General features: G+C 74.2%; 54 protein-coding genes and 1 riboswitch (2 of these 55 running past the window's edge). Of the genes, 23 read left to right on the forward strand and 31 right to left on the reverse strand.

The genetic code is table 11. The features are described from left to right. Positions 1–823 carry the 5' portion of an MFS transporter gene (locus IF43_RS0115515; RefSeq protein ID WP_030200097.1) on the reverse strand. The gene continues 482 nt to the left of window position 1, outside the view, so 823 of the gene's 1,305 nt are visible here — the first part of the coding sequence; its start codon is at positions 821–823; the stop codon falls past the left edge of the window. After that, positions 820–2,118 carry a hypothetical protein gene (locus IF43_RS0115520; protein WP_030200099.1) on the reverse strand — a complete coding sequence of 433 codons (1,299 nt, stop codon included), beginning with the start codon at positions 2,116–2,118 and terminating at the stop codon, positions 820–822. The genes IF43_RS0115515 and IF43_RS0115520 overlap by 4 nt, the downstream gene beginning before the upstream one ends. A gap of 111 nt (positions 2,119–2,229) precedes the next feature. On the opposite strand from IF43_RS0115520, the gene IF43_RS0115525 reads away from it, so the two are divergent. The 5 genes from IF43_RS0115525 (at position 2,230) to IF43_RS0115545 (ending at position 7,754) form a co-directional block, all read left to right on the forward strand. Further along, entirely contained in the window at positions 2,230–2,667 is a 438-nt protein-coding gene (locus IF43_RS0115525) for a DUF4442 domain-containing protein (RefSeq protein WP_030200108.1), read from the forward strand. 225 nt (positions 2,668–2,892) lie between these two features. Continuing rightward, entirely contained in the window at positions 2,893–5,436 is a 2,544-nt protein-coding gene (locus tag IF43_RS43485; protein WP_030200110.1) for a glycoside hydrolase family 3 N-terminal domain-containing protein, read from the forward strand. A 99-nt stretch (positions 5,437–5,535) separates the two neighbouring features. Next, the gene (locus IF43_RS0115535; protein ID WP_030200112.1) at positions 5,536–6,195 is read left to right on the forward strand and encodes a DedA family protein; all 660 of its coding nucleotides are present in this window, start codon (positions 5,536–5,538) and stop codon (positions 6,193–6,195) included. Between the two features lie 157 nt (positions 6,196–6,352). Further along, complete coding sequence (locus IF43_RS0115540) at positions 6,353–6,883, forward strand: gamma carbonic anhydrase family protein (RefSeq protein ID WP_030200114.1); 531 nt, start codon at positions 6,353–6,355, stop codon at positions 6,881–6,883. A 118-nt stretch (positions 6,884–7,001) separates the two neighbouring features. Continuing rightward, a complete protein-coding gene (locus IF43_RS0115545) occupies positions 7,002–7,754 on the forward strand; it encodes a DapH/DapD/GlmU-related protein (RefSeq protein ID WP_030200116.1) in 753 nt (250 codons plus the stop codon). Positions 7,755–7,909: 155 nt separating this feature from the next. Here IF43_RS0115545 and IF43_RS0115550 read toward each other — a convergent pair whose 3' ends face one another. Continuing rightward, the gene (locus IF43_RS0115550; RefSeq protein WP_030200118.1) at positions 7,910–8,776 is read right to left on the reverse strand and encodes a DMT family transporter; all 867 of its coding nucleotides are present in this window, start codon (positions 8,774–8,776) and stop codon (positions 7,910–7,912) included. Between the two features lie 136 nt (positions 8,777–8,912). On the opposite strand from IF43_RS0115550, the gene IF43_RS0115555 reads away from it, so the two are divergent. Next, the gene (locus IF43_RS0115555) at positions 8,913–9,515 is read left to right on the forward strand and encodes an XRE family transcriptional regulator (protein WP_030200120.1); all 603 of its coding nucleotides are present in this window, start codon (positions 8,913–8,915) and stop codon (positions 9,513–9,515) included. A 20-nt stretch (positions 9,516–9,535) separates the two neighbouring features. Here IF43_RS0115555 and IF43_RS0115560 read toward each other — a convergent pair whose 3' ends face one another. Beyond that, positions 9,536–9,943, reverse strand: a complete 408-nt coding sequence (locus tag IF43_RS0115560; RefSeq protein WP_030200122.1) for a CoA-binding protein — start codon at positions 9,941–9,943, stop codon at positions 9,536–9,538. 137 nt (positions 9,944–10,080) lie between these two features. Between IF43_RS0115560 and IF43_RS0115565 the strand changes: the two genes are divergently transcribed. Continuing rightward, complete coding sequence (locus IF43_RS0115565) at positions 10,081–10,710, forward strand: YigZ family protein (protein ID WP_030200123.1); 630 nt, start codon at positions 10,081–10,083, stop codon at positions 10,708–10,710. Between the two features lie 177 nt (positions 10,711–10,887). Here IF43_RS0115565 and IF43_RS0115570 read toward each other — a convergent pair whose 3' ends face one another. Further along, positions 10,888–12,141 (reverse strand): vanadium-dependent haloperoxidase, encoded by a 1,254-nt coding sequence (locus IF43_RS0115570; RefSeq protein ID WP_030200126.1) that lies wholly within the window; start codon positions 12,139–12,141, stop codon positions 10,888–10,890. A 76-nt stretch (positions 12,142–12,217) separates the two neighbouring features. Further along, entirely contained in the window at positions 12,218–13,264 is a 1,047-nt protein-coding gene (locus IF43_RS0115575) for an enoyl-CoA hydratase/isomerase family protein (protein WP_030200130.1), read from the reverse strand. A gap of 125 nt (positions 13,265–13,389) precedes the next feature. On the opposite strand from IF43_RS0115575, the gene IF43_RS0115580 reads away from it, so the two are divergent. Both IF43_RS0115580 and IF43_RS0115585 read left to right on the forward strand, forming a co-directional pair. Beyond that, entirely contained in the window at positions 13,390–14,556 is a 1,167-nt protein-coding gene (locus IF43_RS0115580; protein WP_030200132.1) for an exonuclease SbcCD subunit D, read from the forward strand. A gap of 61 nt (positions 14,557–14,617) precedes the next feature. Next, positions 14,618–17,641 (forward strand): AAA family ATPase, encoded by a 3,024-nt coding sequence (locus tag IF43_RS0115585; protein WP_030200134.1) that lies wholly within the window; start codon positions 14,618–14,620, stop codon positions 17,639–17,641. A 52-nt stretch (positions 17,642–17,693) separates the two neighbouring features. Here IF43_RS0115585 and IF43_RS0115590 read toward each other — a convergent pair whose 3' ends face one another. Then, complete coding sequence (locus tag IF43_RS0115590; RefSeq protein ID WP_030200138.1) at positions 17,694–18,140, reverse strand: Lrp/AsnC family transcriptional regulator; 447 nt, start codon at positions 18,138–18,140, stop codon at positions 17,694–17,696. A 94-nt stretch (positions 18,141–18,234) separates the two neighbouring features. Between IF43_RS0115590 and IF43_RS0115595 the strand changes: the two genes are divergently transcribed. Continuing rightward, on the forward strand, positions 18,235–18,741 hold the full coding sequence (locus IF43_RS0115595; RefSeq protein WP_030200140.1) for a rhodanese-like domain-containing protein: 507 nt from the start codon (positions 18,235–18,237) through the stop codon (positions 18,739–18,741). A 67-nt stretch (positions 18,742–18,808) separates the two neighbouring features. Here the strand turns inward: IF43_RS0115595 and IF43_RS0115600 are convergent, their stop codons facing one another. The 3 genes from IF43_RS0115600 to IF43_RS0115610 form a co-directional block, all read right to left on the reverse strand. Next, positions 18,809–20,500: a DUF885 domain-containing protein gene (locus IF43_RS0115600; protein WP_030200142.1), complete on the reverse strand. Its 1,692-nt coding sequence runs from the start codon at positions 20,498–20,500 to the stop codon at positions 18,809–18,811. Positions 20,501–20,532: 32 nt separating this feature from the next. Next, on the reverse strand, positions 20,533–21,927 hold the full coding sequence (locus tag IF43_RS0115605) for a GNAT family N-acetyltransferase (protein WP_030200144.1): 1,395 nt from the start codon (positions 21,925–21,927) through the stop codon (positions 20,533–20,535). 153 nt (positions 21,928–22,080) lie between these two features. Beyond that, complete coding sequence (locus IF43_RS0115610) at positions 22,081–22,920, reverse strand: alpha/beta fold hydrolase (protein ID WP_030200145.1); 840 nt, start codon at positions 22,918–22,920, stop codon at positions 22,081–22,083. A 384-nt stretch (positions 22,921–23,304) separates the two neighbouring features. Between IF43_RS0115610 and IF43_RS0115615 the strand changes: the two genes are divergently transcribed. Then, a complete protein-coding gene (locus IF43_RS0115615; protein ID WP_030200147.1) occupies positions 23,305–24,069 on the forward strand; it encodes a GntR family transcriptional regulator in 765 nt (254 codons plus the stop codon). Positions 24,070–24,168: 99 nt separating this feature from the next. On the opposite strand, the gene IF43_RS0115620 is transcribed toward IF43_RS0115615, so the two are convergent. Then, complete coding sequence (locus IF43_RS0115620; protein WP_030200149.1) at positions 24,169–25,323, reverse strand: ROK family transcriptional regulator; 1,155 nt, start codon at positions 25,321–25,323, stop codon at positions 24,169–24,171. Positions 25,324–25,648: 325 nt separating this feature from the next. Here IF43_RS0115620 and IF43_RS0115625 point away from each other — a divergent pair, with 325 nt between their 5' ends. Next, positions 25,649–26,086, forward strand: a complete 438-nt coding sequence (locus IF43_RS0115625; protein WP_030200151.1) for a hypothetical protein — start codon at positions 25,649–25,651, stop codon at positions 26,084–26,086. 6 nt (positions 26,087–26,092) lie between these two features. Here IF43_RS0115625 and mug read toward each other — a convergent pair whose 3' ends face one another. The 9 genes from mug to bioB all read right to left on the reverse strand — a co-directional run bounded on the left by mug (position 26,093) and on the right by bioB (position 35,986). Beyond that, positions 26,093–26,653 carry a G/U mismatch-specific DNA glycosylase gene (gene mug / locus IF43_RS0115630; RefSeq protein WP_037888755.1) on the reverse strand — a complete coding sequence of 187 codons (561 nt, stop codon included), beginning with the start codon at positions 26,651–26,653 and terminating at the stop codon, positions 26,093–26,095. Next, positions 26,650–28,083 (reverse strand): adenylosuccinate lyase, encoded by a 1,434-nt coding sequence (gene purB, locus IF43_RS0115635; protein ID WP_030200155.1) that lies wholly within the window; start codon positions 28,081–28,083, stop codon positions 26,650–26,652. The genes mug and purB overlap by 4 nt, the downstream gene beginning before the upstream one ends. A gap of 102 nt (positions 28,084–28,185) precedes the next feature. Beyond that, positions 28,186–28,977, reverse strand: coding sequence for an SGNH/GDSL hydrolase family protein (locus IF43_RS0115640; RefSeq protein WP_030200157.1), 792 nt, complete (start codon positions 28,975–28,977; stop codon positions 28,186–28,188). 36 nt (positions 28,978–29,013) lie between these two features. After that, on the reverse strand, positions 29,014–30,033 hold the full coding sequence (locus IF43_RS0115645; protein WP_030200159.1) for a hemolysin family protein: 1,020 nt from the start codon (positions 30,031–30,033) through the stop codon (positions 29,014–29,016). After that, complete coding sequence (locus IF43_RS0115650; protein WP_030200161.1) at positions 30,030–31,496, reverse strand: hemolysin family protein; 1,467 nt, start codon at positions 31,494–31,496, stop codon at positions 30,030–30,032. Before IF43_RS0115650 ends, IF43_RS0115645 begins: the two co-directional genes overlap by 4 nt. Before the next feature lie 295 nt (positions 31,497–31,791). Continuing rightward, positions 31,792–32,460, reverse strand: coding sequence for a class I SAM-dependent methyltransferase (locus IF43_RS0115660; protein WP_030200163.1), 669 nt, complete (start codon positions 32,458–32,460; stop codon positions 31,792–31,794). A 175-nt stretch (positions 32,461–32,635) separates the two neighbouring features. Continuing rightward, complete coding sequence (gene bioD, locus IF43_RS0115665) at positions 32,636–33,352, reverse strand: dethiobiotin synthase (protein WP_030200165.1); 717 nt, start codon at positions 33,350–33,352, stop codon at positions 32,636–32,638. Positions 33,353–33,360: 8 nt separating this feature from the next. After that, positions 33,361–34,728 carry an adenosylmethionine--8-amino-7-oxononanoate transaminase gene (locus IF43_RS0115670; protein WP_030200167.1) on the reverse strand — a complete coding sequence of 456 codons (1,368 nt, stop codon included), beginning with the start codon at positions 34,726–34,728 and terminating at the stop codon, positions 33,361–33,363. Next, a complete protein-coding gene (gene bioB / locus IF43_RS0115675) occupies positions 34,721–35,986 on the reverse strand; it encodes a biotin synthase BioB (RefSeq protein WP_030200169.1) in 1,266 nt (421 codons plus the stop codon). Before bioB ends, IF43_RS0115670 begins: the two co-directional genes overlap by 8 nt. A 148-nt stretch (positions 35,987–36,134) precedes the next feature. Here bioB and IF43_RS0115680 point away from each other — a divergent pair, with 148 nt between their 5' ends. Continuing rightward, positions 36,135–37,283, forward strand: coding sequence for an 8-amino-7-oxononanoate synthase (locus IF43_RS0115680; RefSeq protein WP_030200171.1), 1,149 nt, complete (start codon positions 36,135–36,137; stop codon positions 37,281–37,283). A gap of 34 nt (positions 37,284–37,317) precedes the next feature. Here IF43_RS0115680 and IF43_RS0115685 read toward each other — a convergent pair whose 3' ends face one another. Beyond that, entirely contained in the window at positions 37,318–37,548 is a 231-nt protein-coding gene (locus IF43_RS0115685; protein ID WP_030200173.1) for a DUF397 domain-containing protein, read from the reverse strand. Between the two features lie 14 nt (positions 37,549–37,562). Then, the gene (locus IF43_RS0115690) at positions 37,563–38,426 is read right to left on the reverse strand and encodes a helix-turn-helix transcriptional regulator (protein ID WP_030200174.1); all 864 of its coding nucleotides are present in this window, start codon (positions 38,424–38,426) and stop codon (positions 37,563–37,565) included. A gap of 227 nt (positions 38,427–38,653) precedes the next feature. Between IF43_RS0115690 and IF43_RS0115695 the strand changes: the two genes are divergently transcribed. Continuing rightward, the gene (locus tag IF43_RS0115695; RefSeq protein WP_030200175.1) at positions 38,654–39,106 is read left to right on the forward strand and encodes an ATP-binding protein; all 453 of its coding nucleotides are present in this window, start codon (positions 38,654–38,656) and stop codon (positions 39,104–39,106) included. A gap of 49 nt (positions 39,107–39,155) precedes the next feature. Here IF43_RS0115695 and IF43_RS0115700 read toward each other — a convergent pair whose 3' ends face one another. Together IF43_RS0115700 and IF43_RS0115705 are read right to left on the reverse strand one after the other, a co-directional pair. Further along, positions 39,156–39,545, reverse strand: coding sequence for a VOC family protein (locus tag IF43_RS0115700; RefSeq protein ID WP_030200176.1), 390 nt, complete (start codon positions 39,543–39,545; stop codon positions 39,156–39,158). Positions 39,546–39,627: 82 nt separating this feature from the next. Continuing rightward, positions 39,628–40,101: a C40 family peptidase gene (locus IF43_RS0115705; protein WP_030200178.1), complete on the reverse strand. Its 474-nt coding sequence runs from the start codon at positions 40,099–40,101 to the stop codon at positions 39,628–39,630. Positions 40,102–40,104: 3 nt separating this feature from the next. Continuing rightward, positions 40,105–40,327: riboswitch (cyclic di-AMP (ydaO/yuaA leader) on the reverse strand. 620 nt (positions 40,328–40,947) lie between these two features. On the opposite strand from IF43_RS0115705, the gene IF43_RS0115710 reads away from it, so the two are divergent. The 7 genes from IF43_RS0115710 (at position 40,948) to IF43_RS0115740 (ending at position 47,477) form a co-directional block, all read left to right on the forward strand. Next, positions 40,948–41,250 (forward strand): urease subunit gamma, encoded by a 303-nt coding sequence (locus tag IF43_RS0115710; RefSeq protein WP_030200180.1) that lies wholly within the window; start codon positions 40,948–40,950, stop codon positions 41,248–41,250. A gap of 10 nt (positions 41,251–41,260) precedes the next feature. Beyond that, a complete protein-coding gene (locus IF43_RS0115715) occupies positions 41,261–41,572 on the forward strand; it encodes an urease subunit beta (RefSeq protein ID WP_030200182.1) in 312 nt (103 codons plus the stop codon). Then, positions 41,565–43,286 carry an urease subunit alpha gene (locus tag IF43_RS0115720; RefSeq protein ID WP_030200184.1) on the forward strand — a complete coding sequence of 574 codons (1,722 nt, stop codon included), beginning with the start codon at positions 41,565–41,567 and terminating at the stop codon, positions 43,284–43,286. The genes IF43_RS0115715 and IF43_RS0115720 overlap by 8 nt, the downstream gene beginning before the upstream one ends. 8 nt (positions 43,287–43,294) lie before the next feature. Further along, positions 43,295–43,999 (forward strand): urease accessory protein UreF, encoded by a 705-nt coding sequence (locus IF43_RS0115725; protein WP_030200186.1) that lies wholly within the window; start codon positions 43,295–43,297, stop codon positions 43,997–43,999. Between the two features lie 94 nt (positions 44,000–44,093). Beyond that, positions 44,094–44,786 carry an urease accessory protein UreG gene (gene ureG / locus IF43_RS0115730; protein WP_030200188.1) on the forward strand — a complete coding sequence of 231 codons (693 nt, stop codon included), beginning with the start codon at positions 44,094–44,096 and terminating at the stop codon, positions 44,784–44,786. Next, on the forward strand, positions 44,783–45,652 hold the full coding sequence (locus IF43_RS0115735; RefSeq protein WP_078910192.1) for an urease accessory protein UreD: 870 nt from the start codon (positions 44,783–44,785) through the stop codon (positions 45,650–45,652). The genes ureG and IF43_RS0115735 overlap by 4 nt, the downstream gene beginning before the upstream one ends. A gap of 208 nt (positions 45,653–45,860) precedes the next feature. Next, positions 45,861–47,477, forward strand: a complete 1,617-nt coding sequence (locus IF43_RS0115740; protein ID WP_199922734.1) for an alpha/beta hydrolase — start codon at positions 45,861–45,863, stop codon at positions 47,475–47,477. 30 nt (positions 47,478–47,507) lie between these two features. On the opposite strand, the gene IF43_RS0115745 is transcribed toward IF43_RS0115740, so the two are convergent. The 6 genes from IF43_RS0115745 to IF43_RS0115770 all read right to left on the reverse strand — a co-directional run bounded on the left by IF43_RS0115745 (position 47,508) and on the right by IF43_RS0115770 (position 53,026). After that, positions 47,508–48,215, reverse strand: a complete 708-nt coding sequence (locus IF43_RS0115745; protein WP_030200191.1) for a 1-acyl-sn-glycerol-3-phosphate acyltransferase — start codon at positions 48,213–48,215, stop codon at positions 47,508–47,510. 96 nt (positions 48,216–48,311) lie between these two features. Next, on the reverse strand, positions 48,312–48,470 hold the full coding sequence (locus IF43_RS42150) for a hypothetical protein (protein WP_030200194.1): 159 nt from the start codon (positions 48,468–48,470) through the stop codon (positions 48,312–48,314). A 58-nt stretch (positions 48,471–48,528) separates the two neighbouring features. Then, on the reverse strand, positions 48,529–49,491 hold the full coding sequence (locus tag IF43_RS0115755) for a cytochrome c oxidase assembly protein (RefSeq protein ID WP_030200195.1): 963 nt from the start codon (positions 49,489–49,491) through the stop codon (positions 48,529–48,531). 173 nt (positions 49,492–49,664) lie between these two features. Beyond that, positions 49,665–50,690, reverse strand: a complete 1,026-nt coding sequence (locus tag IF43_RS0115760) for a 6-phosphofructokinase (RefSeq protein WP_030200197.1) — start codon at positions 50,688–50,690, stop codon at positions 49,665–49,667. Positions 50,691–51,030: 340 nt separating this feature from the next. Next, a complete protein-coding gene (locus tag IF43_RS0115765) occupies positions 51,031–51,759 on the reverse strand; it encodes a type 1 glutamine amidotransferase (RefSeq protein WP_030200199.1) in 729 nt (242 codons plus the stop codon). A 28-nt stretch (positions 51,760–51,787) separates the two neighbouring features. Continuing rightward, positions 51,788–53,026 (reverse strand): MurT ligase domain-containing protein, encoded by a 1,239-nt coding sequence (locus IF43_RS0115770; protein ID WP_030200201.1) that lies wholly within the window; start codon positions 53,024–53,026, stop codon positions 51,788–51,790. A 114-nt stretch (positions 53,027–53,140) separates the two neighbouring features. Here IF43_RS0115770 and def point away from each other — a divergent pair, with 114 nt between their 5' ends. Then, positions 53,141–53,707 carry a peptide deformylase gene (def, locus tag IF43_RS0115775; RefSeq protein ID WP_030200202.1) on the forward strand — a complete coding sequence of 189 codons (567 nt, stop codon included), beginning with the start codon at positions 53,141–53,143 and terminating at the stop codon, positions 53,705–53,707. Positions 53,708–53,720: 13 nt separating this feature from the next. On the opposite strand, the gene IF43_RS0115780 is transcribed toward def, so the two are convergent. Further along, positions 53,721–54,389 carry a TetR family transcriptional regulator gene (locus IF43_RS0115780; RefSeq protein ID WP_030200204.1) on the reverse strand — a complete coding sequence of 223 codons (669 nt, stop codon included), beginning with the start codon at positions 54,387–54,389 and terminating at the stop codon, positions 53,721–53,723. 195 nt (positions 54,390–54,584) lie between these two features. Here IF43_RS0115780 and IF43_RS0115785 point away from each other — a divergent pair, with 195 nt between their 5' ends. Next, positions 54,585–55,358 carry the 5' portion of an acyl-CoA dehydrogenase family protein gene (locus IF43_RS0115785; RefSeq protein WP_030200206.1) on the forward strand. The gene runs 453 nt beyond the window's last position, so only the first 774 of its 1,227 coding nucleotides appear in the window; the start codon lies at positions 54,585–54,587; its stop codon lies off the right edge, out of view.

The raw sequence follows: 55,358 nt of genomic DNA on the forward strand, positions 1-55,358 counted from the left end.
TGGTCCCGGCGCCGAAGGTGCCCAGCGCCAGCCCCCAGGGTCCCGCCCCGCCGAGGCGGTCCCGGGCGACCAGCGGCCCGTACACCGACTCGGCCGCGCCGACCACGGCGACCACGACGGAGAACTGGAGCACGATGCTCCACAGCCACGGCCGGGACACGAACTCCTGCCAGCCCTCGCGTAGATCGGCCAGCATGCCGCCGCCGGCCGTCCGCTCGGGCACGTGGCTGACGTCGAGGAACGCGCGCAGCGCGCCCGCCACCGCGAAGGCCGCCGCGTCGACGGCCAGCACCCAGCCGGGGCCGACCGCGGCGATCATCGCGCCGCCGAGGGCGGCCCCGCCGATGCCCGCGCCGTTCATCGCCATCCGGAAGAGCGCGAAGGCCCGACCGGCCTGCTCCCCGGAGACGCTGGAGAGCAGCATGCCCTCGGCGGCGGGGTTGAAGAAGGCCTGGCCGGTGCCGCCGAGCGCGGAGAGCAGCATCATCTGCCACAGCCGCGGCTCGCCCGCGAGCACGAGCAGCGCGAAGGCGCCCTGCGAGAGGAAGTTGAGGGCGTTGGCCGCGACCATCACGTGGTGCCGGGGCATCCGGTCGGCCAGTGCCCCGCCGATCAGCAGGAAGAGGACCAGTGGGAGGGTGCGGGCGGCGGCCACCAGGCCCACGTCACCGCCCGAGCCCCCGGACTGCAGCACGGCGAAGGCCGCCGCGATCAGGGCGCCGTGGGCGCCCAGGTTCGTCACGACCGCGGCGGCCGTCAGCAGGGTGTAGTTGCGGCCCGCCCAGGACGGGCGGGCCGCGGTGAAGCGACGTGCGGAACTCATCCGGTGGTGAGCCGGACGCTGCTCAGGATCTTCTTGATGACGGTGCCGGACAGCTCGTCCTTGACGTGGTCGGGTCCGTAGAGCACCCAGGTCGAGAAGTCGCCCTTGGCGTTGCGGAAGCTGAAGGCGATGGACTTGCCGTCCGTGGAGCACTTGTGCTCCTTCTTCAGCTTGCTCGCCTTGGCCGTGGCGTAGTGGCCCTTCAGACCCGACTTGGTGGTGAACGGCTTGGCCTTGGCGACCTTGACGGTGCCCTTGGGCGCCTTCTGCGCGTACGCCGCCCACACCCAGCTGCCGGCCTCGTTGTAGGCCGCGGTGGCGGTGTCCTTGGCGCCCTGGGCGCCCTTGGTGCCGGTGCCGGCCAGGGAGTAGTCCTCCGTGTCACCGTCCTTGTCGCTGTCGACCTCGCACCACTTCTCCTTGTAGAAGGCGGGTGCGGAGAAGCTGATGACGGGCAGGCCGTCGTTCTTCTTCTCGTCGGCGAAGCCGGAGTAGGTGTCGGGAGTGGCGACCCGCCACTCCGGGGGCACGTCGAAGGCCGTGCCGTACTTCGGGTTGACGACCACCTTCCAGCCCGGGATGACCGGCTTGACCTCGCCGCCGGCGCGCGGGTTCGCGGAGGGCGAGGCGGGGGAGCTGGTCGACGGCGCGGCGCTCGGCTTGCCGTCCGCCTCGTCCTTCTTGTCCTTGTCCTGGGTGAGGACGTAGGCGCCCATCACGGCGCCGGCCACGACCACCACGGCCGTGGCGATGATCGCCACCATCGTGGTCTTGCGGCGGCCGGCGGGGACGCCGGCGCCCTGGTCGTAGCCCGGCTGCGCGTACTGCCAGCCCTCCACCGTCTGCGGCTGCGGCGCGCCCTGGCCGTACGGGTTCGCCGGGTCGAAGCCGGGCGGCTGGGCGTACGGGTTGGTCGGGTCCGGCTGCTGCTGCGGGTAGCCGTAACCGCCGGCCTGCGCGGGCGGCTGCTGGGGCGGGAAGCCGTATCCGCCGGCCTGGGCGGGCGGTTGGTCCTGCGGGAAGCCGTAGCCGCCGCCTTGGGGCGGGGCGGGGGGCTGGTCCTGCGGGAAGCCGTAGCCGCCGCCCTGGGGCGGGGCCGGCGGCTGCTGCGGGTAGCCGTATCCGCCCGGCTGGGCGGGCTGCTGATAGGGGTTCGGGGGTTGCTCCGATCCGGGCTGGGCGGGCTGCTGGTACGGGTTCGGGTTCCCGTCCTGCGGGTTCTGGGTCCCGCCCTGGTTCTGGTTCCCGTCCTGCGGGTTCTGCTCGCCCCCGGGCGGCTGCTGTCCTGGCCACATGGCTCGTAACCATAGAGGGGCCCGGTGACAGGGGCTACGGCCGCCCCCGGACCAGGTCTGGCCAATGCTGCCTACTCGTGGGTAACATCCACGCCCATGAGCGCAGATCAGATGAACGTAGGCGAACTGCTCGCGGCCACCGTGCCGATGGTCAAGACGCTGAACCTGGAGTTCCTGGAGACCACGCCGGAGCGCGCCGTGCTGCGCCTGCCGGACCAGCCGGACTACCACAACCACATCGCCGGTCCGCACGCGGGCGCGATGTTCACCCTGGCCGAGTCCGCCAGTGGCGCGATCGTCATCGCCGCGTTCGGCGACCAGCTCTCGCGCGCCGTGCCGCTCGCCGTGCGCGCCGAGATCGGCTACAAGAAGGTCGCCAAGGGCGCCGTCACCGCCACGGCCACCCTGGGCCGGCCGGCCGCCGAGGTCGTCGCCGAGCTGGACGCGGGCGGCCGTCCCGAGTTCCCGGTGAAGATCGAGATCCAGCGCGAGGACGAGGCCGTGTCGGGCGAGATGACCGTGATCTGGACGCTGCGGCCCAACTCCTGATCCGGGGGTCGGGGGCGGGGGTGGCCCGCGCAGCGGGCGGGCGTGCCCGTCAGTCGGGTTAATCCCGGCCCCTGCCCGTGCGTTCCCCGGGGCGCCGACCGTGCCGTCCGGCGCCCGGGGAGCACAGTGGCCCGCGCGGGGAGTTCCGGCGCGGGGCTGCCCGCACTTCCGTGCCGTACCGCCGCGTGGTGGCGCGGCGGCAGGCAGCCCGAGGAGTGAACGCCGATGCCCGAGGCCGTGTCCCGCCGTACCGTGATGCGCCTGCTCGGCGCCGCCGGCGTCGTGACGGGGGCCGCCGGCTGCGGGGCGCCCCTCCCGGACGCCGGCCCCGGCACCCGCGCGGCACCCGCCGAGGAGGCCGGCCGCGCAGGCCCTCCCGCCACCCGACCGGCCGGGCCCGGCAGCGAGGCCCGGGTCGCGGCGCTGCTCGAGAAGCTCACCCTCGACGAGAAGATCGGCCTCCTGCACGGCGCCCGCGACCCGGCGCCGCTCGGGCAGGCCGGGTACGTCCCGGGTGTCCCCCGCCTCGGCATCCCGGACCTGCGGCTGGCCGACGGTCCGGCCGGGGTCAGGGTCACCGCGCGGGCCACCGCCCTGCCCGCCCCCGTGCTGCTCGCCTCCGCCTTCGATCCCGGCCTCGCCCGCGAGTACGGCCGGGTGATCGGCCGGGAGGGCCGGGCCCTCGGCCAGGACGTCCTGCTCTCGCCGATGGTCAACCTCATCCGCACCCCGTACGCCGGCCGGAACTTCGAGACCTTCTCCGAGGACCCCAAGCTCACCGCCGACCTGGTCGCCGAGGTGGTCCGCGGCATCCAGGAGGAGGGCCTGGTCGCCACCGTCAAGCACTACGCCCTGAACAACCAGGAGCAGGGCCGCACCACCGTCGACGTCGTCGCTTCCGAGCAGACCCTCCACGAGACCGAGCTGCGCGGTTTTGAGTCCGCGGTCGCCGCCGGCTGCGGCTCCGTCATGGGCGCCTACAACAAGGTCAACGGGACCTGGGCGTGCGAGAACAGACAACTGCTGGAGGAGCAGCTGCGCACCCGCTGGGGCTTCACCGGGTGGGTGGTGTCCGACTGGGACGCCACCCACGGCACGGCCGCCCTCACCGCCGGACTCGACATGGAGATGCCCGGCGGCACGCACTTCGGCGCCGGCCTCAGGAAGGCAGTCGCCGACGGCACCGTCCCGGTGACCGCCCTCGACCGTTCGGTCCGCCGGATCCTGACCACCCTCGACCGGTTCGGGCTGCTCGACGGCAAGCCGCCGGCCCGGCCCGCCCGCGATGCGGCCGCCGGCGCCCGGACGGCCCGCAAGGTCGCGGTCGCCGGCGCCGTCCTGCTGCGCAACGTCCGCGGCACCCTGCCGCTCGCCGGCCCCGCGGCCCGCGGCCTCGCCGTCATCGGGCCGACCGGCGGCGTGCCCTTCGTCAGCGGCGGCGGCAGCGCCCACGTGGTGCCCGACCGGGCCGACGGGCCGCTGACCGCCCTCCGGGCCCGGGCGGCCCGAGCCGCGAAGGACGCGAAGGTCACGTACGCCCTCGGCGAGGACCTGTACGGCAGGCCGCTGCGGGCCGCGGCGCTCAGCCCCGCTCCCGCGCTCGACGACCGGCGCGTGGCGGCCGGCCGCACCTGGACGTACGAGGGCGTCCTCACCCTCCCCGCCGACGACGAATGGACGCTGCTCGTCCACTACACCGGGCGCCGGCCCGCCGTCGCCCTGGACGGGAAGGAGGTATTCTCCGCCCAGCCCGGCGTACCGGAGCACTTCGCCGGAGGCCTGCTCGGCACCGCCCCCGACGGACTCACCGTCCGCCGCCGCACCCTGCGCCTGACCAAGGGCGCCCACCGGCTCAGGCTCACCGCCCAGGGCGGGGCGGCGGGCCAGCGCTTCCGGCTCCGGCACACCAGCGGCGCCACCCGCGCCGCCGACCTCGACGCGGCCGTGCGCACGGCCAGGGCGGCGCACAGCGTCGTGCTCTTCGCGTACGAGGACGCCACCGAGGGCCGCGACCGCACCACCCTCGCCCTGCCCGGCGGCCAGCAGCGCCTGGTCGAGGCCGTCACCGCGGCCAACCCCCGCACCACCGTGGTGCTCAACACCTCGTCCAGCACCACCATGCCGTGGCTCGCCGCCACGGGAGCGGTGCTCCAGATGTACTACCCCGGCCAGGAGGGGGCCGCCGCCACCGCCGCCGTGCTCTTCGGGGACGAGGACCCCGGCGGCCGCCTCACCCAGACCTTCCCCACGGCCGACGGCGTCCACCCGGTCGCCGGCGACCCCGTGCGCTACCCCGGCGTCGGCGGCCGGCAGGAGTACACCGAGGGCATCCACGTCGGCCACCGCTGGTACGACGCCCAGCGCGTGGTCCCGCTGTTCCCGTTCGGGCACGGGCTGTCGTACACGACCTTCCGCTACGAGGACCTGCGGCTGCTGCCCGGGCCGGGCGGGCTGCGCGTGGAGTTCACCGTCCGCAACACCGGGAAGCGGCGCGGCACCGAGGTGGCCCAGGTGTACGTCGGTCCCTCCCCGGACCTGCGTCTCGACCAGGCCCTGCGCGTGCTGGCCGGCTACCACCGGCTCACGCTCGCACCCGGCCGGGCCCGGCGCGTGGCCGTCACCGTCGAACCGCGCACCCTCTCGTCCTGGGACCCCGCCCGGCACGCCTGGGTGCTGGGCACCGGCTCCCGAACCGTGTACGTGGGGCGCTCCTCGCGGGAGCTGCCACTGCGGGCCACGACAGTGGTCCGGGAGGCGCCGGACCGCTGACGGCCGCCGCCGGGGCACCGGGGCTCGAACAGGTAGGCTGCCCGAGGTGCCGCAGGGGCGCGCACCGGGGCCGCGCCCCAGCGAAGCGGAGGACTACCGGTGCACATCCAGGAATGGCTCGAGACCGTACCGGCGGTCAGCATCTACGTCCTGGTCGGACTCGTGATCGGCCTGGAGTCGCTGGGCATCCCGCTGCCCGGCGAGATCATCCTGGTCAGCTCGGCCCTGCTCGCCTCCCAGAACCACCAGATCGACCCGTTCGTGCTCGGCGCCTGCGCCAGCGCCGGGGCGATCATCGGCGACTCGATCGGCTACGCCATCGGCCGCAAGGGCGGCCGACCGCTGCTCGCGCGGCTGGGGCGCCGCTTCCCGAAGCACTTCGGCGAGCAGAACGTGGCCGCCGCCGAGCGGTCGTTCCAGAAGTGGGGCATGTGGGCCGTGTTCTTCGGCCGCTTCGTCGCCCTGCTGCGGATCTTCGCCGGACCCCTGGCGGGCGTCCTGCAGATGCCGTACTGGAAGTTCCTGACCGCCAACGTGCTGGGCGGCATCGTCTGGGCCGGTGGCACCACCGCGGTGATCTACTACGTCGGCGTGGTCGCCGAGGCGTGGCTCAAGCGCTTCTCGTGGCTGGGCCTGGTGCTCGCGGTGCTCATCGGCCTGACGTCGATGCTGGTCATCAAGCAGCGGGCGAAGAAGGCCGCCGCGGAGGCGGAGGCGACGGCCGGCACCGTCGAGCCCGCGGCCGCGCCCGCCGAGTAGCCGTCCCCTGACCCCACGGGCCTGCCGGCCGGTCCTGACCGCCGGTCCGGGCCGCCGGTCCTGACTGCCGCCCCGGCCGACGCCGCCGCGCCCCCATCGCCTACCGTGCAGGTGGGCGCGCAGCGAGAAACCGATGCGGTACGGCAAGGAGAAGGCGATGGCGCAGCAGGCACTGGTCCACGGAGTCGGCGGCAAGGAGCCCCAGGTCCACCCGGAGGCGTTCACCGCCCCCACGTCCGTGGTGATCGGCGACGTCACGCTCGCGGCCGGCGCCAGCGTCTGGTACCACGGCGTGCTGCGCGCCGACTGCGGCCCGATCGTCATCGGCGCCGACAGCAACATCCAGGACAACTGCACCGTGCACGTCGACCCCGGCTTCCCGGTGACCGTGGGCGAGCGGGTCTCCGTCGGCCACAACGCGATCCTGCACGGCTGCACCGTCGAGGACGACGTCCTCATCGGCATGGGCTCCACGGTCCTCAACGGCGCGCACATCGGAGCCGGTTCGCTGGTGGCCGCCCAGGCGCTGGTTCCGCAGGGCATGGTCGTCCCGCCCGGTTCGCTGGTCGCGGGCGTGCCCGCGAAGGTCCGGCGGCAGCTGACGGACGAGGAGCGCGAGGGCATCAAGCTCAACGCGCAGATGTACCAGGAGCTGGTGAAGGGGCACCGCGAGGCGCTCGGCGGCTGACGCCCGCCGCCCACCACCCCGGATGCGCGCCTGCCGGCCGGGTGACGGCACGCCGGTGGGGTGAAGATCACAGGCCGCCGGCCCGGACGCCCGGGCCGGCGGCCATTACCGTGTCCGGGTGCCGAAGAACAGAAACACGTTCTCATCCTGGCGGCAGCGGGCCGCCAACCGCGCCGTCCACGCGGCCTGGCGCTGGATGCAGCAGGCCGGGGCCGTCACCGCGCAGACCCCCGGACGGCTGCGCTTCGGCGCGATCGGGGCGGGTACGCGGCTGGCGTTCCCGCAGGGCACGATCTTCGGCGAGCGGTGGATCCGGATGGGGGACTGCTGCATCATCGGCGAGCAGGTCACGCTGACCGCCGGCATGATGCCGGACCTCGACCTCGGCAGCGAGCCGCTGCTCGTCCTCGGCAACGGCGTGGTCCTCGGCCGCGGCAGCCACGTCATCGCCGACACCCACATCCGGATAGCCGACGACGTCTTCTGCGGCCCCGGCGTCTACATCACGTCCACGAACCACAGCTACGACGACCCGCACGAGCCCGTCGGCAGGCAGTGGCCGCGCAGCGAGCCGGTCGAGATCGGCCCCGGCTGCTGGCTCGGTACCGGCGCGGTGATCCTCCCGGGCGCGCGGCTGGGCCGCAACGTCGTGGTGGCCGCGGGCGCCGTCGTCCGGGGAGAGGTGCCCGACCACGCGGTGGTGGCGGGCGCGCCCGCGAAGGTCGTACGCCGCTGGCAGCCGGAGACGGGCTGGCAGCCCCCGCTGCGCACGCCCGCGCCGGTGCCGATCCCCGACGGCGTCACCCCCGGCCAGCTCCGGGCCCTCGCCGACGCGGAACGCGCGGGGCTGCTGGACGCGCTGGAGAGCTGACGGTCCCCGGGCCGTCCGACCCGTCGGGCCGGGTACCCCTCGGGCCCGGTACCCGTCGGGCCGGGTACCCGTCGGGCCGGGTACCCGTCAGGCCCGGCACGGTAGGGCGGCAGGACGCGGCCCGACCGGCGGGAAGCGGGCGGCTCCCGCCCCCGCTAGCCGGCGGCCAGGAGCACCGTGCCGGCGAGCGCGAGGCCCGCGCCCGCCGCCTGCACCGCCCTGAGCCGTTCCTTGAGGACCCCGCGCGCGGCCAGCGCCGTCACCACGGGGTAGAGCGAGGCCAGCACCGCGGCCACGGTCACCGGGCCGCGCTGGGCGGCCAGGGCGTAGGTGCCGTTCGCCGCGACGTCGGCCAGGCCCACGAAGGCGAGGGCGGGCAGCGCCGCCCGGAGCACGGACGGGCCGGATCCGGCGGGCAGCACGGGCCGGCCGCGGCGGGCGGACAGCCACAGGGCCGTGCCGCCGGCCGCGACGTTGGTCACCCGCTGCACGAACAGCGCGAGGAACAGCCCCGTCACGGTCGTCGACGCGTGCGAGATCAGTGCCATCACCGCGCCGAAGCCGAAGGCCGCCAGCAGGGTCAGGAGCACGGCCCTGCGCTGGACCGGTGCGCCGCGCAGCTCCGGGCCGCCGGCGAGCACGATGCCGACCACGGCGACCGCGATGCCCGCGATCTGACCGACCCCGGGTCGCTCGCCGACGGTGAGGCCGATGCCCACCGGCACCACCACGCCCAGCGATCCCAGGGGGGAGACCACGCCCATCGGCCCCAGTGCCAGGGCCTGGTAGAAGGCGATCATGGCGACCGGGCCGACCAGGCCGGCGGCCGCCGCGAACCACAGCTGCGGCCCGACCTCCCGCCACGCCCCCGTCGCGACGACCACCGTGCCGAGCACCGCGACCGCGATGACCTGGGAGGCGACGACCACGGTGAGCGACGGCAGCCGCCGGGTGAGCAGCCCGCCCCCGAAGTCGGCGAAGCCCCAGAGCACGGCTGTGGCCAGGGCGAGCAGGGTGGTCATGGCGGGCCTCGCAGTACAGTGCAGTGAACACGGTGGTGCAGTGCACGGTAGTGCACTGCATTGGACTGTGTCATCCACAATATTGGACCGTGCGGGCCCCTGGTCATGCGCGGCTACGGGGAGGACGGGCGGATCGGTGTCGGACCTCGAACAGCTCACGCAGGCGCTGGCCCGCAACCTCAAGCGGTGGCGCACCGAGCGCAACTTCACCCTGGACGCCCTCGCGGCCCGGTCCGGAGTGAGCCGGGGCATGATCATCCAGATCGAGCAGGCCCGTACGAACCCCAGCGTCGGCACCACCGTCAAGCTCGCCGACGCCCTGGGCGTCAGCATCACCACGCTCCTCGACCACGACCGCGGACCCCAGGTCCAGGTGGTGCTGCCCGGTCAGGGGGTGCGCATGTGGTCCACCGAGGGCGGCAGCGCCTCCACCATGCTCGTCGGCGACGACCGGCGCGGCCCGCTGGAGATGTGGTCCTACGAGCTCGCCCCCGGCGAGGGCACGGACTCCGACCCGCACCTGGCCGGCACCGTCGAGATGATCCACGTGACCGGGGGCGAGCTGACCCTGGTCGTGGGCGACCGGGAGTACGCCCTGCCCGCCGGGTCCGCCGCGACCTTCGAGGCGGGCCTCGGCCACGGCTACCACAACCGCGGCGCGGAGCCGGTGCGGATGACCCTCGCGGTCTCCATCCCGCCCGTCAGCCGCTACCGGCCGGCGGACGCCCCGGCCGACTGACCTGCGGGCGGGCCGTCGGCTCAGCCGAGGACCGGGATCTCGATGGCGGGGCAGCGGTCCATGACCATCTCCAACCCGGCGTCCCGGGTGCGCCGGTACGCCGCCTCGTCGATCACGTCCAACTGGAACCAGACCGCATCGGCCCCGATCCTGACCGCCTGGTCGGCCACGTCCCCGGCCAGGCCGCTGTTGACGAACACGTCGACCACGTCGACCTTGAACGGGATCGCCTCCAGCGACGGGTAGCCCTGCTCGCCGTGCACGGTCTCCGCCTTCGGGTGCACCGGCACGATGCGCTTGCCGTACCGCTGCAGCACGCGGGCGACGCCGTACGCGGCCCGGTCCCGGTTGGAGGACAGGCCCACCACGGCCCAGGTGTCGCCGAGCTCGGTGAGGATCTTGCGGATGGTGGCCGGATCGCCGTACACGTGCGGTCTCCCGTCGTCCGTCGCCGTCTGGCCCGGGTCCGTCCGGTGGGCGTCCGCGGGGGCGGCGTCTCGCTGCTGTCGTCCACCCAACCCCGCCGGCCGCCCGACGCATTCCCCCGGCCGATTAGGGTGGGTGGGTGAAGGCAGACCAGTACGTGACGGTGGCCCGCGAGGGCGTGCACGAGATCGAGATCAACCGCTCCCGCTTCATCTGCGCGCTGGCGCCGGCCGCGACCGAGGAGGAGGCGCAGGAGTTCGTCGCGCGGATCCGCCGCGAGCACCCCACCGCCACGCACAACTGCTTCGCGTACGTCATCGGCGCCGACGCGGCCGTCCAGAAGGCCAGCGACGACGGCGAGCCGGGCGGCACGGCCGGGGTGCCGATGCTCCAGATGCTGATGCGCCGCGAGGTGCGGTACGCGGTCGCCGTCGTGACCCGCTACTACGGCGGGGTCAAACTCGGGGCGGGCGGCCTGATCCGCGCGTACGGGGGAGCCGTCGGCGAGGCCCTGGACGCGCTGGGCACCCGTACGCGGCGGCGCTACCGGCTGGCCACCGTGACCGTCGACCACCAGCGGGCCGGCAGGACCCAGAACGACCTGCGCGCCACCGGCCGGGCCGTGCTCGACGTGCGCTACGGGGACGCCGTCGACATCGAGATCGGCCTGCCGGAGGCGGAGATCGAGGCCTTCCGCGCCTGGCTCGCGGACACCACCGCCGGATCCGCCGGCTTCGAGCTCGGCGGCGAGGCGTACGGCGACGCCTGAGGCGAGGTGCGCCCGGTGCGGTGGCACCCGCTCGCGGGGCGGCCGGGCCGACGCCGCGGTGGACGCACGGGCCGATGACCAGGAGCGGCTGGACGCGCACGCGCCGAAGGCGCCGAGGGTCTGCCTCGGCGCCTTCTCCAGACCGACTCCGGTGCCCGGCCGTCCCCGGCCGGCCGCCTAGCGGACCGAGAACAGCCGGTCGGCGTGGCGCAGTGCGTGCCGGGCCACGGCCGCGCCGAGCCGGACGCCCGCCTCGTCGGCGGAGCGCGAGTGGATGCCCGACCAGACCCGGGCGTCGACGTTCTCGCGGGTCAGCTGGTGCCAGGCGGTGTACGTCCGGGTCACCCCGGGCGCCGTCGGGCTGGTGAGCCGGAACGGTGCGGTCCGGGCCCCGGTCAGCGCGGTCAGGATGGTCTCGGCCGCCCCGGCGTACGTCGCGTGACCGCTCGGGTAGTCCGGGTGGGCCGGGGTCTCGTGCAGCGGCGTCCACGACGGGTCGGTGCCGATCGACCCGGTCCGCAGTGCCGTCACCGGGCGCCAGCGGAGGTAGGTGTACTTGCTGTCGGAGGTCGCGATCTGCGTGTCCACCAGCGCGGCGTGGAAGAGGGCGACCAGCGCGGCGCGCTCCGCGGCCGGGGCCGACGAGCGGGTCACGGCCACCCGCAGCGGGCCGGTGAAGAGCGGCAGCGAGCCGCCGTACCAGAACGTGGCGATCCCGGTCTGACGGGCCGTGCGCACCGTGCTCTCCTTGGCCCCGTAGGCACGTACCTCCGCGAGGTCGGCGCGGTAGCGGCGGGAGCCCAGCGCGGGCGGCGGCCCGAGCCGGTACTCGGAGGGCGAGTCGAGCAGGAAGGGCTTCGCGAGCCGGTTCCCGTACTGCTGGGCCGGGGCGTAGCCGGCCGGGGTGGGCTGCCACACACCGGGGGCCGCGGGCGGCACCGGGAACGACGCGTTCACGGAGGCCGGGTCGAGACCGTCGCCCTGGCGGGCGGCCAGCGCCCGTCGGGCCTGGCGGGCGCCGGCCGCGACCCCGGCCCGTTCGGCCCGGCCGTCGGGGACCCCCTTCAGGGTCGCGGCCAGGGCCGAGTCGAGCCGGGAGGCCTGCGAGGGGGCCAGCGCGCGCAGCGCGTCGTGCACGGCGGAGGCGACGGCCGCGTCCTGGAACGCGGCGCGGCCGCGTCCGGCCGGGGCCTCGCCCGCGGCGCGCGCGGCGGCGATCCAGCTGATGGCCCAGGTACGGCTGTTGGTGATCTGGGTCGGTGCACCGGCGGCGGCCACCGTCTCCGCCGTCACGTCGTACCAGCGGGTGACGACGGCGGCGCGGTCGTGGGACGTTCCGGGCGCGGGGGTGCCGGCCTGTGCGGGCACGGCCGTGGCGGCCAGCAGCAGGGCGGAACCGAGGCTGAGGAGCGCGGGGCGCTTGATCGACATGCCGTGCAGCCAAGCAAGGCCGGGGGCGGGTGGGCAAGGGAGGCGATCCGGTCATCACGCACTTGACATGAGTGCGTCATTCAGCCGTCACGCTCCGCGCGTCCCGGAACAGGGGCCCCGCCGCCGGCGGCTCGAAGTGCCGTGCCACGTCCTCGGCCACGACCCCCGCCAGGGTCGGGGGAGCCCACCGCGGCGTGCGGTCCTTGTCGACCACCTGCGCACGGACGCCCTCGGCCAGGTCCGGATGGCACAGGGCCGCCAGGGACACGGCCCACTCCTGCTCCAGGACCTCCTCCAGGGAGTCCAGCCGCCGGGCCCGCCGCAGCGCCTCCAGCGTGACCTTCAGGGAGTGCGGGGAATGGGCCAGCAGCACGGTCGCGGCCTCCTTCGCGGCCGGCTCCCCGCTGGCGGAGAGCCGCTCCACGACCTCCTCGACGGTGTCGGCCGCGTAGCAGTGGTCGATCCACCCGCGCTCCGCCGCCAGCGGGGCCGGCGGCGCCGGCTCGGCGAAGGCCCGTACCGCGTCCGCGCCGTCGCGCTCCACCGCCGCGAGCAGCTCCGGCAGGCGCGCGGAGGGCACGTACACGTCGGCGAAGCCGCACAGCAGCGCGTCGCCGGCGGTCATCGCGGCCGCCGTCAGGGCCAGGTGCGTGCCCAGCTCGCCCGGCGCCCGGCCCAGCAGGTACGTGCCGCCGACGTCCGGTACGAACCCGATGCCCACCTCCGGCATGGCCACCCGCGACCGCTCCGTGACGATCCGCACGTCGCCGTGGGCCGAGAGTCCGACCCCGCCGCCCATCACGATGCCGTCCATCAGTGCCACCCACGGCTTGCCGAAGCGGGCGATCCGGGCGTTGAGGTGGTACTCGTCCCGCCAGAACCCCCGTGCCCATCCGCCGTCGCCCAGCGCCGAGGTGCGGATCGCCCTGATGTCCCCGCCCGCGCACAGCCCGCGCCCGCCCGCCCCGTCCAGGACGACCGCCCGGATCGCGGGGTCGGACTCCCAGTCGTCGAGCGCGCGGGCGATCTCCCGGACCATCTCGTGGGTCAGGGCGTTGAGCGCCTCGGGGCGGTCGAGAGTGATTCGCCCCACTTTGCCGAGCTTCCGCAGCAGTACAGACATGCGGCCGAGGATACGAGGGACGGTCAAGGGGCGGCGGTCCGTTAGCGTGGTGTGCACAGCACGGCGGGACGAAAGCGGCAGCAGGCGGAGGCGGACGTGGGGCGGCGGAAGCCGGGGGCGGGCCAGTGAGACTTCTGCACACCTCCGACTGGCACCTGGGACGCGCCTTCCACCGCGTCAACCTGCTCGACGCGCAGGCCGCCTTCCTCGACCACCTCGTCGAGACCGTCCGCGCGCACCGGGTGGACGCCGTCCTGGTCGCCGGCGACGTGTACGACCGCGCCGTGCCCCAGCTCGCGGCCGTCGAGCTCTACGACCGGGCCCTGCACGAACTGGCCGCCCTCGGCGTGCCCACCGTCATGATCTCCGGCAACCACGACTCCGCCCGCCGTCTGGGCGTCGGCGCCGGCCTGCTCGACCGGGCCGGCATCCACCTGCGCACCGACCCCGCCGGGTGCGCCGAGCCCGTCGTGCTCTCCGACGCCCACGGCGACGTCGCCTTCTACGGCGTGCCCTACCTGGAACCCGCCCTGGTCAAGGACGAGTTCGCCGCCGAGCGGGCGAGCCACGAGGCGGTGCTCGGCGCCGCACTGGACCGCATCCGGGCCGACCTCGCCGGTCGCCCGGCCGGCACCCGCTCCGTCGTCCTCGCGCACGCCTTCGTCACCGGCGGCACGGCCAGCGACAGCGAGCGGGACATCACGGTCGGGGGCGTGGCGGCCGTGCCCGCCGAGCTCTTCGCCGGCATCGACTACGCCGCACTCGGCCACCTGCACGGCTGCCAGCGCATCACGGAGCGGGTCCGCTACTCCGGCTCACCGCTCGCGTACTCCTTCTCCGAGGCCGACCACCGCAAGTCCGTGTGGCTGGTCGACCTGGGCCCCGGCGGCGAGCTGACCGCCGAACGGCTCGGGACACCCGTCCCGCGCCCGCTCGCCCGGATCCGCGGCCGCCTCGACGACCTCCTCGCCGACCCGGCCCTGACCCCGCACGAGGACGCCTGGGTGGAAGCCACCCTGACCGACCCCGCGCGGCCCGCCGAGCCCATGGCCCGGATCGCCGCCCGCTTCCCCGGCACCCTCAGCCTCGTCTTCGACCCCGAGGGCGGCGGCCCGGACAGCGGCGCCTCCTACGCCCAGCGGCTCAAGGGCCGCACCGACCAGCAGATCGCCGAGGACTTCGTCGCCCACGTGCGCGGCGGCAGCGCCCCCGACGAGGCCGAACGCACCGTCCTGGCCGGGGCCTTCGACGAGGTCCGCGCCGACGAGGCACTGCGGGAGGGCGCCCGATGACGGCGTTCCCGCCCGGCCCGACCCGGCTCCTCGCGCACCGGAACCCGGAGGGCGCCGTCCGATGAGGCTGCACCGCCTGACCGTCACGGCCTTCGGCCCCTTCGCCACGGCCCAGGAAGTCGACTTCGACGCCCTCTCCGGCGCCGGGATCTTCCTCCTCCACGGCCCCACCGGAGCCGGCAAGACCTCCGTCCTCGACGCCGTCTGCTACGCCCTGTACGGCTCCGTGCCCGGCGCCCGCCAGAGCCCCGGCACCAGCCTGCGCAGCGACCACGCCGACCCCGGCACCGCGACCGAGGTGCGCCTCGACCTCACCGTCGGCGGCCGCCGCCTGGAGATCACCCGCCGCCCCGAACAGGAGCGGCCGAAGAAGCGCGGCTCCGGCACCACCCGTGACAAGGCCCAGTCCTGGCTGCGCGAGCACACCGCCGCCGACGGCTGGAAGGCGCTCAGCCGGTCCCACCAGGAGATCGGCGAGGAGATCGAGACCCTGCTCGGCATGAGCCGGGAGCAGTTCTGCCAGGTCGTGCTGCTCCCGCAGGGCGACTTCGCGCGGTTCCTGCGCGCGGACGCCGACGCCCGCGCGAAGCTGCTGGGCCGGCTCTTCGACACCCGCCGGTTCGCGGCCGTCGAAGCGCGCCTGGCCGATCGGCGCAAGGCCGCCGAGGCGCGCGTACGCGAGGGCGACGAGCGGGTGCTGGCCACCGCGCACCGCCTGGCCCAGGCCGCCGGGGACTGCCCCGACCTGCGCGACCGGCCGCTGCCCCGGCTCGCCCCCGGCGACCCGGGGCTCGCGGCGGAGGTCCGCGCCTGGGCCGCCGTCGCCCGGGTGGGGGCCCGGGAGCGGCGCGACATCGCCGAGTACGCCCTCGCCGCCGCCGAGAGCGCCCACCACGCCGCCCGTACCGCGCTGGAGGACGCCCAGGAGCTCGATCGGCGCCAGCGCCGGCACGCCGAGGCACTGGGCCGCCGCGATGCCCTGGCCGCCGAGGCCCCCGCGCGCGAGCGGATCCGCGAACGTCTCGACCGGGCCGCCCGGGCCGACCGCGTCGCCCCCGCCCTCGACCTGCGCGCCGCCGCCGCCACCGCCCACCGGCAGGCCGCGCAGCGTGCCGCCGAAGCACGGGGCCGGCTGCCCGCCGGCCTGGCCGAGGCAGGCGCCGAACACCTCGCGACCGTCGAGCAGCGGCTGCGCGAGGAACTGGGCGCGCTCGGCGCCGCCACCCGCGCCGAGGCCCGCAGCACCGGGATCGGACGCGAGCTGGCCGCGCTGGAGCGCGAGGCCCGGGCCGCCGAGGAGCACCTGCACGAGGCCGCCGCCTGGCTGGAGGGCTGGGAGTCCCGTCGCGCCGCCCTCCAACGGCACGTCGACACCGCCCAGCAGGCCGCCACCCGCGCCGAGGCCCTCGCCGGCCGGCTCGAACCCGCCCGGCTGCACCTGGCCGCGGCCCGCCGCCGCGACCAGCTGGCCCGGCAGGCGGAGACCGCCGCGGCCGGCCTGCTCGCCGTGCGCGAGCGCGCCGGGGCCGCGCGCGAGCACTGGCTGGAGCTCAAGGAGACCCGGCTGGCCGGCATCGCCGCCGAACTCGCCGCCGCCCTCACGGCGGGCGAGCCCTGCACCGTCTGCGGCTCGCCCGAGCACCCGCTCCCCGCCCGGCCGGCCCCCGGCCACGTCGACCGGGCCGCCGAGGACGCCGCCCGGGAACGCTACGAGCGGCTGGAGGACGAGCGGGCCGCCGCCGAGCGCGCCCTGGCCGCCGTACGGCAGGCCCGCGACGAGGCCGCCGCCACCGCGGGGGAGGCCGACGCCGCCGAACTCCACGACCTGGCCGAACGGCTGACGGCCGAGCACGCCGAGGCCCGGAACCTCGCCGGCGGCCTGCACGCGGCCGCCGAAGCACTGGCCCGTGCCGGCCGCGAGCACGACCGCCGCCAGGAGGTCCGCCGCGAGGCGGGCGCGGCGGTGGCCGCGGCCGTCTCGCGGCGCGAGACCCTGGAGAAGGAACGGGCCTCCCTGGAAGAGGAGCTGTCCCGGGTCCGGGGCGACGCGCCCAGCGTCGCCGAGCGCGCCCGCGTCCTGGAGACCCGGGTCCGGCTCGTCGCCGAGGCCGCCGACGCCGCCCGCCAGGCCGAGGCCGCCGACCAGCGCCTGAAGGAGGCCGACGACCGGCTCGCCGACGCCGCCTTCAAGGCCGGCTTCGACACCGCCGACGCGGCCGTCGCCGCCCTGCTGCCCGAGTCCGAGGCCCGGGACGGCCGCCGGCGGCTCGACGGCTGGGCCGCCGAGGAGGCCGCCCTGACAGACCGGCTCCGCGACCCCGAGACCACCGCGGCGGCCGCCCTGCCGCCGGCCCGGCCCGACGTGGCCCGGAGCGCACTCGCGGACGCAGCGGCCCGGCTGCGCACCGCTGCCTCCGCCACCGACGCCGCCCGCACCCGCTGCGCCGAACTCGACGCGCTCTCCCGGCAGGCCGAGACCGGCCTGCGCGCCCTGGGGCCGCTGCGCACCGAGTACGAGCGGGTGGCCCGGCTGGCCGGCCTGACCGCGGGCACCTCGGCGGACAACGAGCGCCGGATGGGCCTGGAGTCGTACGTGCTGGCCGCCCGCCTGGAGCAGGTGGCGGCCGCCGCGACCGTACGCCTGCACCGCATGTCCGGCGGCCGGTACACGCTGGTGCACTCCGACGCCCGGGCGCGCCGCGGCGCCCGGTCGGGGCTGGGCCTGCACGTGGTCGACGCCTGGACGGGCAGCACCCGCGACACCGCCACGCTCTCGGGCGGCGAGACCTTCTTCGCCTCGCTGGCGCTGGCGCTGGGGCTGGCCGACGTCGTCACCGACGAGGCGGGCGGCATGCGGCTGGACACCCTCTTCATCGACGAGGGTTTCGGCAGCCTCGACGACCAGGCGCTCGACGAGGTGCTGGACGTACTGGACTCGCTGCGCGAACGGGACCGCAGCGTCGGGATCGTCAGCCACGTCGCCGACCTGCGCACCCGGGTGCAGGCCCAGCTGGAGGTGCTCAAGCAGAGGGGCGGCTCGGTCGTGCGGCACCGTACGGGCGCGGCGGGGGCATCGGGCCGGTGACGGCGGGCTGTGGGGTGCGGCACCCCCGCGCGCCCCACGGGTTTCGCCCCGCTCAGCCGCTGATGGCCCGCCGGGGCAGCGGCGAGGAGTACACCACGCTCGTGGTCACCGACCCGAGCGAGGAGATCCGGCCCGCCACCTCCTCCAGGTGCGCCATCGAGCGGGCGGCCACCTTCAGGACGAAGCAGTCCTCGCCCGTCACGTGGTGGGCCTCCAGGATCTCCGGCGTGGTCTCGAGCAGGTCGTGGAACGGTTTGTAGTTGCCGTGCGGGTAACGCAGGCGGGTGAACGCCAGGATCGGCAGCCCCAGCCTCTCCTGGTCGACCACCGCCGCGTAGCCGGTGATGACGCCCGCCTCTTCGAGGCGGCGCACCCGCTCCGTCACCGCGCTCGCCGACATCGACACGGCCCGCGCGAGGTCGGCGTAACTGGCCCGTCCGTCGTGCTGGAGGGCTTCGAGGATGCGCCAGTCGGTGGCGTCAGGGGAATAGGCGGTCATGTGCCAGGAGTACCAGGGGATTCACCGGTCGATCAAGGTGAGTGCCGGGGAAACCCTCTTCCGGGCATGATCAACGCTTTGTAGATTTTGGGGCATGACGACGACGCAGACGAACCCCAGCCAGGCGCCCGCCCCCACCAACCCCGTGCTCCGCGTGCCGCCCGCCTCGCCGGCCGCCGCGGCCGCGTACTTCGCCGCCAGCCTCGCCTTCCACGCCGACGTCTCCGACGTGGCCGCCGCACTTGCGGCCGACGGCGACCCGGGCTTCGTCCTCGTCGACTCCCGCTCCACCGCCGCCTGGGACCAGGCGCACGTCCCCGGCGCGGTCCACCTGCCGACCGCCCTCATCCCCGAGCAGGCCCCCGACCTCCTCGACAGGTCCGTCCCCGTCGTGACGTACTGCTGGGGCCCGGGCTGCAACGGCGGCACCCGTGCCGCCCTCGCGCTCGCCGAACTCGGTTACCAGGTCAAGGAGATGCTCGGCGGCATCGAGTACTGGATCCGCGAGGGCTTCGAGGTCGAGACCTGGCAGGGCCGCGAGCGGCGCGCCGGCGCGGACCCGCTGACGGCGCCCACGGACTCCGACGACTGCGGCTGCTGACCCGGCCCGGCACGCCGAACGGCCGCCCGCTCCCGGAGGGAACGGGCGGCCGTCGGGACGTGCGGGGTCAGAGCTTGGACAGCTCGTCCACCAGGTCGTCCAGGCCCAGCGAGCCCAGTGACAGCGCCGCCATGTGCCACGCCTTCGCGTCGAAGGAGTCGCCGTGCGCCGCCCGGGCGTTGTCGCGGCCCAGCAGCCAGGCGCGCTCGCCCAGCTTGTAGCCGATGGCCTGGCCCGGCATCGACAGGTAGCGGGTCAGCTCGCTCTCGACGAAGTCCGCCGGCCGGCCGCTGTGCAGCCCGAAGAACTCCTGCGCCAGGTCCGGGGTCCACCGCTCGCCCGGGTGGAACGGCGAGTCCGCCGGGATCTCCAGCTCCAGGTGCATGCCGATGTCGACGATGACGCGGCAGGCCCGCATCATCTGGCAGTCCAGGTAGCCCAGCCGCTGCTCGGCGTCCTTGAGGAAGCCCAGCTCGTCCATGAGGCGCTCCGCGTACAGCGCCCAGCCCTCGGCGTTGGCGCTGACGATGCCCACGGTGGCCTGGTAGCGGGACAGCTGGTCCGCCACGTGCACCCACTGGGCGAGCTGCAGGTGGTGGCCCGGAACGCCCTCGTGGTACCAGGTCGACACCAGGTCGTAGACCGGGAACGCCTCCTGGCCCATGGTCGGCAGCCAGGTGCGGCCGGGGCGCGAGAAGTCCTCCGACGGCGGCGTGTAGTACGGGGCGGCCGCGCCGCCCGCCGGGGCGATGCGGGACTCCACCCGGCGCACCCGCTCGGCGAGTTCGAAGTGGGTGCCGTCGAGGGCGTCCATCGCCTCGTCCATCACGCCCTGCAGCCAGCCCTGGACCTCGTCGACCGGGATCAGGGTGCCGTGCTCGTCGAGGTGCCTGAGCGCCTCCCACGGACCCGCGCCCGGCAGGATCTTGCCGGCCTCGGTCTTCATCTCGGCGAGCAGGCGGTGGTACTCGGCCCAGCCGTAGGCGTACGCCTCGTCCAGGTCCAGGTCCGTGCCGTTGAAGTAGCGCGACCAGCGGGCGTACCGCTCGCGGCCGACCGTCTCCGGCTTGCCGGCGATGGCCGGGGCGTACACGTCGCGCATCCAGTCGCGCAGCGCCACCACGGCGGCCGTCGCCACTCCGGCGGCTTCGTCGAGCTCGGCGCGCAGCGCGTCGGGGCCGCCCGCGGCGAACTCGGCGAAGAACCCCGGGCCTTGCCCGTCCTCGCCCGCCCAGGAGGTGAGCTGCTCGACGAACGTGGCGGCCGGGCGCGGGGCGCCCCACAGCCCGCGCTCCAGGCCGAGCTCCAGGCCCGCCCGGTAGCCCTCGAAGGCCGCCGGGACCGCGTGCAGCCGCTGCACGAGGGCCGCCCAGTCCTCGTCGGTGTCGGCCGGGGTGAGGGTGAACACCTCGCGGACGGCGTGCACCGGCGAGTGGATGTTCGACACCGCGCGGAGGTCTTCGTCGGCGTCGTGCACGGCCAGTTCGGCGGTGAGGCGCTCCCGCAGCAGGCGGGCGCAGCGGCGCTCGGCGTCGCTGTCCGCGCCCGGCAGCCGCTCGGCGTCGTCGAGCCTGCGCAGCGTGGTGCGGGCGAGCTCGGCGACGGCCGCGCGGCCGGCGGGGGAGAAGTCGGGGAGGGCGGAGGAGCTCTCGGCGACGCCGAGGTAGGTGCCGGTGATCGGGTCGAGCGCGATGAGGTCGTCGACGTACGCGTCGGCGACCTCTCGGGGAAGCTGATGGCCGTGCTGGGTGTCTGACATGCGGACATCTTCGTACGGGGGAGGGGTCCTCGTCACCACCGTTCGGTGCGAACCTCCTGACGCGCACGGTCCGGGTCCACCGGGGCGGCCTCGAGCCGGGCGGTGATCACGAGGGTGCCCTCCTCGATCTGGTAGTCGAGGGGCAGGCCCAGGCCGCGCATCGCGGCCACCATGCCGGTGTTGGCGGCGCGCGTGACCGCGTACACGCTGTCGCAACCGGCCTCGCCAGCCATCCCGATCAGTCGGCGCAGCAGCTCCGAGCCGATGCCGCGGCGCTGCCACGCGTCCTCGATCAGCAGGGCGACCTCGGTCTCGTCGCCGTCCCACAGCAGGTGTCCGAGGGCGACCAGGCGGCCCGAGGCGGTCCAGGCGGCGAGGGTGCGGCCGTAGCGGGGGCTGAGCAGGTGGCCGAGGTAGCGGTCGGCGTCGGTGACGGGTCCGTGGTACCGCAGCCCCAGGGTGCGCTCCGAGCAGCGGTCGTGCATCGCGCGCGCGGCGTCCAGGTCGGTGGTGTCGGCGCGGCGGACGGTGATCGCGGTGCCCTCGGGGAGCGTCAGGACGTCCTGGCTGCGCGGGACGCGCGGGCCGAGCCGGGCGTCCAGCTCCACCAGGGCGCGCGCCCGGGCGAACTCGGTCGGGGTGAACGGCAGGTGGGGGCGTTCGATCGTGATGGCGCCGCCGGACGGGTCGCGCAGCCGCATCACGGTCTCCTCCAGCACGCCCTCGACGGGGGCGTCGGCGCCGGCGTGCGGGCGGCCGGAGAGGGTGGTCGCGGGGATCGAGTGGATGGTGCAGCGGCCCAGCAGCTGGCGCAGGGCGAGGGGGAGCTCGGCGGCGTCGAGCGCCGTGCGGGTGGCCAGGCCCAGGACCCTGGTCGGGGTGTCCACGAGGTCGTGGGCGTCGGCCCGCTCCAGCCACGTCCGGCGGCCGCCGCCGTCGGCCACGGCCCGGGTCAGCTCGGCGGCGGGCAGCTCCTGGGGGGCGCGCAGGAGGAACTCGTCGGCCGTGCCGCCCTCGGCCAGCGGGTGGGTCTGGAGGGTGAGGATGTCGACCGAGTGCCGGGCCAGGGCGCCGCACAGCGCGGCGAGGCTGCCGGGCTCGTCGCGTACGGTCGTCCGCATCCGCCACAGGGTGCCGCCGGCCGGGGTGCGGCGGCCGGCGGCCTGCGCGGCTCCGGCGGCGGGAGTCGTGGGCGGGGGCGGGGGCGCATGGCTGTGCCGCCGTGCCCACCACATGTGGAATCCGGATGCGGCGAGCAGGGCCACCGCCGAGGCGACGAGCAGGACCGGGCCGTCGGGACCGTGCACGACGAGGTTCGCGAGGGCGTCGGCCACCGCCACCGCGGTGAAGAGCGCGGCGAGTTCGACGAGGTCGCGGCGCCAGTGGTGGCGGGCGGGGCGGGCGGAGGCAGGGGTGCGATCGGTCATGCCACCACTCTTCCGGCGTGGTGTTGCCTGATCACGAACGCACTGTGACCGACTGGTAAAAGGTGGATCTGGCCGGTTTCACCCTGTTTTCCTGGTGAATGGTGCTGAGCTCCTGCCCCCCCCTCCGAGTTCCTGCCCGTCCCGCGCTCGTGGTCAGTGGGCGGCCCGGGTCGTGTCCCGGATGACCCGGGCCACGAGCGCGGGGTCGTCGTTCATCGGTACGTGGCCGCAGCCGCGCAGCCGGACCAGCCGGGCGTCCGGGACCGTCCGCTTGGCCCGTACGCCCTGGCGGGGCAACAGCAGCCGGTCACGGTCGCCCCAGGCGATGGTGACGGGGAGCCCGGGCACGTCGTCGGAGAAGCGCACCCGCGTGCCCGCCGCGAGGGTCTTGGCGAAACCGTGCGCGCCGCGCAGGGCGAGCGTCTCGGCGACCACGGCCTCGGGCGAACGGCGGCCCGGGCGGGCGTAGATGGTGCCGGTCAGGGCCGCCCGGCCGGCACGGGTGCGGGCGAGCCGCTCGACCGCGGGGCGCGGCAGGGCCTTCGCCCCGGCCCGCATGGCGCGCAGGGTCGCGAAGGCGTAGCGGCGCTCGGGCTCGTTCCAGAAGCCGGCGGGGGACAGCGCGGTGACGGAGCGGACGGTCTTGTCGCGGCCCATGCCCAGGGCGATCAGCCCGCCGAGGGAGTTGCCGGCCACGTGCGGGCGGTCGAGCTCGAGCGCCTCGCAGAGCGCGCCGAGCGCGGGGACGATGCCGGCGAGGCCGTACGGGATCCCGTCGGGCAGCGGCCCCGAGGCGCCGAAGCCCGGCAGGTCGACGGCGACGACGTCGTGGTCGGCGGCGAGCAGGTCCAGCACCGGGTGCCAGGCCTGGAGGTGGTGGCCGATGCCGTGCAGGAGCAGCAGGGGCTCGCCCGCGCCGCGGCGCTCGTACGCGACGGTCGCCGTGCGGGGGCCGTGGGGGGAGGGGACGGGGAAGGAGACCGTGGCGGTCATGCTGCTCCTCGCTGCGCGTGAACGGTCGGGCCGGGGCGCGTAGTTGGACACGCCGTCAGCCATCATTACCGTCGGGTAGTCGGGGCGCGCAAGGGCCGTGCCCGCGCGGTGCGCCGCCAGGGGCGGCGGCGCTGTGCGGGAGTGATCGGCCGCGCCGGTACCTCCAGTCCGACGCGGCGTGTTGTCCCGTTCGCCGCATTTGCAGTGCGCAAGAACATCGTGTGAACGGCCTGATACCTATGCCCGGTCTGCCCGGCAAAGGTATGAGGATTGGTCTTGACCAAGGGGGTACGCCGCCCTATGGTCGCAGGGTTAGTGCAGGAACCTTTAATAAACAAAGGCGCGGAACTGCCGCTGGAGACAGCGACGGCAGGAGGAGTCAGGGTGGGGACCACGCAGCTCGAATCGGTGCCGGAGCCGAAGTACTGGCACCTCAAGACCGTGCTCAGCGAGGCGCTCGACCAGGACTTCGCCGTGGGCGAGGTGCTGCCGAACGAGCGCGAGCTGGCGGCCCGCTTCGGCGTGGCCCGGGCCACCCTCCGCCAGGCGCTGGAGCAGCTCGAGCTCGAGGGCCGGCTGCAGCGCCGCCGCGGCGTGGGCACCACCGTCGCGCCGCCGCGGGTCGGCGTGGCCGTCGGCGGCGGACGGGACAACTGGCCCGGGGAGGCCGCCGAGGGCTGGCAGGCCGTCGACGCCGCCGAGACCCTGCCCACCACCGCGCTCGCCGCCCTGCTCGGCGTCGACGCCGACACCCGGGTCCACACCGTCCGCCGCACCCGCGTCTCGCACGCCCAGCCCGTGGCCGCCGAGCTCCTGTACGTGCCGGCCGCCTCCGTGCCCGGTCTCTCCGGGATAGACGCCCCCGCCGGACCGGCCCGGGCCCGCGCCGTGCTGCGCGAGCTGCGCCGGCTGGACCTGGTGGGCCAGGACCGCTCCGTGGAGCTGGGCTCCGCCCGGGCCGACGACGCCAAGGAACTGGACCGGCTGCCCGGCGCCCCCGTCCTCGTGGTCACCACGCGGTACCTGACCGCGGAGGGCACGGCGGCCGTCTCGGTGGCCACCTACCGGGCCGACACCTGCCGCCTGACCTTCGGTGACAGCGGCGCCGACGTCGAGATCCACGACGGCGACGCGCGCCGCGCGTCCTGAGCCGACGGCTCGCAGCGCGACGCGCTTCCCGCCCCGGCCGGCGACCGCCCGGCCGGGGCGGCCGCGTGTCCGGGGCACGCGCGCCCCGGACCGACGGGCTCAGCGACGGGCGGTGACCGTCTTCTCGATGGCGAAGAGCTGCTCCTCGACGTGGTCGAGGGCCAGCCGCAGGGCGCCGGTGGCCACGGCCGCCTCGCCCAGCATCGACAGTGTCACCCGCGGCGGCCGCAGGCAGTAGCGGGCCAGCTCCTCGCGCAGCGGGGCCAGTACGCCGTCCAGCCCGGCGGCCCAACCGCCGACCACGACCAGCTCGGGGTCCATCGCCACCACCAGCGCCGCCACGTCGTGCACCAACCGCTGGATGAACCGCTCCACCGCGGCCTGCGCCTGCGCGTCCCCGGCCCGGGCCTCGGCGAAGACCCCGGCCACGGCCTGCTCGTCCAGCGGGTGCAGCGGCTCGTCGGTGGTGGACAGCAGGGCCTCGGGCGTCACGTCCCGACCGAGCAGGTGCAGCGCCCCGATCTCGCCGGCCGCGCCGCCGAAGCCCCGGTGCAGCCGGCCGCCGATGAGCGAGCCCGCGCCGGGGCTCAGGCCCGCCATCACGAAGACCACGTCGTCGGTGCCCTTGGCCGCACCCTTCCAGTGCTCCGCCACGGCTGCCGCGTTCGCGTCGTTCTCCACCAGCACCGGGCAGCGGAACGACCGGCGCAGCCGTTCGCCCAGGGGCAGCCCGGTCCAGCCCGGCAGTGCCGTGCCCAGCCGTACCGTGCCGTCCGCCTCGACGATGCCGGGGCTGCCGACCCCGACCGCGCGGAGCGAGTCGCGCCGCACCCCGGCGCGGCGCAGGAGGTCCGCCACGGTCGCACGGATCTTCTCCAGCCGCTCGTCGGCGGTGGCGGTCTCGGAGACCTCCTTGGTGCCGGCGCCGATCACCCGGCCGTCCAGGCCGGAGATGAGGACGGCCACGCGGTGGGAGCCGATCTCGATGCCGAGCAGGTGGCCGGCCTCGGCCCGGAACCGGAAGCGGCGGGCCGGGCGGCCCTGGCGCCGGGCCCCCTCCTCGACGTCGGCCTCGACGACGAGTCCGGAGGAGGTCAGGCCGTCCACGACCCCCTCCACGGTCGGTCGGGAGAGCCCGGTCGCCCGGGTGAGGTCGGTGAGGGTCGGTGCCCCCGCCGCGCGCAGCGCGCGCAGGACGACGGCGGAGTTGATCCGCCGGAGCAGAGAGGGATCCCCGCCGGTCAGCTGCCCCAACGTGATTCCTCCCAGCTCGTGCACCTGTTCAGGCGGATGGTACTGCGCCGCCCCGGACCGGGCGAGGACGAGGGGGGCCACGGCTCCGTTCCCGCTCCGCTCCCCGGCCCTCCCGGTCGGAGCCCGGAGCGCCGGCCCGGCGGTCAGGAGGGCGTCACGAGCCCGACCCGTACGCCGCGATCACCGACACCGTTCGGCGGCGGACGGGGTCGACCAACTGCCGCGCCGCCGCCGCTGCGACGACCCCGACGGGCAGCCACGGTCCTTCGGCGCAGGGACGCCTGACGGCAGGCCAGTTGTCAGTGGCCCGCGGTTTACTGACGGCATGACCACGGCAGAGCTACTCGAGACCATCGACCGGCTGCGGACCGGTGCGCATCCCGGGGTGCGCGGCGGGTCGCAGGGGGACGGGGACGGGCGCGGCCACCACCTCGTCGAGCTCGGCCGCACGCAGGACTTCTGGGAGGGCGACGGCTCCGACCGGGCCGGGGCGGCCGACCAGATCGATGCCGAGTGCACCGCCCTGGTCCAGGCCCTGACCGACCGCTGGGGCCGGCCGGACGTGTTCAGCCCGGCGACCGTCCACGAGCGCGTGGTCGCGGGCGAGGAGATACCCGAGCCCTGGGGCGAGATCAGCGCGAGCACGGACCTGGTGAACCTGTGGCGCACCGACGAGCACTGGCTGGCCGTCTACGTCGTCGATCCCGGCAGCCCGCACGCCTACCTCCTCATGGCCGCCCTCGCCACGACCGACCCGCCCTGACGGAGGTCAGTCGGGGACGACGGGGCCGGCGGGGGCCTCGGCGGCGGCGCGGAGGCGGGCGTACTCCGCGGCCATGGACTCGGCGGTCCAGTGGGCGTTGAGGCCGCTGGGGTTGGGGAGGACCCAGATGCGGGTGGTGCCGATGGTGCGGTCCTGGGGGCCGATGGTCGCCCCGCGCTCGCCGAAGGCGGTGCGGTAGGCGGTGACGCCGACCACCGCGAGCCAGGACGGTCGGAGCCGGCGGACCTTCTGTTCCAGGAGGCGGCCGCCCTCGCGGAACTCCTCGGTGCCGAGCTCGTCGGCGCGGGCGGTGGCCCGGGCCACGACATTGGTGATCCCGAGCCCGTAGTCGAGGAGCTCCTCCTGCTCGGCCGGCAGGAGCCGGCGCGGGGTGAAGCCCGACAGGTGCAGCACGGGCCAGAAGCGGTTGCCCGGCCGGGCGAAGTGGTGGCCGGTGGCGGCGGACATCAGGCCCGGGTTGATGCCGCAGAAGAGCACACGCAGACCGCCCGCGACCACGTCGGGGATGACGCGGTCACGGGCGGCGGCCAGTTCCTCGGGGGTCAGAGGATCGACCCCGGGGTGTAGGCGGCGGCCTCCGGGTGCTGCTTGGCGATCTCCTCGATGCGGGAGACGACCGAGGCGACCTGGTCGCCGGCCGCACCGGTGAAGGACAGCTTGTCGGCCATCAGGGCGTCCAGCTGGGCACGGTCCAGCGGGATGCGCTCGTCGGCGGCGAGCTTGCCGAGGAGCTCGTTGCGCTCCGCGCCCTGCTCGCGCATGGCCAGGGCGGAGGCGACGGCGTGCTCCTTGATGACCTCGTGGGCGACCTCGCGGCCGACACCGGCCCGCACCGCGCCCATGAGGACCTTGGTGGTGGCCAGGAAGGGGAGGTAGCGGTCCAGCTCGCGCGCCACGACGGCCGGGAAGGCGCCGAACTCGTCGAGCACGGTCAGGAAGGTCTCCATCAGGCCGTCGAGCGCGAAGAACGCGTCGGGCAGGGCCACGCGGCGGACCACGGAGCAGGAGACGTCGCCCTCGTTCCACTGGTCGCCCGCCAGCTCACCGGTCATCGAGGCGTAGCCGCGCAGGATGATCATGAAGCCGTTGACGCGCTCGCAGGAGCGGGTGTTCATCTTGTGGGGCATCGCGGAGGAGCCGACCTGGCCGGGCTTGAAGCCCTCGGTGACCAGCTCGTGGCCGGCCATCAGGCGGATCGTCTTCGCGATCGAGGACGGGGCGGCGGCCAGCTGCACCAGCGCGGTGACCACGTCGTAGTCGAGGGAGCGGGGGTAGACCTGGCCGACCGAGGTGAAGGCGTGCGCGAAGCCGAGGTGGCCGGCGATGCGCTGCTCCAGCTCGGCGAGCTTGCCGGCGTCGCCGCCGAGCAGGTCGAGCATGTCCTGGGCGGTGCCCACCGGGCCCTTGATGCCGCGCAGCGGGTAGCGCTGCAGCAGGTCCTCGAGGCGGGCGTACGCGACGAGCAGCTCGTCGGCGGCGGTGGCGAAGCGCTTGCCGAGGGTGGTGGCCTGCGCGGCGACGTTGTGGGAGCGGCCGGCCATGACCAGCTCGGCGTGCTCCGCGGCCAGCTTGCCCAGGCGGGCCAGGACGGCCACCGTGCGGTCGCGGACCAGCTCCAGGGAGAGCCGGATCTGCAGCTGCTCGACGTTCTCGGTCAGGTCGCGCGAGGTCATGCCCTTGTGGACGTGCTCGTGGCCGGCGAGGGCGTTGAACTCCTCGATGCGGGCCTTCACGTCGTGGCGGGTGACCTTCTCGCGCTCCGCGATGGAGGCGAGGTCGACCTGCTCCAGGACGCGCTCGTAGTCGGCGAGGGCCGCGTCGGGGACCTCGATGCCGAGGTCCTTCTGGGCGCGCAGCACGGCGAGCCACAGCCGCCGCTCCAGCGTCACCTTGTACTCGGGGGACCACAGGACGGCGAGCTCCGCGGAGGCGTAGCGGCCGGCCAGGACATTGGGGATGCGGGGCTTGGCTGTCACGTGTAGGGATTCTACTGTCGGTTTGCGCAGGCCAGCGCCCCGCCCCCGATTGTGGCTTGCTACGAGAGCGGGCTCACGCGGCGCGGCCGCGCCGGACCGCGCTCATGCCCGCGGCCCCTGCGGCAGGGGCGCGAAGGGCAGCAGCTCGGGCCGCTTGGCCGGCAGGCCGTCCCCGGAGGACCGACCGGTCAGCCGGCGGCCGATCCAGGGGAAGAGGTGCCGGCGGGCGAAGCGCACGTCCGCCACCCGCCGTTCGGCCCAGCCGGCCGGGAGCGCCGGCGGCAGCTCCGCCCGCCAGTCGTGCTCGGCCGGCAGGCCCAGCGTCTGCCAGACGGCCTCGGCCACGCGGCGGTGCCCTTCCGGCGTCAGGTGCAGCCGGTCGACGTCCCACAGCCGCTGGTCGCCCAGGGCCGGCGCCCCGTACAGGTCCACCACCAGGGCGTCGTGCCGGCGGGCCAGCTCGTCGACGAACGTGAAGAGCTCCTCCATGCGCGGTCGGAACCGCTCCATGACCGGTCCGTTGCGCCCGGGGGAGCGCATCAGCACCAGTCGACCGCACGAGGGGGCGAGCCGACCGGCGGCCTCCTCCAGGAGCCCGCGGACCCGGCCCATGTCGCACTTGGGCCGGAGCGCGTCGTTCAGCCCGCCCACCAGGGTGACGACGTCGGCCCGCATCGCGGCCGCCGCGTCCACCTGCTCCTCGACGATCTGGCCGATGAGCTTGCCCCGCACGGCGAGGTTCGCGTAGCGGAAGCCCGGCTCGCGGGCGGCCAGCCGCGCCGCGAGCAGATCGGCCCAGCCCCGGTACGACCCGTCGGGAAGCCGGTCGGACATCCCCTCGGTGAAGGAATCGCCGACCGCGACAAAACTGGTGTACGAGGCATTCATTTTCATGGCGGTGCGATGTTACCGCGCGGTTCGTCCGCCCGCTCAGGTGTTCGCCGCATTCCCGAACAGCTCGCGCAGAACGTCCTCCATCGTCACCAGACCGGCGAGGGTGCCGTCCGTCCCCAGCACCGCCGCCAGGTGGGTGCGACTGCGCCGCATCGCGGTCAGCACGTCGTCCAGCGGCGTCTCGGCCCGTACCTGGGCGATCGGCCGCAGCGCGTCCGTCGGGAACGGCTCGTCCCGGCTGGGCGCGTCCAGCGTGTCCTTCACGTGCAGGTAGCCCAGGATCCGACGCTGCCCGTCGACCACGGGGAAGCGCGAGTACCCGGACCTGGCCGACAGCTGCTCCAGCTCTGCGGGGGTGATCCCCTCGCGGGCGGTCACCACTCCTTCCACCTGCAGCACCACGTCCGCCACCGGCCGGCGCCCCAGCTCCAGCGCGTCGTGCAGGCGCTCGCTGGCCCGGTCGTCCAGCAGCCCGGCGTCGCTGGAGTCCTTCACCATGCGCGCCAGCTCGTCGTCCGAGAAGGTGGCGGACACCTCGCCCTTGGCGTCCACCCGCAGCAGCCTGAGGAGCAGGTTGGCGAAGGCGTTGACCGCGAAGATCACCGGCTTCAGGGCCCGGGTGAGCGTCACCAGCGGCGGTCCGAGCGCGAGCGCGGTGCGCACCGGCTCGGACAGCGCCACGTTCTTCGGCACCATCTCGCCGAAGAGCATGTGCAGGTACGTCGCGACGGCGAGCGCGATCACGAAGGAGATCGCGTGCGTGGCCCCGGCGGGCATGCCCACGAGCTCGAAGAGCGGCGTCAGCAGGTGCTCGATCGCGGGCTCGGCCACCACGCCCAGCACCAGGGTGCACAGGGTGATGCCCAGCTGTGCCGCCGCCATGAGCGCCGAGACGTGCTCCAGACCCCACAGGACGCTCCGCGCCCGCCGGTCGCCCTTGTCGGCGTACGGCTCGATCTGGCTGCGCCGGACCGAGATCAGGGCGAACTCCGCGCCGACGAAGAAGGCGTTGACCACCAGGGTCAGGAAGCCGATCAGCAGTTGCAGCGCGGTCATCGGTCCGTCCCCTCCTCGTCCTTGCCGCGGCCGTCCGGCGCGGGCCGGTCCGCGGCCCTGCGACGTCCGCCGCCGGGGCGGTCCGCACCCCGGTGTCGGCGTTCGCCCTTGTGGCGCCGGGGGCGCCGGCCGTCCTCCTCGGCGGCCGGGACCGCGGGCGCGGCCGGTGCGTGCAGCAGGACCCGCGAGGCGCGGCGCCCCACGGCGTCCACCACGTCCACCCGCCAGCCGTCCAGGTCCAGGCCGTCGCCCACCGCGGGTATCCGGCCCAGCTCGGTGGCGATGAGCCCCGCCAGCGTCTCGTACGGGCCGTCCGGCACGCGCAGCCCGATCCGGGCCAGCTGGTCGGTGCGGGCCGCGCCGTCGGCGGAGTAGAGCCTGCGGCCGCTCGCGTCGGTGCCGGCGGGGGCCAGGTCGGGGGTCTCGTGCGGGTCGTGCTCGTCGCGGACCTCGCCGACGACCTCCTCGACGATGTCCTCCAGCGTGGCCACGCCGGCGGTACCGCCGTACTCGTCGATCACCACGGCCATCGTCTGCCGCCCCGAGAGGCGGTCCAGCAGCCGGTCCACGGTCAGCGACTCGGGCACCAGCAGGGGCTCGCGCAGCAGGCGCTCCACCGGGTAGCGGTGCCGCTCCTCGGCCGGCAGCGCCAGCACGTCCTTGATGTGCACGGTCCCGACCACCGTGTCGAGGCTGCCCCGGTAGACCGGGAAGCGGGACAGGCCGGTGGCCTGGGTGGCGTTCGCGACGTCCTCGGCCGTGGTCTGCACGTCCAGCGCGGTGACCTGCACGCGGGGGGTCATCACGTTCTCGGCGGTCAGATCGGCCAGGTTCAGCGTCCGTACGAACAGCTCGGCGGTGTCCTTCTCCAGCGCGCCCGCCTTCGCGGAGTGCCGTGCCAGCGCGACCAGCTCCTGCGGGGTGCGGGCGGAGGCCAGTTCCTCGGCAGGCTCCATGCCCAGGCGGCGGACCATGTGGTTGGCGGTGGTGTTCAGGTGCCCGATGAGGGGCCTGAACACCATGCTGAAGATCCGTTGCGGGGTGGCCACGTGCCGGGCCACCGACAGCGGGGAGGAGATCGCCCAGTTCTTGGGGACGAGCTCGCCCACCACCATCAGGACCACGGTGGACAGGGCCGTCCCGAGCAGCAGCGCCACGGAGGAGGCCGTGGCCTCGCCCAGCCCGATCGCCTCCAGCGGGCCGCTCAGCAGCGCGGCGATGGAGGGCTCGGAGAGCATGCCGATGACCAGGCCGGTGACGGTGATGCCGAGCTGGGCGCCGGAGAGCTGGAAGGTCAGGCTCCGGACGGCCTTCAGGGCGCTGTCGGCGCCGCGGTCGCCGCGCTCGACGGCCGCCTCCAGGTCCGCGCGCTCGATCGTGGTCAGCGAGAACTCCGCCGCCACGAAGACGCCGCAGGCGAGGCAGAGCAGCAGCGCCACGACGAGCAGAAGCACTTCGGTCATCGGTTCACCTCCGTCCCATGATCGGCCAGGGGGAGGCGTCGTGCGCGATGTCGGGTACTGGGAGGCTCGCCCATGGGCGGACGCTCACACCTTTCGGTCGTCGGACCGGCCGCGGGGCGGGCCGGGTCGGTCCCCACATGGTAAAGGACCGGCAAAGTGGACGGGTGGGCGGCGGTCGTCCCGGCCGGCACGCGTGGCGCGCCGCCGGGTACGAGCCGCAGGACCGGTGGACGCGCCGGGTGAACCCGCTGCCGGCCTGACCGGGGCCCGACCGGCCGGTGCGCCCGGCCGGCCGTCAGACCGACGGCCGCCGCGCCGAGCCCAGGACGCAGTACGAGTCGGGGAAGGCCGGGCCGCGCTCCGGCAGCCGCAGCGAGCGCTGCGCGAGGAGCTCGAACCCGGCCGCCTCGATGGCGGCCACCGGATCGCGCGAGGTGTGGCAGCCCCCGCACAGCCGCGGCCACACCGTCCGGTCCAGCAGCCTCTGGAAGGAGGCCATGTTCGGCCCCGGCGCCAGCCCGTGCTCGAAGAAGCGCAGCTCCGCGCCCGGTCGCAGCACCCGGTGGATCTCGGCGAGGGAGCGCGGCAGGTCCCGTACGGAGCACAGCACCAGGGAGGCCACCGCCCCGTCGAAGGCCTCGCTCTTGACCGGTAGCGCCTCGGCGACGCCCGGCACCACGTCCACCGGCACCTCGGCGCGCAGCGCCGCCCGTACCGCGAGCCGGCGCAGGGTCCGTTCGGGCTCGATCGCGACCACCTCGGCGACGGCGGCCGGGTAGTGGGCGAAGTTGCGCCCGTTGCCCGCACCGATCTCGATGACCCGGCCGCTGAGCCCGGTCAGCAGCTCCGCCCGGATCCGGGCCACCCCGGCGTGGGCGTCGGCCTGGGCGCTCATCCGGGCGTAGGCGCGGGCGAAGAGGGGGTGATGGACGGGTTCCTTGGCGGCGCGGGTCCGGCGCGTCATGACGGGCCTCCTTGCACGGGCGGGCACGGCGGGCGCATACCGTCAGTGTCCCCCCGTGCGCGGCCGCTACCCCCGCGCCCGGACGCGGGGCCGGGCGATTTCCCCCGCCCCGCCCCACCCCGTCCGGCACCACCGCGCGCCAGGACGCGCCCCCGTCCCCGGAGAGGGGGGCGGCCTACGCGGCCCAGCGCGCCGTGAAGTCCGCGGCGTCCCAGGTCCCGTCCAGCGCCGGGGCCAGCCACGAGCCGGCCGCCGCGCGGAACGCGGCGGGGTCCAGGCCCGGCGCCCCCTGGGGTACGGCGCCCAGCAGCGGCACGCCGGACACCGACGGCAGGTCCGCGAGGTTGCACCGCATCGCCAGGTCCGGCTCCGCCGGCCAACTGCCGATGACGATGCCCGGCGTGGCCAGGCCGCGGGCGGCCAGTGCCTCGGCGGTCAGCGCACAGGAGTTGAGGGTGCCCAGGGCGGCCGGGGCCACCACCAGTACCGGCGCGTCCAGCAGCCGCGCCGCGTCCGCGAGCGTGCCGCCCTCGGCGTCGAACCGTACGAGCAGCCCGCCCGCGCCCTCGACGAGCACGAGGTCGTGCTCGGCGGCCAGCTTCTCCGCGGCCCCGGCGACGTCGGCCGGCGAGACGAACGGCATCCCGGCCCGGCGCGCCGCCGTGTCGGGGGCCAACGGCTCGGGGTAGCGGGCCAGTTCGGCCCCCGTCACCGGCCCCGCCAGCCGCCCGACCTCCGCCACGTCCCCGGGCTCGCCCGGGGCCACGCCGGTCTGGGCCGGCTTGAGCACCGCGACGGACCGCCCGGCGGCCAGCGCCGCCGCCGCGACCGCCGCGGTCACCGCCGTCTTCCCGATCTCCGTGCCCGTACCGGACACGACGAGGACGCCCATGTCAGCCTTCAGCCTTCCCGTGCGGCCGCGCACACCGCGCGGCCGATCCGCGCCACGTCCTCGTCCGTCGAGACGTACGGCGGCATCGTGTACACCAGATCGCGGAACGGGCGCAGCCAGACGCCCTCCCGCACGGCGGCCCGGGTGGCCGCCGCCATGTCGACCTCGTGGTCGAGCTGGACGACGCCGATCGCCCCGAGCACCCGTACGTCCCGGACGCCCGGCAGCGCGGCGGCGGGGGCGAGCCCCTCGCGCAGCCCCGCCCCGATCCGCTTGACCTCGCCCGCCCAGTCGCTGCCGAGCAGCAGGTCGATCGAGGCCAGGGCCACCGAGGCGGCCAGCGGGTTGCCCATGAACGTCGGCCCGTGCGCGAGCACCGGCACCTCGCCCCGCGAGATCCCGTCGGCCACCCGCGAGGTGCACAGGGTCGCGGCCATCGTCAGGTAGCCGCCCGTCAGGGCCTTGCCCAGGCACAGCACGTCGGGCGTGACGCCCGCGTGGTCCGCCGCGAACATCGCGCCGGTGCGGCCGAAGCCGGTGGCGATCTCGTCGAGGACGAGCAGGACCCCGTACTCGTCGCACAGCTCCCGCAGCACCCGCAGGTAGCCGGGGGAGTGGAAGCGCATGCCGCCCGCGCCCTGCACCACCGGCTCCACGATCACCGCGGCCAGCTCGTCCGCGTGCGCGGAGACCAGCGCGCGCAGGTGGGCGACGTACTCCGGGTCCGGCTCGGCGTCGAAGCCGGCGGGCGGGACGTCGGCGAACACCTGCTTCGGCAGGTGGCCCTGCCACAGCTCGTGCATGCCGCCCTCGGGGTCGCACACGGCCATCGGCTGCCACGTGTCGCCGTGGTAGCCACCGCGCCAGGTCAGCAGCCTGGTCTTGCCCGCGTACCCCAGCGAACGCCAGTACTGCAGGCACATCTTGACCGCGACCTCGACCGAGACCGATCCCGAGTCGCACAGGAAGACGTGCTCCAGCCCCTCGGGGGTGATCTCCACCAGCTTCGCCGCGAGCCGCACGGCGGGCTCGTGCGTGAGCCCCCCGAACATCACGTGGCTCATCCGGTCGAGCTGGCCGCGCGCCGCCTCGTTGAGCACCGGGTGGTTGTAGCCGTGGACGGCCGACCACCAGGAGGACATCCCGTCGACCAACTCGTGGTGGCCCTCGGCCGGCTCGGCCAGCCGCAGCCGGACGCCCGACGCCGAGGAGACCACGAGCGGCTCCTGGCGGCCCGGCATCGGACCGTACGGGTGCCACACGTGCTGCCGGTCGAGCGCCCGCAGGTCGGCGGGGGACAGGGAGCCGGACCCGCCGGACCGCGGGCCCGCTCCGGCGGACCCGGGCCCGGCGGCCCCGTACAGCGGATCAGGCATTCGGCGCGAGGTCCGTGCCGGCACCCCGGCGGCGCACGGCGACCAGCTCCGGCCGCACCTCGCCGGGCGCGGCCTGGGCCGGCTGCTCCTGCCCGGCCTCGGCCGCCGGGGCCTCGGCGACCTCGGCCGCCGGCTCCTCGTGCGAGCCGCAGCCACCGCAGCCGGAACCGCAGCCGGCCGCCGCGCCCTCCTGCGGACCGCACAGCGAGGCGCCCCCGCCGTGCGAACCGCAGCCGCCGCCCGCGCGGGCCTCGGAGCGGTGGGTGGGCAGCGTCGTGGTGTCCGCGCCCTCCACCGTGAACCCGGCGTCCGCGATCATGTCGAGGTCGGCCTGGCCGGCCTGGCCCTCACTGGTGAGGTAGTCGCCGAGGAAGATCGAGTTGGCCAGCTCCAGGGCCAGCGGCTGCAGCGTGCGCAGGTGCACCTCGCGGCCGCCCGCGAGCCGGACCTCCACGTCGGGGCAGACGAAGCGGACCATCGCCAGGATCCGCAGCGCGCGCTGGGGGGTGAGGTTCCACTCCTTCGCCAGCGGCGTGCCCTCGAAGGGGATGAGGAAGTTGACCGGCACCGAGTCCGGGTCCAGCGAGCGCAGCGAGAAGACCACGTCCACCAGGTCCTCGTCGCTCTCGCCCATGCCCGCGATCAGACCGGAGCAGGCGGACAGGCCGGCGGCGTGCGCCTTGTTCACCGTGTCGACCCGGTCCTGGTAGGTGTGGGTCGAGGTGATCTGGCCGTAAGTGCCCTCGGACGTGTTCAGGTTGTGGTTGTAGGCGTCGGCACCCGCCTCGCGCAGTCGCTCCGCCTGGCCGTCCGAGAGGAGGCCGAGACAGGCGCAGACCTCGATGCCCTCGTTCTCCTCCTTGATGGCCTCGATGGTCTTCGACACCCGGTCGACGTCGCGGTCCGTGGGACCGCGCCCGCTCGCCACCAGGCACACGCGCTTGGCGCCGCCGGCCACGCCCGCCGCGGCCGCCTTGGAGGCGTCCTCCGGCTTCAGCCAGGTGTACTTGAGGATCTCCGCCTTGGAGCCCAGCCGCTGCGAGCAGTACGAGCAGTCCTCGGGGCACAGCCCGGACTTCAGGTTGACCAGGTAGTTGAGCTTCACTCGACGGCCGAACCACTTGCGCCGCACCTTGCCGGCCGCGGCCACCACGTCGAGCAGGTCGTCGTCCGACGTCGCCAGCACGGCGAGCGCCTCTTCACGGGTCGGCAGCTCGCGCCGCAGCCCCTTGTCCACCAGGGTGTTCAGCAGGTCCATAGGCGTGATCCTGTCTCACGCCCCGGCCCTCGGCCAAGGAGAGAAGCTACAAGAAGAGTCGAAGGCGGTGTGGGCATCACCACACCAGTCCCGTGACGCACGGGGACTAGGGTCTGTGGACAGCCCACAAAGACGAGGACGGTGGCCGATGCCCGAGGACGTGTTCGCCTGGATCGACGGGGCCGCAGCCGCCCGTGAGCGGGCCGGGCTGGTCCGCACCCTGCGGCCGCGCCCGGCGGAGTCGGACCTGCTGGACCTCGCGAGCAACGACTACCTGGGCCTGGCCCGCCACCCCGAGACGGTCGAGGCGGCCGCCGCGGCCGCCCGCCGCTGGGGCGGCGGTGCGACCGGCTCCCGGCTCGTCACCGGCAGCACGGCGCTGCACGCCGAGCTGGAGCGCGAGCTCGCCGAGTTCTGCGGCTTCGAGGCGGCCCTCGTCCTGTCCTCCGGCTACGCCGCCAACCTCGCCGCCGTCACCGCGCTGACCGGCCGCGGCTCCCTGGTCGTCTCCGACGCCGGCAACCACGCCTCCATCGTCGACGGCTGCCGGCTCTCGCGCGCCGAGGTGGCGGTCGTGCCGCACTCCGACCCCGAGACCGCGCGCAAGACCCTGGCCGCGTACGAGGGCGACCGGAAGGTCCTCGTCACCGACTCGGTCTTCTCCGTCGACGGCGACGCCGCCCCGCTGGCCGGCTACGCGGCGGCCTGCCGCGCCGAGGGCGCGGCCCTGGTCGTCGACGACGCGCACGGGCTCGGCGTGCTGGGCGAGGGCGGTCGCGGTGCACTGCACGCCGCCGGGCTCGCCGGCGACCCGGACGTGGTGGCGACGCTGACCCTCTCGAAGTCCCTGGGCAGTCAGGGCGGTGCGGTACTGGGTCCCGCGAAGGTGATCGAGCACCTGGTCAACGCGGCCCGCAGCTTCATCTTCGACACGGGACTGGCCCCGGCGGCCGTGGGCGCGGCCCTGGGCAGCCTGCGCCTGCTGCGCCGCGAGCCGGCCCGCGCCGAGCGGGCCCGGGAGGTGGCCCGGACGCTGCACGAGCGGCTGACGGCGGCCGGCCTGACGGCGGCGCGGCCCGACGCGGCCGTGGTGTCGGTGCGGGCGCCCTCGCCGGCGGCGGCGCTGCAGTGGGCGGCCGACTGCCGCGGGGCGGGGCTGTCGGTGGGCTGCTTCCGTCCGCCGTCGGTGCCCGACGGCATCTCGCGGCTGCGGCTGACGGCGCGCGGCGACCTGACGGAGGCCGAGATCACGCGCGCGGTCGACACGATCCTGCGGACCGCGCCGACCGCGGGCTGAGACGGTCGGTCCGCCGGTTCCGGGGGAGAGGGGGTCAGCCCTCGGAACCGGGCAGGTCCGCCCGTACGTACGACAGGAAGCCCTGCCAGGCCGTGTCCGTGAACACGAGGGCGGGCCCTTCGACCCGCTTGGAGTCACGGACGGCCAGCAGCGTGCGGCCGAGCTCGGCGGCCTCCACGCAGTTGTTCATCCCGGTGCTGCGGCTGCTGCGCCGCCAGGTCGCGCTGTTCAGAAGTCCGCTCGGGGGTCGGGGGTTTGCGGACATGGGGGTGTGCCTCCTTACGCGCCGTCAGCGATCGCGCTGATGAGATCCGACGAGTCCTGGGGCGGGAGGGCGTGCGCCTGGATTGCCCGGAAGGCGGCGCTGTACGCCTCGAGGTCTTCTTTCCGCTCCAGATAGAGGCTACTCGTCAAATGGTCGAGAACAACCACGTCCAGATCGACGATGTTCGGAAATGAGAAAATAACGAAAGGCCCGGTGAGGCCGAGATGACCTCCCACGCTGAACGGCAGTACCTGGAGCCGGACTTGGGGCAGCTCCGCGACCGCCGCCAGGTGCCGCAGCTGCTCCGCCATCACCTCCGGACCGCCGATCTGACGTCGTAGGACGGCCTCGTCGAGCACCGCACTCAGCTGGAGCGGCGGATCCGCGCGCAGCACCGACTGCCGGGCCAGCCGTACGTCGACCAGCGCGTCCACCTTGGGCTCCGGCAGCCCCCCGAGCGCCGCCCGGGTCACCGCCCGCGCGTACGCGGGGGTCTGGAGCAGCCCGGGCACCACCGACAGCTCCACCGTGCGGGCGGCGCTCGCGGAGGCCTCCAGGCTGATGAAGTCCCGGTACTCCTGGGGCAGCAGGCCCCGGTACTCGTGCCACCACTGCCGCGCCTGGCCGGTGTCGCCCGCCGAGACGGCCAGGGCCTCCAGCAGTGCGCGCTCCCGGGCGTCGGACACCCCGTACGCGTCCAGGAGGAGCCGGACGTCTGCCGGTTTCACGCCACTTCGCCCCGTCTCGATGCGGCTGATTTTCGACTGGTGCCACCCGAGCAGCTGGGCCGCCTCCCCGCTGGTGAACCCACAGCGGTCGCGCAGAGCGCGCAGTTCCTCGCCCAGCTTGCGGCGGCGCACCGCGGGACCGTGCTGCATGCCGGCCTCCTTCCACCGGCGCACCCGCGCCAGTCCTACGCCCAAATACGGTCTTCCGTAGCAGAGTTCACCGCTTTGAGGGACAGATATATGCATATCTTGATGGAACGGCAGCGTCGGCGCCGCCATGAGTGGCAGTCTGGCGCGGAGCACAGATCCGGGACCGTCCTCGAGGTCATCCGCTACGAGTCGGAGTCCGGCCCCGGTGGGAAAGGGACAGTGTCGCCATGGCAGACCACCAGGAAGCATCCGTCACTCTGCCGAGCGATCCCGCCTCGGTGTCCGCGGCCCGGCGGTACGTCGCGGACGTGCTGTCCGAATGGGGCCTGCCCGAGGACGCCGGCCAGGCCGACAGCGTCCGGCTGATCGTCTCCGAACTCGCCACCAACGCCGTGCAGCACACGTTCGGCCAGTCCCCGGTGTTCACGGTGGACATGCGGCTGGAGCGCGACGAACTGCTGCGGATCGGGGTGACCGACAGCCACCCGCGCTGGCCCCGGCGACTGCCGGCCGCCGTCCAGCAGGACAACGGCCGGGGCATGGTGATCATCCGCTGGCTCACGGCGGAGGCGGGCGGCCGGCTGTCGGTGAGCCCGACCGCCGACGGGGGCAAGACGGTGTGGATCGTGCTGCCGTGGACGGCGGCCGCGGCCCCCGCGCCCGCCGAACGGACCTGCTGACGCGGCGTCGGGGCCGCCGAACGGACCTGCTGACGCGGCGTCGGGGCGTTCAGACCAGTCCGCGCTCGACGGCACTGCGCTCCACGCAGAACTCGTTGCCCTCCGGGTCGGACATGACCACCCAGCCCATGCCCTCCGAGGTCCGGCGGTCGTCCTCGATCCGGGCCCCGAGCTCGAGGAGCCGCGCCACCTCCTCGTCCCGGGTGCCGGTGGGCGGCTGGATGTCGAGGTGGACGCGGTTCTTGCCGGACTTCTCCTCGGGCACCTGGCAGAACAGGATTCCCGGCGCTCCGGGCTGCTGCGGGTCGAGCAGCACCTCGGGGTCGCCCTTCTCGGTCGGGTCGAGCGCGTACCCGGTGACGGCGGCCCAGAACTCGGCGAGGCGGTAGGGGTCGCGGGCGTCGAAGTTGATGTGCCGGACGGGGTTGAGAAAGGACACGGCTCTCCTTGGTCGCGGATCCCGGCCCGGTGCGCCGGGATCCGCCAACCTACCCGCGTACGCCCCCTGCGGGGCGGTGATTTCAGCGCACGCGGCCGTACCACACGCTGTGCGTCCAGATCTTCTCGAGGCGGACCGTGGAGCCCGTCTTCGGCGAGTGCCAGATCCGGTTGGCGCCGGCGTAGATGCCCACGTGGTAGACGGACGAGCCGTAGTGGAAGAACACCAGGTCCCCGGGCCGCCGGGAGCCCGCGGAGACGTGCGCGGTGCGGTTGTACTGCTGGGCCGCCGTGCGGGGCAGGGACTTGCCGGCCTTCTTGAAGGAGTAGAGGGTCAGCCCCGAGCAGTCGAACCGGTGCGGGCCGACCGCCCCCCACTGGTACGGGGAGCCCTTCTTCGATGCGGCCACCTGGAGCGCCTTGATGCCGGGCGTCGCCGCGGCGGCCTCGCCCTGGGCGCCGGGAGCGAGGAGCGTGGCCCCGGCCACGGCGAGCGCGAGGGCCGAGGTGACCCCGGCTCGGGACAGCGCGGACGGGACGTTCGTGAGCGCGGACATGCGCAACCCTTCGTCAGCCGCCTGTGAAGGATGACCTGTCGGGTTCGGGCGGCGAAGTTCGCCCGGCCGCCGAACGCCCCGTCCCCTGTGCGGGACGGGGCGACGTACGGCTTCACCCCAAGGGCCGGCAACGGACCTGACGGTCCGCCGACCCGTACTGCTGGGTCCTCCACTCCTGCCGATGCATTCCTGTCGACCAGTCATCCGGGTGAGGCGGCAGGACTCGGCGTCCGCCCGGACCGCCCCGCCGTGGTGGCGGGGGCTTGTCGTCGACAGGGATCCTCACCCAGGAATTGCCCGAAAACCGCATCGAATCGGCGATATGTGAGACTCGTCACGTATGCCGGAATTGTGGTTTCCGGCTCCGGTTCCGGCCGTTCAGGTGACAAGGACGCATGCCCTGACCTGCGCGGTTGCGGTCTGCGCCGGTCTGTCCGGTACTGCGTCAAGAATGCATAAGTGGAGGGCGCCCGTTCGGGTGACTCTGGCCGGAACGTCGATGCTTCGTCAGGTCGCCAGACGTACTGGCGTGGCTACGCTGGGTGTTCATGACCCGCCCGCGCAACACCCGCACCCGGCCGCCGGTCCGCGCGGCGGCCCGCGTTCGAACCGTGCGACCGCCCGAAACGTGGAGTAACACGACGGAAAAGCACGAGCCCTACGCTGCGGGGCCCGGTCCGTGTCCCTGGGTGACGCAAAGCGGTGGTCATCCAACGGCCAAAAAGGGCTCTGCGAGCGACAAGTCATCACCAGCAGTTGGCAAGGGAAGGTCAACAGGTTGTTGACCGCGGATATGGTCCGGTTCGCTCCGCCTTGATCATCCGTAACCGCAGTGAGGTGACCCCCGTGCAACTGACACCGCACGAACAAGAGCGGCTTCTCATCCACGTCGCCGCCGACGTGGCCGAGAAGCGGAGGGCCCGCGGCCTGCGGCTCAACCACCCCGAGGCGATCGCCCTGATCACCTCGCACATCCTCGAAGGCGCCCGCGACGGCCGCACGGTGGCCGAGCTGATGGCCTCCGGGCGCAAGATCCTCACCCGTGACGAGGTCATGGAGGGCATCCCCGAGATGGTCCACGACGTCCAGGTGGAGGCCACCTTCCCCGACGGCACCAAGCTCGTCACCGTCCACGACCCGATCGTCTGAGGGGGCCGACGTGATTCCCGGCGAGATCCTCCACGCGGACGGGGTCGTGGCCCTCAACGCGGGCCGCCCCACCACCCGCCTGACCGTGCTGAACGCCGCCGATCGCCCCGTGCAGGTCGGCTCCCACTACCACTTCGCCGAGGTGAACCCCGGCCTGGACTTCGACCGCGCGGCCGCCCGCGGCCGGCGCCTGAACATCGCCGCCGGCACCGCCGTCCGCTTCGAGCCCGGCATCCCGGTCGAGGTCGAGCTCGTACCGCTGGCGGGCCTGCGCTCGGTGCCCGGCCTGCGCGGCGAGACGGGCGGTGCCCTCGATGGCTGAGCTCACCCGACAGGACTACGCCGCCCTGTTCGGCCCCACCACGGGCGACCGGATCCGGCTGGCCGACACCGACCTGCTCGTCGAGATCGAGGAGGACCTCAGCGGCGGACCCGGACTCGCGGGCGACGAGGCGGTCTTCGGCGGCGGCAAGGTGATCCGCGAGTCCATGGGGCAGGCCCGCACCACCCGTGCCGAAGGCGCCCCCGACACCGTCATCACCGGCGTGGTGATCCTCGACCACTGGGGCGTCGTCAAGGCCGACCTCGGCATCCGCGACGGGCGGATCGCCGGGATCGGCAAGGCCGGCAACCCCGACACCATGGACGGGGTGCACCCCGACCTTGTCATCGGCCCCGAGACGGAGGTCATCGCCGGCAACGGCAAGATCCTCACCGCCGGTGCCATCGACGCGCACGTGCACTTCATCGCGCCGACGATCCTGGACGAGGCCCTCGCCTCCGGCATCACCACCCTCGTCGGCGGCGGCACCGGCCCCGCCGAGGGCTCCAAGGCCACCACCGTCACCCCCGGGCCCTGGCACACGGCCCGGATGTTCGCCGCGCTCGACGCCCACCCCGTCAACATCGGCCTGCTCGGCAAGGGCAACACCATGTCCGCCGAGGCCATGCACTCCCAACTGCGCGGCGGCGCCCTCGGCTTCAAGATCCACGAGGACTGGGGCGCCACCCCGGCCGTCATCGACGCCTGCCTGCGCGTGTGCGAGGAGACCGGCGCCCAGGTCGCCGTCCACACCGACACCCTCAACGAGGCCGGGTTCGTGGGGGACACCCTCGCCGCCATCGCGGGACGGACCATCCACGCGTACCACACCGAGGGCGCCGGCGGCGGGCACGCGCCCGACATCATCACCGTGGTCTCCGAGCCGAACGTCCTCCCCAGCTCGACGAACCCGACCCGGCCGCACACCGTCAACACCGTCGAGGAGCACCTCGACATGCTGATGGTCTGCCACCACCTCAACCCGGCCGTCCCCGAGGACCTCGCCTTCGCCGAGTCCCGGATCCGACCCTCCACCATCGCCGCCGAGGACGTCCTCCACGACCTCGGCGCCATCTCGATCATCTCCTCCGACTCCCAGGCCATGGGCCGGGTCGGCGAGGTGATACTGCGCACCTGGCAGACCGCGCACACCATGAAGCGGCGCCGGGGCGCCCTGCCCGGAGACGGTCGCGCCGACAACCACCGGGCCCGCCGCTACGTCGCCAAGTACACGATCAACCCGGCCGTCGCCCAGGGCCTGGCCCGTGAGATCGGCTCCGTCGAGACCGGCAAGCTCGCCGACCTCGTGCTGTGGGAGCCGGCGTTCTTCGGCGTCAAGCCCCAGCTCGTCATCAAGGGGGGCCAGATCGCGTACGCGCAGATGGGCGACGCCAACGCCTCCATCCCGACCCCGCAGCCGGTGCTGCCCCGCCCCATGTACGGAGCCCTCGGCCGCGCCCCGGGCCTGAACTCGGTCAACTTCACCGCCCGGGCGGCCCTGGACGCCGGACTGCCCGAACGCCTCGGCCTCGGAAAGGAGTTCGTCGCCATCGAGGACACCCGTCGGGTCACCAAGGCGGACATGCGCGAGAACGACGCCATGCCCCGGGTCGAGGTGGACGCGGACACGTTCACCGTGACCATCGACGGTGAGCCCGTCGAGCCGGCACCCGCCGCCGAACTGCCCATGGCCCAGCGGTACTTCCTCTTCTGACGGCACCCATGGACACGTACACCCCACCCACCGGCGGCGGCCGGGCCGCGCTGCTCGTCCTGGCCGACGGCCGCTTCCCGGCCGGGGGCCACGCCCACTCCGGCGGCGCCGAGGCGGCCGTCAAGGCCGGCCGCATCACGGACGCCGCCTCCTTGCAGGAGTTCTGCCGGGGCCGGCTGCACACCGCGGGACTGGTCGCCGCCGCCCTCGCGGCCGCGGCCGCCGCCGGCCACGACCCGGCGGACCTCGACGCCGCCGCCGACGCCCGCACCCCCGCGCCCGCCCTGCGCACCGCCGCCCGGCGGCTGGGGCGCCAGCTCACCCGAGCGGCCCGGTCCGTGTGGCCCGGCGACCCGGGGCTGGCGGCGCTGTCCGCCGCGTTCCCGCGTGGCGCCCACCAGCCGGTGGTCCTCGGGCTCGCGGCCCGGGCCGCAGGCCTCGGGCCGCTGGACGCCGCGCACGTGGCGGCGTACGAGAGCGTCGGCGGACCGACGACCGCGACCGTACGGCTGCTCGGCCTCGACCCCTTCGAGGCGACGGCGGTGCTCGCCCGGCTCGCCCCCGAGCTGGACGCGGTCGCGGAGCGCGCCGCCGCCGCTGCCGCACGCGCCCGTACGGAAGGGACCGGTGCGCTGCCGTCGGCAGCCTCGCCGCTGCTCGAGATCGGGGCCCAGGCCCACGCGGCGTGGCCGGTCCGGCTGTTCGCCTCCTGAGTCGCGGGGGCACCGTCCTCCTCCTCTCCTTCTCCTCCCCCCTTCCGTCTCCCTCGGGTTCCCCGTTCCCCCTCGTCCGCCCCTGGAGGGCCCCATGCACCTCGACCACCCGGTCGTCTACCCCCAGCGCCACACCCACGGTGCCCCCGAGACCCGCCCCGACGGCCGGCGCCGGGCGCTGCGCATCGGGCTCGGCGGCCCCGTCGGCTCCGGCAAGACGGCCACCGTGGCCGCACTGTGCCGGGCACTGCGCGAGGAGTTCTCCCTCGCGGTGGTCACCAATGACATCTACACGCGCGAGGACGCCGAGTTCCTGCTGCGCGAGGCCGTGCTGCCGCCCGAGCGGATCGCGGCCGTGGAGACCGGGGCCTGCCCGCACACGGCGATCCGCGACGACATCTCCGCCAACCTGGAGGCCGTCGAGGACCTGGAGGACACCGTCGGCCCCCTGGACCTGGTCCTGGTCGAGTCGGGTGGCGACAACCTCACCGCCACGTTCTCCAAGGGCCTGGTCGACGCCCAGATCTTCGTGATCGACGTGGCGGGCGGCGACGACATCCCGCGCAAGGGCGGGCCCGGGGTCACCACCGCGGACCTGCTCGTGGTCAACAAGACCGACCTCGCCCCGTACGTCGGTTCCGACCTCGACCGGATGGCCCGCGACGCGGCCGCCCAGCGCGGCGAACTCCCCGTCGCCTTCACCTCCCTGGCCGCCGAGGGCGGCGTCGCGCCCGTCGCGGGCTGGGTCCGCGAGCGGCTGGCCGCCTGGGCGGGCGTACCGGCATGACGGCCCCCGCTGCCGTACCGGCTCCCGCCCCCGCCTACGCCCCCACCCCCGCCTCCGCGGCCGCTCCCGCCGCCGTACCCGTCCCCCCGGACGGGCCGGCGGTCCCCCACGGCTACGGCGTGTCCGCGACGGCCCGGATCCGTGCCGTCCCCGACGGCCGGGGCGGCACGGCCCTGCCGCTGCTCGCCGGTGACGGCCCGCTCGCCCTTCGGCGCACCCGCGGCCCCGGCCCCGGCGCGCAGGCCACCCTGGTCGGCGCCATGAGCGCACCGCTCGGCGGCGACCGGCTCGCGGTGGAGGCGGAGGTGGCCGCCGGCGCCGCCCTGACCGTCACCTCCGCCGCCGCCACCATCGCGCTGCCCGGCCGGGACGGTGCCCCGGCCCGGTACGACGTACGCCTCGCCGTCGAGGAGGCCGCCGAGCTGCGCTGGCTCCCGGAACCCCTCATCTGCGCCCGCGGGAGCAGGCTGTACACCCGCACCGTCGCCGAACTCGCCCCGTCGGCCCGCCTCCTGCTGCGCGAGGAGCAGGTGCTGGGGCGGGCGGCCGAGGAACCGGGCCTGCTCACCAGCCGGCTCCGGGTCACCCGGGCCGGGCGGCCGCTGCTCGACCAGGAGCTGTCCTGCGGGCCGGGGGCGGCCGCCGGGTGGGACGGCCCCGCGGTGCTGGGCGGACACCGGGCGATCGGCCAACTCCTGGTGGTGGACCCCCGGTTCGAGGCCGACCCGGTGACGCCCCGGATGCTGGGCGAGTACGCGGCCGTGACCCCGCTGGCCGGCCCCGCGGTGCTCGTCACGGTGCTCGCGCCCGACGGGCTGCGGCTGCGGGCCCTGCTCGACGGGGCCCGCCGTGCGTACGGTTGGTGAACTCTGACCGGATTCTGCACCGCTGAGCGGTACAGGCCGATCCGGTTATCGGGTTGGTAAAGAACCGGTCAGCACTCTGTTGTCAGGTACCCCGCAGACGAAAGGATCCCCGAGCAGTCTGTTCGAACACGGCCCACTCCGGCCGCACATGACGCAGGGGGAATACCACGTGATACGCACAGCGGTGCTCGGCAGCGCGGGCACTCTGATGGCGGGCACGCTCATCGCGGGCGCCTTCGTCGCCCCGTCGGCCGCCGCGGCCGACACCCAGACCGGCAGCAGCACCACCGTCTCCGCCGCCCGCGGCGCGGCCATCGCGGCCGCCCGCGCCGGCCGCAAGGGCATCACCTGGAAGGACTGCCCCGCCGCCTGGGGCTTCCCGGCGCCGATCCAGTGCGGCTGGGTGAAGGTCCCGCTCGACTACACCAAGCCGTACGGCAAGCAGATCGACATCGCCGTCGACCGCGCGCTCAGCACCGGCACCAAGGCCGAGCGCCAGGGCGCCCTCGTCTACAACCCGGGCGGCCCCGGCGGCTCCGGCATGCGCTTCCCGCTCCGCGTCGTCAACAAGGCGCCGCTGTGGGTCAACGCCTCCAAGGCGTACGACTTCGTGGGCTTCGACCCGCGCGGTGTGGGCCACTCCACCCCGATCTCCTGCGTCGACCCGCAGAAGTTCGTGGCCGGCCCGAAGAAGGACCCGGTCCCGGACAACGAGGCCGACAAGCGCTACCAGCGCAAGCTCGCCGCCGACTACGCGGACGGCTGCAAGAAGCGCAGCGGCTGGATGCTGCCGCACATGACCACGCCGAACACTGTGCGCGACATCGACGTGATCCGCGCCGCCCTGCACGAGAAGAAGCTCAACTACCTGGGCGTCTCCTACGGCACCTACATCGGCGCCGTCTACGCCGAGCTCTTCCCGACGCACGTGCGCCGCATGATCGTCGACTCCGTGGTCAACCCGTCCAAGGAGAAGATCTGGTACCAGGCCAACCTGGACCAGGACGTCGCCTTCCAGATGCGCTGGAACGACTGGAAGAAGTGGGTCGCCAAGAACGACGGCCACTTCCACCTGGGCAACACCCCGGCCAAGGTCGAGGCCCAGTGGCTGAAGCTGCGCGCCGCCGCCAAGAAGGCCCCCCTCGGTGGGAAGGTCGGCCCGGCCGAGCTCATCAACTTCTTCCAGAGCGCCCCGTACTACGACTCCGCCTGGGTGCCGGTCACCCAGACCTGGGCCGACTACGTGGCGGGCAACACCCAGGCGCTGATCGACGCCGCCGCCCCGGACATGTCGGACACCGCGGGCAACATCTCCGCGGAGAACGGCAACGCCGTCTACACCGCCGTCGAGTGCGCGGACGCCAAGTGGCCCACCAGCTGGGCCCGCTGGGACCGTGACAACACCCGGCTGCACAAGGACTACCCGTTCATGACCTGGGCGAACGCCTGGATGAACCTGCCCTGCGCCACCTGGGGTGCCAAGCAGTCCAACCCGGTCGAGGTCCGCGTCAACCGCGGCCAGGGCCTGCCCTCGGTCCTGATCGTCCAGTCCACCCGTGACGCCGCCACCCCGTACGACGGTGCCGTCTCGCTGCACAACCGCCTCTACGGCTCGCGCCTGATCACCGAGAAGGGCGCCGGCTCGCACGGTGTCACCGGCCTGGTCAACCCCTGCATCAACAACCGCGTCGACGCGTACCTGCTGCGCGGCAAGATCGACGCCCGCGACGTGACCTGCGCCGCGCACGCCGCCCCGGTGGTTCCCGCCGCCCCGGCCCGTGCCAAGGTCCAGGACGTCGTCGCGGACCTGCCCGCCGTGAAGTAACACCCGCGGTCGGTACCCCTTGAGGAAGGCTCAGCGCGCCCTGCGCTGGGCCTTCCTCGCTTCCTCCGCCTCGGCCTTGACCTCGGCCGCGTACCGGTCGACGTACTCCTGCCCTGACAGCGCCATGATCGCGTACATGATCTCGTCGGTGACGGCCCGCAGCACCGCCTTCTCACCCTCCATCCCGGCGTACCGCGAGAAGTCCAGCGGGGCGCCGAAACGGATCGTGATCCGCTTCGGGCGCGGCAGCCGCTGGCCCGGCGGCTGCGCCTCGAAGGTGCCGACCATCGCGCACGGCACCACCGGCACCCCGGCCCTCAGCGCCATGGCGGCCACGCCCACCTTGCCCTTGTAGAGGCGGCCGTCGTGCGAGCGGGTGCCCTCCGGGTAGATGCCCAGCAACTCGCCCTCGGCCAGTACGCCCAGCCCCTCGCGGATCGCCGCCTGCCCGGCCGCCTTGCCGGAGCGGTCCACCGGGATCTGCCCGGCGCTGCGGAAGAACGCCGCGGTGAGCCGCCCCTTGGGCCCGGTGCCCGTGAAGTACTCGGCCTTCGCCAGGAACGTGATCCGACGCCGCAGGATCGCGGGCATCAGGAAGTGGTCCGAGAACGACAGGTGGTTGCCCGCCACGATCGCGGGCCCCTCGGCCGGCACGTGCTCCAGCCCCTCGATCCGCGGCCGGAACAGCAGCCTCAGCAGCGGTCCCAGCAGTACGTGCTTGAGCAGGTGGTAGAACACGACCGACCCCCTTCGCGCCCCGACGACGGCCCGGTCATTGTGACAGCGCCCCGGCCGGTCGGACACGGGGCGCGGCGGGTGTGCCGGGGCGGGGGGTCAGGTGTTGCGCGAGGCGGCGACGCCCGCCGTGAGGACGCACACCACCACCCAGCCGAACCAGAGCCAGCCGTTGCTGCCGAGGGCCACCGAGTAGGCGGAGACCACCACCAGCAGGCCGACGCAGAGAACGGCCATCCACTTCATCGAACCGCTCATGCCCCCATGGTCGCGCCTGCGGGGCGGAACGCGCTACCTGCGGGCGGGTCCGGGCGGGTCAGCGACCCCGGGTCTGGAGGGAGGCGAGGTAGGCGTTGTACGCCTCCAGCTCGGCGTCCCCGTCGCGGTCGGCCCGGCGGTCGGCGCGCTTGGCCGTCCGCTGCTCGGAGCGGTACCACTGGTAGATCAGGGCGATCAGCACCAGCACCGAGGGGATCTCGCTGAAGGCCCAGGCGATGCCGCCGGCCGCGGTCTGGTCGGAGAGGGCGTCGATGCCGAGCGAGGCCGGCGGGTCGGCGTACGTGGAGACCATCGGCTCGGTCGCCATCATCAGGGCGATGCCGAAGAAGGCGTGGAAGGGCATGCCGGCGAACAGCTCCAGCATCCGCATGATGTACCCGGGCCGGTGCGGGCCGGGGTCCACGCCCATGATCGGCCAGAAGAAGACCAGGCCCACCATCAGGAAGTGCACCATCATCGCGATGTGCCCGGCCTTGCTGCCCATCAGGGTGTCGAAGAGCGGCGTGAAGTAGAGGCCGTACAGCGAGGCGATGAACATCGGGATCGTGAACGCCGGGTGGGTGACGACCCGCATGTAGCGGCTGTGCAGGAGCATCAGCAGGAGCTCGCGCGGCCCCTTGCCGCGGCCCCGGCCGGCCGGCGGCAGCGCGCGCAGCGCCAGCGTCATCGGCGCGCCGAGCAGCAGCAGGATCGGCGAGAGCATGCTGATGACCATGTGCTGGATCATGTGCACGCTGAACATGACCATGCCGTAGTCGTTCAGTTGCGTGTTCATCACGAGGGCGATGCTCAGCACGCCCGCGGCCCAGGCGACGGTACGGCCCGCCGGCCACGCGTCGCCGCGGCGGCGCAGCCGGAGCACGCCCCAGCCGTACAGGCCGAGGCCCAGCAGGCAGCCGACGAGGAAGAAGGGGTCGGCGGAGAACTCCAGGCCCCGCCCCAGCGTGAACGGCGGGAGGTCCATGGTCATGCCGTCCATGCCGTGCCCGCTGTGATCCATGTCCTCGTCGTCCTCGTCCCTGGGATGGTGCCGGTGGTGCCCCCCAACAGTAGACCCGCCCCCGGAGGCCGAAGTCTCCGGGGGCGGGTCTGTCCGGGTTGATCACGTCACCGTACGGTCTGCCCTGTCGTGGCGGGCCGTTCGGGGACGTCCTGGGACGTCCGGCCGGGCCGTCAGAGGACGGTCTCGGCCTCGGCGTACCGGTCCGTCGGGACGGTCTTGAGGGTCTCCACGGCGCTGCCCAGCGGCACCATCGTGACGTCGGTGCCGCGCAGCGCGGTCATCATGCCGAACTCGCCCCGGTGCGCCGCCTCCACCGCGTGCCAGCCGAACCGGGTCGCCAGCACCCGGTCGTACGCGGTCGGGGTGCCGCCGCGCTGGACGTGGCCCAGGATGACCGGACGCGCCTCCTTGCCCAGGCGCTTCTCCAGCTCCACCGCGAGGACGTTGCCGATGCCGGCGAACTTCTCGTGGCCGTAGATGTCGGTGCCCCGGCCCTCGAACTCCATCGTGCCCGGCTTCGGCTTGGCGCCCTCGGCCACCACCACGATGGCGAACCGCTTGCCGGCCGCGAAGCGCGCGCCCACGATCTCGGTGAGCTCGGCGATGTCGAAGGGCCGCTCCGGCACCACGATGGCGTGCGCGCCGGCCGCCATGCCCGAGTGCAGGGCGATCCATCCGGTGTGGCGGCCCATCACCTCGACCACCATCACGCGCTGGTGCGACTCGGCGGTGGTCTTCAGGCGGTCCAGGGCCTCGGTGGCGACCCCGACGGCGGTGTCGAAGCCGAAGGTCACGTCGGTGACGGCGATGTCGTTGTCGATGGTCTTCGGCACGCCGACGATCGGCAGCCCGGCCTGCGAGAGCAGGTGGGCGGCCTTGAGGGTGCCCTCGCCGCCGATCGGGATGATCGCGTCCAGGCCGAGGTCCGCGAGGTGGCCGCGGGCCCGCTCCACGCCGTCGCGCAGGTGCGCGGGCTGGACGCGTGAGGAGCCGAGGACGGTGCCGCCGAGGGCGAGGATGCCGCTGACCGAGTCGAGGTCGAGCTTGCGGTAGTCGCACTCCAGCAGCCCCTTCCACCCGTCGTGGAAGCCGATGACCTCGTCGCCGTGGTCGACGACGGCGCGGTGCACGACGGAGCGGATGACGGCGTTCAGACCGGGGCAGTCGCCGCCGGAGGTGAGCACACCAATGCGCATGGCAGGAGAGAACCTTTGCAACGTGGGCCGACGACCGGACCACGTCGTCCGGTTGGATCTGACCGCAACCCTACAAGCGGAAACCCGGTGGACTGAACCATCTTCCACGGGCTCGGCAGGCATCTCGTACGAAAAAACGAGGGCCAGGGCGCCTCTGGGGTGAGGCGCCCTGGCCAGGGCTTTCTTCCGTGCGCGGACCCGCTCAGACGAGCTGTCAGATCCGCTCAGCCGAGCGTGGCACCCGCTCAGGCGGGGCCGGTCGGCGGGCCCGATCGTTCGAGCGCGGACCCGCTCAGGCGGGCTGCCTCCGGGCTGGGCGGGCGGGCCGCGTCCGACTTTCTCAGGCGGGCTGCGTCGCGGCCGCGATGCGCTCCGCGCGCAGCGCCTCGTACCAGCGGTCGTCGACCGGCGGCAGCGCGTTCACGTCCAGCGCCAGCTTCAGCAGCAGGTCCGCGATCTGGGGGTTGCGGGCCATCACGGGACCGTGCATGTAGGTGCCGAAGACCGTGTCGTTGTACGCGCCCTCGGTGCCGTCGCCCGTGCCGTTGCCGCGGCCGAGGCGGACCCGGGCGAACGGCTTGGCCGTCGGGCCCAGGTGCGTGACGCCCTGGTGGTTCTCGAAGCCCGTCAGCTGCGGCAGGTTCAGGTTCGGGTCGATGTCCGCCAGGACGTCGCCCACGCACCGCTCGCCCTCGCCGCGGACCGTCACGACGTCCAGCAGGCCGAGGCCCTCCTGGCGCTGGCCCATGTCGTTGACGAACTCCTGGCCCAGGATCTGGTAGCCGGCGCACACCGAGAAGACGATCGCGCCGTTGGACACCGCCCGGGCCAGACCGCCGTCGCGCACCAGCCGCTCCGCGGCCAGCCGCTGCGGCCGGTCCTCACCGCCGCCGATCAGGTAGATGTCGCCGGAGGTGGGCACCGGCTGGTCGCTGCGCACGTCCAGGCGCTGCACGTCCAGGCCGCGCTGGCGGGCCCGGCGCTCGACGACGAGGGCGTTGCCCTGGTCTCCGTACGTGCTGAGCAGGTCCGGGTAGACCCACACGAGACGCAGGCTGTTGTCGCTCATGCTCGTTGTCCTCAGAAGGTCTCGTGGACTAGTTGCCGACGCGGCGGCGGACGTCCTGGAAGGCGGTGTAGTTCGCGATCAGCTCGATCTGGCCGGGCGGGCACAGCTGCACGGCCTCGTCGAGGGTGTCGCAGACGCGGAAGTCCACGTCGGCGACCTCCAGGCGGACGGCCAGGTCGAGCTTGCGGTCGCCGATCACGAAGATCGGGTGGCCGGCCAGCCGCCCGTAGTCCACGTCCCACAGCCACGAGGTGTCGGTGCCGTCGGCGCCGCGCGCGTTCACCGAGAGGATCACCGGAGCCGGAGCCGGGTCGATCAGGGAAAACGTTTCGAGCCAGCCCGCCGGGTTCTTCGCGAGCAGGAGGCGCACCTGGCGGTTCATGAAGTCCACCACGTCGTACCGGCCGGCCACCGCCTGGACCTGGTACATCCGCTCCAGCGCGACCTGCGGCGGCACGCCGAACACGGCGGCCACGGCGGCCGAGGTGGCGGCGTTGGACTTGTTCGCGCGGCCCGGCAGCTGGAGGTGGATCGGCCAGGCGCTGCCGTGCGGGTCGAGCACGTGGTCGCCGGACAGGGCCCAGCTGGGCGTCGGGCGGCGGAAGCCGCACTCGCCGCAGAACCAGTCGTCGCCCGGGCGCTGCATCACACCGCCGCAGGAGGGGCACGACCAGGCGTCGTCCTTCCACTCCTGGCCGGCGGCCACCCACACGACGTTCGGCGAGGAGGAGGCGGCCCACACGATGAGCGGGTCGTCGGCGTTGGCCACGACCACGGCCTTGGTGCCCTCCAGGCCCTCCCGCCACTTCTCCGCGAGCATGCGGGTCTCCGCGGCCCGGTCGAGCTGGTCGCGCGAGAGGTTGAGCAGCGCGATCGCCTTCGGGGTGGTGTCCCGGGCCACGCCGGCCAGGTACTTCTCGTCCACCTCGATGACGCCGTACTTCGCCTCCGAGCCGCCCGCCAGGGCGGAGGTGATGCCGGCCGGCATGTTCGCGCCCAGCGCGTTCGACACGACCGGGCCGCTGGCCCGCAGGGCCTCGGCGATCAGACGGGTCGTGGTGGTCTTGCCGTTCGTCGCGGAGACGAGGACGACATCGAGGTGCTGCGCCAGCGCGCTGAGCAGATCGGGGTCGAGCTTGAGGGCCACCTTGCCCCCGATCACCGATCCGCTGCCCCGCCCTGCGGCCCGCGACACCGCCGCCGCGGCCTTGCCCGCCGTCACGGCCAGCTTGGCCCGCGGCGAAAGCGGCTCCGTGTTGCCTGCCATCGTCCCTGCTCCTCCTTGCGTCGGTCCGGGCTCAGCCTATCCAGAACCGGCCTGGGCCCTGACCAGGCGCCCAGGTGGATCCCTCATATATTCGCCCGACGTACCCTTACGGCCATGCGACAGCGCCCGATCCCCGGCACTTCCGGTCTCGTCCGCACCATGACCCTGCTGGGCGACCCGGTGCTCCACGCCCCCTGCGCGGAGGTCACGGAGTTCGGCCCGGACCTCGACCGGCTGGTCGAGGACATGTTCGCGACGATGTACGCGGCCCAGGGCGTGGGCCTCGCCGCCAACCAGGTCGGCGTCGGGCAGCGGGTGTTCGTCTACGACTGCCCGGACGACGAGGACGTCCGGCACGTCGGCCACGTGGTGAACCCGCGGCTCGTCGAGGCCGACGGGTACGAGGTCACCGGCCCCGAGGGCTGTCTGTCCCTGCCGGGCCTGGAGGCCGGTACGACCCGGTTCGACCGTGCCGTGGTGGAGGGCGTGGACCGCGAGGGCCGGCCGGTGCGCGTCGAGGGTACCGGGTTCTTCGCGCGCTGCCTGCAGCACGAGTGCGACCACCTCGACGGCACGGTGTACGTCGACCGGCTCGCGGGCCTGAGGCTGCGCCGGGCGAAGCGGGGCATCCGCAAGGCGCCGTGGGGGCAGCGGGAGCAGGCGCGCGCCTACACGGCGTAGCCCGCGTACGGGGTCAGAAGCCCGGGCCGCCCTCGAGGACGCCCGCGGTGGACAGGTGGCCCCACAGCAGGTCCGTGAGGTCGGTCACCAGCTCCGCACGGGTGCAGGGGCGCTCGCCCAGCCACCAGTCACCGGCGGCGTGCAGCATGCCGACGATCCCGTGGCCCCAGACCCGCGCCAGCCGGTCGCCGGCCGGGCCGAGGTCCACGCGCTCGGCGATCACCAGGGCGAGCTCCTCGCCCAGCCGGCGCAGCAGCGGGGCCGAGTGCCGACCCACGTCGAAGCCGCGGTCGGTGGGCTGGGAGTCCTCGGCGGGGTGCATGAGGAAGCGGTACACCTGCGGCCGGGCCTCGATGGCCGCGAGGTAGGTGTCGAGGGTGGCCTCGACGCGGTGCCGGCGGTCGGTGGGGGCGTCCAGCGCGGCCCGCAGCGAGGCGAGCAGGGCGTCCGTGTGCCGGACGGCCAGGGCCTGGTACAGGCCCGCCTTGTCGCCGAAGTGGCGGTAGAGGATCGGCTTGGTGATGCCCGCCTCGGCGGCGATGGCGTTCATGGAGGCCTTCGGGCCGTCGCGCAGGACGACCCGGTCGGCGGCCTCCAGCAGCTGGCGGCGCCTGCGGTCGGCGGTGCTCAGCCGCCCGTCCTCGTGGTCGGCCTGGTGATCGGCCTGCTGCGTGGTCTCCATGACGTGCTCTCTCCCCGCCCGTGCGATTGCGTGACGCAGGCGCAACGTAACACCACGCACACCCCCCGAGCCGAATCGGTGGCAGCGGTTGACATCCCCTACTGACGAGTAACACACTGCGGTTACCGCAGGTAACAAGCCGCGGTTACCGCAAGTAAGGCACGATGCGGACAAGGCTACAGCCGGGAGGGGAACATGGCGGAGTTCACCATGGAGCTCAGCGACGAGCAGAAGGAGGTGCGCGACTGGCTCCACGGCTTCGCCGCCGACGTGATCCGCCCCGCGGCCGCGGAGTGGGACGAGCGCGAGGAGACCCCCTGGCCCGTCATCCAGGAGGCCGCCAAGGTCGGCATCTACTCGCTCGACTTCTACGCCCAGCAGTTCTTCGACCCCACGGGCCTCGGCATCCCGATGGCGATGGAGGAGCTCTTCTGGGGCGACGCCGGCATCGCGCTGTCCATCGTCGGCACCGGCCTGGCCGCCATCGGCGTCGTGGCGAACGGCACCGAGGAGCAGATCGGCACCTGGATCCCGCAGATGTACGGCACCCCGGACGACGTCAAGGTGGCCGCCTTCTGCTCCTCCGAGCCGGACGCGGGCTCCGACGTCGGATCGATGCGCACCCGCGCCGTGTACGACCAGGCCAAGGACGAGTGGGTGCTCAACGGCACCAAGACCTGGGCGACCAACGGCGGCATCGCCAACGTCCACATCGTCGTGGCCGTGGTCGACCCCGAGCTCGGCACCAAGGGCCACGCCTCGTTCATCATCCCGCCGAACACCCCCGGCCTCTCCCAGGGGCAGAAGTTCAAGAAGCACGGCATCCGCGCCTCGCACACCGCCGAGGTCGTGCTCGAGGACGTGCGGGTGCCCGGCTCCTGCCTGCTCGGCGGCAAGGAGAAGCTCGACGAGCGCCTCGCCCGCGCCCGCGAGCGGGCCAAGGCGGGCGGCGAGCGCGTGAAGAACGCC

The sequence above is a fragment of the Streptomyces sp. NRRL S-87 genome, assembly GCF_000719335.1.
Classification (GTDB): Bacteria; Actinomycetota; Actinomycetes; order Streptomycetales; family Streptomycetaceae; genus Streptomyces.

What these genes read in the sequence shown, in the direction of transcription:
- IF43_RS0115780 (WP_030200204.1), bottom strand. Translation starts at nt 54,389, where the DNA reads ATGGAGACCACGCAGCAGGCCGATCACCAGGCCGACCACGAGGACGGG.
- IF43_RS0115725 (WP_030200186.1), top strand. Translation starts at nt 43,295, where the DNA reads ATGGACACGTACACCCCACCCACCGGCGGCGGCCGGGCCGCGCTGCTC.
- IF43_RS0115735 (WP_078910192.1), top strand. Translation starts at nt 44,783, where the DNA reads ATGACGGCCCCCGCTGCCGTACCGGCTCCCGCCCCCGCCTACGCCCCC.
- IF43_RS0115525 (WP_030200108.1), top strand. Translation starts at nt 2,230, where the DNA reads ATGAACGTAGGCGAACTGCTCGCGGCCACCGTGCCGATGGTCAAGACG.
- ureG (WP_030200188.1), top strand. Translation starts at nt 44,094, where the DNA reads ATGCACCTCGACCACCCGGTCGTCTACCCCCAGCGCCACACCCACGGT.
- IF43_RS0115755 (WP_030200195.1), bottom strand. Translation starts at nt 49,491, where the DNA reads ATGGATCACAGCGGGCACGGCATGGACGGCATGACCATGGACCTCCCG.
- IF43_RS0115645 (WP_030200159.1), bottom strand. Translation starts at nt 30,033, where the DNA reads ATGACCGCGCTGCAACTGCTGATCGGCTTCCTGACCCTGGTGGTCAAC.
- IF43_RS0115765 (WP_030200199.1), bottom strand. Translation starts at nt 51,759, where the DNA reads ATGAGCGACAACAGCCTGCGTCTCGTGTGGGTCTACCCGGACCTGCTC.
- IF43_RS42150 (WP_030200194.1), bottom strand. Translation starts at nt 48,470, where the DNA reads ATGAGCGGTTCGATGAAGTGGATGGCCGTTCTCTGCGTCGGCCTGCTG.
- IF43_RS0115605 (WP_030200144.1), bottom strand. Translation starts at nt 21,927, where the DNA reads ATGACCGATCGCACCCCTGCCTCCGCCCGCCCCGCCCGCCACCACTGG.
- IF43_RS0115740 (WP_199922734.1), top strand. Translation starts at nt 45,861, where the DNA reads ATGGCGGGCACGCTCATCGCGGGCGCCTTCGTCGCCCCGTCGGCCGCC.
- IF43_RS0115520 (WP_030200099.1), bottom strand. Translation starts at nt 2,118, where the DNA reads ATGTGGCCAGGACAGCAGCCGCCCGGGGGCGAGCAGAACCCGCAGGAC.
- IF43_RS0115670 (WP_030200167.1), bottom strand. Translation starts at nt 34,728, where the DNA reads ATGCCTGATCCGCTGTACGGGGCCGCCGGGCCCGGGTCCGCCGGAGCG.
- IF43_RS0115705 (WP_030200178.1), bottom strand. Translation starts at nt 40,101, where the DNA reads ATGTCCGCGCTCACGAACGTCCCGTCCGCGCTGTCCCGAGCCGGGGTC.
- IF43_RS0115695 (WP_030200175.1), top strand. Translation starts at nt 38,654, where the DNA reads ATGGCAGACCACCAGGAAGCATCCGTCACTCTGCCGAGCGATCCCGCC.
- bioD (WP_030200165.1), bottom strand. Translation starts at nt 33,352, where the DNA reads ATGGGCGTCCTCGTCGTGTCCGGTACGGGCACGGAGATCGGGAAGACG.
- IF43_RS0115690 (WP_030200174.1), bottom strand. Translation starts at nt 38,426, where the DNA reads ATGCAGCACGGTCCCGCGGTGCGCCGCCGCAAGCTGGGCGAGGAACTG.
- IF43_RS0115720 (WP_030200184.1), top strand. Translation starts at nt 41,565, where the DNA reads ATGGCTGAGCTCACCCGACAGGACTACGCCGCCCTGTTCGGCCCCACC.
- IF43_RS0115585 (WP_030200134.1), top strand. Translation starts at nt 14,618, where the DNA reads ATGAGGCTGCACCGCCTGACCGTCACGGCCTTCGGCCCCTTCGCCACG.
- bioB (WP_030200169.1), bottom strand. Translation starts at nt 35,986, where the DNA reads ATGGACCTGCTGAACACCCTGGTGGACAAGGGGCTGCGGCGCGAGCTG.
- IF43_RS0115575 (WP_030200130.1), bottom strand. Translation starts at nt 13,264, where the DNA reads ATGTCTGTACTGCTGCGGAAGCTCGGCAAAGTGGGGCGAATCACTCTC.
- IF43_RS43485 (WP_030200110.1), top strand. Translation starts at nt 2,893, where the DNA reads ATGCCCGAGGCCGTGTCCCGCCGTACCGTGATGCGCCTGCTCGGCGCC.
- IF43_RS0115685 (WP_030200173.1), bottom strand. Translation starts at nt 37,548, where the DNA reads ATGTCCGCAAACCCCCGACCCCCGAGCGGACTTCTGAACAGCGCGACC.
- def (WP_030200202.1), top strand. Translation starts at nt 53,141, where the DNA reads ATGCGACAGCGCCCGATCCCCGGCACTTCCGGTCTCGTCCGCACCATG.
- IF43_RS0115660 (WP_030200163.1), bottom strand. Translation starts at nt 32,460, where the DNA reads ATGACGCGCCGGACCCGCGCCGCCAAGGAACCCGTCCATCACCCCCTC.
- IF43_RS0115770 (WP_030200201.1), bottom strand. Translation starts at nt 53,026, where the DNA reads ATGGCAGGCAACACGGAGCCGCTTTCGCCGCGGGCCAAGCTGGCCGTG.
- IF43_RS0115640 (WP_030200157.1), bottom strand. Translation starts at nt 28,977, where the DNA reads ATGAAAATGAATGCCTCGTACACCAGTTTTGTCGCGGTCGGCGATTCC.
- IF43_RS0115550 (WP_030200118.1), bottom strand. Translation starts at nt 8,776, where the DNA reads ATGACCACCCTGCTCGCCCTGGCCACAGCCGTGCTCTGGGGCTTCGCC.
- IF43_RS0115625 (WP_030200151.1), top strand. Translation starts at nt 25,649, where the DNA reads ATGACCACGGCAGAGCTACTCGAGACCATCGACCGGCTGCGGACCGGT.
- IF43_RS0115590 (WP_030200138.1), bottom strand. Translation starts at nt 18,140, where the DNA reads ATGACCGCCTATTCCCCTGACGCCACCGACTGGCGCATCCTCGAAGCC.
- IF43_RS0115595 (WP_030200140.1), top strand. Translation starts at nt 18,235, where the DNA reads ATGACGACGACGCAGACGAACCCCAGCCAGGCGCCCGCCCCCACCAAC.
- IF43_RS0115760 (WP_030200197.1), bottom strand. Translation starts at nt 50,690, where the DNA reads ATGCGCATTGGTGTGCTCACCTCCGGCGGCGACTGCCCCGGTCTGAAC.
- IF43_RS0115680 (WP_030200171.1), top strand. Translation starts at nt 36,135, where the DNA reads ATGCCCGAGGACGTGTTCGCCTGGATCGACGGGGCCGCAGCCGCCCGT.
- IF43_RS0115600 (WP_030200142.1), bottom strand. Translation starts at nt 20,500, where the DNA reads ATGTCAGACACCCAGCACGGCCATCAGCTTCCCCGAGAGGTCGCCGAC.
- IF43_RS0115610 (WP_030200145.1), bottom strand. Translation starts at nt 22,920, where the DNA reads ATGACCGCCACGGTCTCCTTCCCCGTCCCCTCCCCCCACGGCCCCCGC.
- IF43_RS0115540 (WP_030200114.1), top strand. Translation starts at nt 6,353, where the DNA reads ATGGCGCAGCAGGCACTGGTCCACGGAGTCGGCGGCAAGGAGCCCCAG.
- IF43_RS0115650 (WP_030200161.1), bottom strand. Translation starts at nt 31,496, where the DNA reads ATGACCGAAGTGCTTCTGCTCGTCGTGGCGCTGCTGCTCTGCCTCGCC.
- IF43_RS0115570 (WP_030200126.1), bottom strand. Translation starts at nt 12,141, where the DNA reads ATGTCGATCAAGCGCCCCGCGCTCCTCAGCCTCGGTTCCGCCCTGCTG.